We start from the raw sequence: 56995 nt of genomic DNA on the forward strand, positions 1-56995 counted from the left end.
TACGACGCTCGTCACGCTGATGGCCACGGAGGCGTGGCAGGGCGTACGGGAGGGCGTCGTCGGGCTGTGGCGACGGGCCCGTCCCGAGCGCGCCGACACCGTCTCGGCCGAGCTGGAGGCCGCCCGCGAGGATCTGCTCGCGGCCCGCGACGCCGCCGACGAAGAGACCGAGGACGAGCTGCGCCGCGACTGGCAGGGCCGCATCCGCCGGCTCCTCGCCACCCGCCCGGACGTCGCCGACGACCTCCGCGCCCTGCTCGCCGAGGTCACCCCCGAGGAGACCCCGGCGGCCCCGGTGATCACCCAGCACGCCACGGCTTCCGGGTCGGCCCGCGTCTATCAGGCGGGGCGGGATCAGCACATTCACGAGCGGTGAGGCGGGGCGCTGACGCGTTCGGCTCTCCGGTTCTCAGCCCACGTCGACCGGGTTGACGAACGTCCCCGGGCGGGTGGCGCCCGACTGGTCCAGGATCGCGCCGCCGTAGGGCCACTTCAGCTCGAAGTGCTGCTTCTCGTTCGGCGGGGTGACCACGACCGTGGCCGGCTCGACCTTGCGGTCGTCGTCGCGGGTCGACGGCAGCAGCTGGAACGTGAAGTGGGTGTTCTCACCCGGCTTCAGCGTCACCGGTACGGGCTTCTTCCCGGAACGTCGCAGGTCCCAGGTCGTGCCGTCCGTGCCCTTGATCTGCACCCCCGGAAAGCCGCTGACCGTGCAACCGCTGTCGCCTTTGTTCTTGAACCACACGGTGGCGGTCTGCTGGCCATCGCTGTTCATATCGGGGCGGCCGCCGCCCGCGGAGCCCCAGCCGGCCGTCATGTTCGCCGTGGTGCAGCGGGCGGCCGCGTTGTCCGTACCGGCCGCGCCGCCGCTCCCGGTGGCCTGCTGCCCGCCGGACGAGGCGTCCGTACCGGAGCCCTCGGCGGAGCCCGTACCCGTCTGCGACGCGGAGTCCGAGGAGCCCTTGGCCGAGCCGTCGGCGGACCCGGCGGAGCCGCCGGCCGACGCGGACGCCGACGAGTCCGACCCCGCGGCGCCGGACTCGCCGCCTTGGCAGGCAGTGAGGGCGAGCGCGGTGGCGGCGAGCAGGGCGGCTGCGGCGGCCTTGCGGCCGTGGCGACGGGTGCGGTGCGACATGGTGTCCCCCTGGTGGTGGCGTCGGTGCGGCCGGTCCTTCCGTTCCGCGCCACCTACACTCGGCGCCCCCGTTGTTGATCCACTAACACCGCGCTAACGTCTTGCGCGCTCGGCAGCACGCGCGCGCCACCGATCACCGGACTATCTAATTCCGCGCCTCTGAACAGGGGTTGCGCCCATTCTTACTTTGAAGTAACAACATCCCCCATGAACTTGTTCGGCCGCAGCTCCTCCTCCCGCCGCGCGGCAGCCCCCGCCGCTCCGGCCCCCTCCGACCTCGCCGTTCTGCCCGACCCCGACTTCGCCGCGCTCACCGGTGAGTGGATGATCGACCCCGCGCACAGCAGGATCGGCTTCTCCGTCCGGCACGCCATGGTGACCACGGTGCGCGGCGCCTTCACGGCGTACGAGAGCCGCCTCTACTTCGACGGCCGCGACCCGGCCCGCTCCGAGGCGCAGATAACGCTGTCCACCGCGAGCATCGACACCGGCGTGGAACAGCGCGACGCACACGTCATCGGCCGCGACTTCCTGGACGCCGCGAGCTACCCCCGGATGACCTTCACCAGCACCGCCGTGGAACTCGCGGACGACGACGTCTACCGCATGACCGGCGACCTCACCATCAGGGACATCACCCGGCCCGTCGTGCTGGAACTCACCTACATCGGCCACGTCACCGACCCATTCGGATACGAGCGGGTCGGCTTCGACGGCACGACCACCATCAACCGCACCGACTGGGGCCTGACCTACAGCGCCAAACTCGCCCAGGGCGGCGCCATGGTGAGCGAAAAGGTCCGCCTCCAGTTCGACATCGCCGCCATCCGAACCTTCCCGGTCGACTGACCGCACTCCCGCAGCGACGCCGACAAGGGAGGCCAAGGGGGACCGGCCCGCACAACAAACAAGGCCCAGGTCTCCGACCTGGGCCTCAACTCTGGAGCGGGTGACGGGAATCGAACCCGCGCTCTGAGCTTGGGAAGCTCATGTTCTACCATTAAACTACACCCGCGTGACCGCCTGATCTTGCAGGGCGGTGCATCGTCGCACACTGTACCTCATCCCCAGCCTCCGGTGTATTCGGCCGTGAGGCTTTTGTCATGTCCGGGGGCGACGCGGGGCGGTAAGCGGGTGCGGGGTGCGGGAGTTGAGGCGTACGGTGGGGACTCTTCCCCGGTTCGGAGTGCCGCTTGGGAGTGCGCCCAGTTCATCCCCTAATGTGGCTTTTGTTGTCCATGCGTTTGGGAGAGGGACTTGATGGAGCGCACCGTCGTCCGTTGTGCCGAAGGGCACGTGTTCAGCACCGCTTCGTTCCCGATGCAGACCACCGACCGGCTCGGCCCCGGTCGGCTGCTGCGGTGCCCGCGCTGTGCGCGGCTGCGCCACGCGGTCCCTGTACAGATGGAGAAGCGCTAACGAGGGTGGCGAGGGCCCGGTTCCCGGAAGGGGGCCGGGCCCTCGCGGCTGTCCGGGCGGGGTGCGGGGGCGGGGCGGGTAGGCGGGGCGGATGCGCGATGCGGAGCCCCGGGTACCGGGCGCGTATCCTCGTGGCGTGCTTCTCTCAGACAAGGACATCCGGGCCGAGATCGACGCGGGCCGGGTGCGTATCGATCCCTACGACGAGTCGATGGTTCAGCCGTCGAGTATTGATGTGCGCCTCGATCGGTACTTCCGAGTGTTCGAGAACCACCGGTATCCGCACATTGACCCCGCCGTCGAGCAGCTCGACCTGACGCGGGAGGTCGTGCCCGAGGGGGACGAGGCGTTCATCCTGCACCCGGGCGAATTCGTGCTGGCGTCGACCTACGAGGTCATCACGCTGCCGGACGACCTCGCCTCACGGCTGGAGGGCAAGAGCTCGCTGGGGCGTCTGGGGCTGCTGACGCACTCGACGGCCGGGTTCATCGACCCCGGGTTCAGCGGGCACGTCACGCTGGAGCTGAGCAATGTCGCGACGCTGCCGATAAAGCTGTGGCCGGGCATGAAGATCGGGCAGCTGTGCATGTTCCGGCTGACCTCGCCGGCCGAGTTTCCGTACGGGTCGGAGCGGTACGGCTCCCGCTACCAGGGCCAGCGTGGGCCGACGCCCTCGCGTTCGTACAAGAACTTCCACCGTACGCAGGTCTGAGGACCGTACGGCGGATGCGATGGGGAATCGCTAGAGGGCTGAGAGAGATACGTGACTGACGTGCGGGAAAATCTGACGTATGAGCGGTTTGGTACCGCCATTCGTGAGCTGGCGCAGACGATCGCCGATGACGGGTACGAGCCCGATGTGGTGCTGAGCATCGCGCGGGGCGGGGTGTTCGTCGCCGGCGGCCTGGCGTACGCGCTGGACTGCAAGAACATCCACCTGGTGAATGTGGAGTTCTACACGGGGGTCGGCGAGACGCTGGAGATGCCGGTCATGCTGGCGCCGGTGCCGAACGTGATCGACTTCAGCGACAAGAAGGTGCTCATCGCCGACGACGTCGCGGACACCGGCAAGACGCTGAAGCTGGTGCACGACTTCTGCCAGGGCACCGTCGCCGAGGTGCGCAGCGCGGTCATATACGAGAAGTCGCAGTCGCTGGTGAAGTGCGAGTACGTCTGGCAGCGCACGGACGACTGGATCAACTTCCCGTGGAGCGTCGAGCCGCCGGTCGTGCGGCGTGAGGGCCAGGTTCTCGACGCCTGAAATCCCCTTCCCTGCGGGCCAGTTGGTACGCAGGGCGAATTCGGGCCAATTCTGTGGCTGATGTTCCGCCGGGGTCTACCTGCGAGTAGAACCGGCGGTAACAGCAGACCGGAGGGGAGGCCCAATGGTGCGTGCGAGACGAGGGCGGCGGCTGGTGACCGCAGCCGCCGCTGTGATGGTGCTGACCGGTGGTGTGACCGCCGCCGGTACGGGGGCGAGCGTGGCGGCGGGGCCGTCGGCCGGGGCCGCGGCGACCGCCGCGGACAGTAAGCCGCTGCCGCCCGAGCTGGAGAAGATCAGGGCCCAGGAGGCCACCCAGCTGTACGGGGACCCGGCCGAACGCCCGAGGGAACAGCGCAAGACCTCGCTGATCTCGCTGGGGGACAGCGAGATCTCGGGGGAGGGCGTCGGGACGTACGAGCCGGGGACCGATGGGCCGGACAACTGGTGCCACCGGTCGCCGGACGCGGCCATCCACCGGACCGGCATCGCCGCGGATGTGACGTACAACGTGTCCTGCTCGGGCGCGTACACCGGGAACATCAGGATCGGCGGCAGCAAGCAGTACGCCGATGAGCTGGTGCAGAGCGACAGTCTGGCGATCAAGGCCAGGAACACCCGGCTGAAGATGATCGTGCTGGTGGCCGGGGCCAATGACGACCTGCAGTTCGGGCCGGTGATGACGGACTGCGTCACGCGCTGGCTGCTGCTGCAGGGGCCCTGCGAGCCGAAGTACGCGCCGGGGTGGCAGGCGCGGGTCGACGGGCTGGTGCCGAAGGTCGAGCAGACGGTCGGTGATCTGCGGACGGTGATGCGGGACGCCGGATACGCGGACGGCGACTACAAGCTCGTGGTGATGGGGTACCCGAGCCCGATCGGGCCGGACATCGAGGACAACCCCAATTTCCCGGGGAAGCTGCCGGGCGGCTGTACGGGCTACACCTCCGACTCGGCGTGGGGGCGCAACGCCGCGGTCCCGGCATTCCAGGAGGGCATGCGGAAGGCGGCCCGCGACTCGGGCGCCGTGTACCTGGACAACTCGCGGCTCTTCCACGGGCACGAGGTGTGCATGGAGGACGCCTGGGCGCGCGGCCTGTACGTCGATGTCTCCCACCCCTTCCCGCCGGACGCCAACTCCGTACGCCAGTCCTTCCACCCGAACGCGCGCGGTCACGCCGCGTTCGCCTCCTGCCTGACCCAGCTCTATGCGTCCGGCCTGCGCGAGGCGTCCTGTGCGGACCCGGCGAGCACGGGGAAGCCGGAGCTGTACGCGGGGGCCTGGGACGATGCGTACCGGCCGCTGAAGAACGCCGGCACGGGGAGCTGTGTGGACGCGGCCGGCGGCAGTTCGCGCAACGGCACGGCCGTCGGCGGCTGGGACTGCAAGGACCAGAGGAATCAGGGCTGGTGGTACGACAGCGGTCGGCGGTCGGTGCATGTGGAGCTGACGCAGGACCGGTGCCTGGACGTGCCGGGGGCGAAGTACGAGGCCGGGGCCGGAGTGGTGCTGTGGAACTGCTCGGGTGCGGCCAACCAGCGGTTCGTGAAGGACGCGGCGACGCAGAGCATCCGGCCGGAGGCGGCCCGGGAGCTGTGCCTGACGCTGGCCTCGGCGAAGGATCGAGTGCGACTGCAGAAGTGTGACGGGTCGGCCACGCAGCGTTTCACGTGAAACAGCGTGTGAGCAGAGGCAGTTGATATGCAGTAGGGCCCCGTTCCGTCCGGAACGGGGCCCTACTGCATCAGGATGTGTCGCCGACGCGGCGGCGATCGTCGCTACGCCGTGCCGTCGCTACAGCGTGCCCAGCTTCACCAGGGCGAGCAGGGCGACCAGTTGGATCGCGGAGGCGCCCAGCGCCTTGGGCCAGGGCAGGTCGTGCGACCGGCGGACCATCGTGGTGAAGAGGTAGGCGGCGGCGAGCCAGGTCAGCCAGCCGAGGACCTGGACGAGCGTGCTGTCGCCGCCCAGGAACATCGCGAAGAGCAGCCGCGGCGCGTCCGTGATCGACATGATCAGCATGGACAGACCGATGGTCGGCTGCCACCCGCCGTCGCCGCCGAGCTGCCGGGCGAGGGTGTGGGTCACCGCGCCCAGGATCAGCCCGCCGATGACGAACATCACGCCGGTGATCAGCACCCACGGGATGCTCTGCGAGAGCGTGGCGTTGAGCACGTCCTCGCGGGCGGCGTCGAAGCCGAAGACCGCGAGCAGGCCGTAGATGAAGGTCACGACGAGGGCTGGGCCCCATACGGCGTAGTCGCGCATCCGCCAGAAGGTCTGGTCGGGCTGCCGGACGATGCCGGTCAGCAGCTCCTTCCACGGCAGGCGCGGGCCGGCGGGCGGAGCCGCCGACTGACCGGCGTGGTACGTGCTGCCGCCGCTGTACTGACCGTCGTCGTACTGGCCGCCGTACTGGCCGTCCCCGTACGCGTCCGGCGCCTCGCCCACGCTGAACTGCTGGGTGTGGCCCGGTGCGTCCGCGCGGGCGTTGCCGCCGCCGTAGGGCGGCTGCCGCGGTGCGTGCCCCTGGTCGCCGAAGTACTCGGGCTCACCGTGCCGGCCGGCGCCCTGAGCGCCGCCGTGGGGAGCCTGCTGCCACTGTCCCTGTGCGGGGGGCGGGGCCTGCCGGCCGTACGGCGCCTGCTGCTGACCGTACGGTGCCGGTGCTCCGTACGGACCAGGCTGACCGTGCGGAGCCTGCTGACCGTACGGGGCCTGGCCCTGCTGCCCCTGCTGCGCGGTGCGGGAGTTCCGTCCGCGACCCATCCTGAATCCAGCCACGCTTCGAACGTACCTGGTCCCGACGGGTCGCATGCGGGAGAGGGCGGACAGGACGGGCATTGCTGCCGAGCTGTGACATCCCCTAGGGGATCCCTCGGCGGGGGACTAGGAACTCGGGGTCAGCCGGTGAGGAAAGCGCCGAACTGCGGTCGGCCCGTGGTGGACACGCCGACCGCGCCCGGGGAGACCGAGCGGCCGCCCGCGGTGCCGATGCGGGTGCCGTCGGACGGCAGGGAGACGACCGTGCCGTTGCCGTCGTTCTCGTAGCCTGCACCGACGGTCAGATCGGCTCTGCTGTCGCCGTTGAGGTCGGAGAGGAAGACCTCACCGCCGAAGAAATCGCTGGTCTCGGAGGCACCGGGAACGCCCGGGGTGTCCTGGTGGAAGTACTGGACGCCCTGTGTGGTGTCGATGCCGGAGGCGGAGCCGCGGAACACGGTGACCGAGCCGGTGTCCGCGACGCCGTCGATGTCCTCGCCGCCCGCGCCGATCGCCAGGTCCTGCCTGCCGTCGCCGTCGATGTCGCCGAGCGAGACCCCGTACCCGAAAACGTCACCGCGCTCGGAGCTGCCGGGCACCGCACCGGACTCCTGCGTGATGGTGTCCATCCGGCTGGTGGGGCCGCTCGCCGAGCCGTAGATGACGTTGACCTTGCCGCCCTTTGTGCTGCCGGGCACGGTGTCGTCCCAATGCACACCGGTGACCAGATCGCCGTAGCCGTCGCCGTCCGTGTCACCGATGGCGGTGATCACGCCGGCGGGCAGCTTGCGCATGCCGGAAGTGGTGGGGCCGGAGGCCGAGCCGGGCAGGAAGTAGTTGGCGTTGTAGTAGTTCTCGCCCTGCGGAATGTCCTGGAAGCCGTCGACGACCAGGTCCGTACGGCCGTCACCGTTGACCCGGCCCGCGGTGAGGCGGATGATCCCGGCATCGGAGCCGCCGAGGATCGGGAGGGTGACGGCCGACTTGGCGGCCGGGACGCCCGACGAGCTGAAGCCGCCCTTGAGGATCCGGAGGGTGGCCGCCGTGGTGCCCACGGCCAGATCCTCCTTCTTGTCCCCGTCGAAGTCGCCGGCGGCCAGCGCGGCACCGAAGGAGTCGTGCTTCGTCGGGGCCGGGTCCGGGATCGTGGCGGCACGCGAGATGCCGGATGCCGAGCCCCACAGGATCTGCACGGTGCCGCCGTCGGTGTCGCCCGAGACGTCCTCGCAGGGGGCGCCGACGGCGAGGTCCGCGTAACCGTCGGAGTTGAAGTCGCCCGCCGAGAAGGACAGGCCGAACCAGTCGTCGGTCTCCGCCGAGCCCGGTACCCCCGCCGTGTTCTGGGTGAAGGTGGCTTGCAGGCCGGCGGACACACCGTCGGCCGAGCCGTACAGGACGGTGACCGCGCCGGCGTTCTTGTGGCCGGCGACGGTCGCGGCGGGTGCGGCGACGGCGAGGTCGCGGTAGCCGTCGCCGTTGAAGTCGCCCTGCAGGCCGCCGGCCGCGGCGGTCGCGGGGCCGGTGGAGAGGGTGAGCAGACCGCCGGTCAGGGCCGCCGCCGCTGCGGTGGCCACGGCCGTACGAAGGTGCTTGGGCACGCTGTTCTCCTGCTGCATGCGGGATGCGGGCGCATCCCGTCCGGATGAGTGCCGTCCGCCGTGGTTCACCGGTCATTTACCGGGTGTACAGCGGCAGTTGGCGATCACAAGACCCACGAAGGGGCAGGAGGGTTGCATGCCGGAGGCACCCTGTCAGCGGGCCCCGCCCGCGCTCACTCCGTAAAAGCCGCCGTGCTGAATGACACCGCAGGCTCGGCCGCGAATCCGGACCTCGTTCCCCGGTGCACCGTCACCGCGTCCCGGCTGTCCGAGCGGGTGAGGAGGGTCAGGTCGGCCCGTCCGTCCTCGTCGTAGTCGGCCAGCCGGAGCACCGTCGTGCGTGCGGCGGTGGGCATGCCGGGTGCCTTCGGTACGGCCTGTTCGCGGTCCGCGCGCAGGCCGGCGGCCGACCCCGGGAGGAGTACGGGGCGCCCCGCGCCGCCGGACACGACCAGGTCCGTACGGCCGTCGCCGGTCACGTCCCCGGCGGTCACCGACCGGCCCGCCACCCGGACCGTGGCGCTCTGCGGGGCCGCCGTGCCGATGCCGTACCGGACGGCGAGCCGCTCGCCCCCGGCGACCACCGCGTCGATCGCCGCCCCGCCGTCGAACCGCCCGAACGCCACGTCGTACCCGGCAGGCAGCGCGGCCCCCGCCGCGTCCGGCCCCCGCGCGCCGCCCAGCGCGAGTCGCCCCGGCGCGCGGCGGTTCGGAGCGCCGGACCGTACGAGCAGGTCGTCGGCGCCGTCCCCGTCCACGTCGACGGGCGCGGGCAGCCCGGCGAGCGCCGTGCCGGGGATGTCCAGCGGCGCGCCGGCCCCCTTCGGCGCGCCCGCGCGCGTGAACGGCCCGCGCAGGAAGCTCGCCCGCGGCCCGGACGCCGTGACCACCAGGTCCTGCGCGCCGTCCCCGTCGAAGTCTCCGCAGACCGGGTGGTCGGGCCACTCGTTGCCGAATCTGGCCCGGTCTGGGATGCGCAGCTTCACGGCGCGCGCGGTGAGCCCTTCGGGGGAGCCGAAGAGGAGCTGTACGGGGACGGGCGGGCGGCCCTGGCCGTCGTACGGCGGATCGGTGCTGACGACGAGGTCGGTGAAGCCGTCGCCGTCCAGGTCGCAGGCGGCCTCGGCGTCGAAAACGGCCGGTACGACGCCGTCCGTGGGCGCCGCGTGCCGGGCCGGGGTGAGGAGCCGGCGCACGGCGGGGTCGAGGCCGTGGTTCGAGCCGTAGACGATGCCGATCCCGGGGTCGTCGTCGTGGCTGTCGTCGGGGTTGAGCAGCGTGTCGAGGACGAGGTCGGGGTGGCCGTCGCCGTTGAAGTCGTCGGCCTTCTTGCTGCCCTTGCCGTGCGGGACGGGCCGTACCGGGGGGCCGGAAGCAGCGTGGTGGGCCGCGGGGCGGGCGCCGCCGCCCGCCGGGAGCAGGCCGCAGCCGGCCGCCAGCAGTGCGCAGCACAGAACGGCCCCCGCCGCGCGTGCCGCTCGTGATCCCCGGTACCGCACTTCGCCCCCCAGCGCCCCATCCGCATCCGGCGCCTCATGTTCGCACGGACATACGTCATGGGTCCGCATGTTCATCTGGTTCCGGACATCCGGCCACGGGTGCGCGAACGACGACGGCCGGTCCCGCGCGATGCGGGACCGGCCGTCAAAGGTCGTACAGCAGGTCGTACAGCAAGTACGTACTGCGGTTACTTCACCGGCTCGGGCTCCGGCTCGTCCGCGGGCTCGGCCTCGCCGGCCGGGTCCGCCGGGGTCTTGACCGAGTCCAGCAGGAGCTGGGCCACGTCGACGACCTGGACGTTCTCGCTGACCTTGCCATCGTTCTTCTTGCCGTTGACCGAGTCGGTCAGCATGACGAGGCAGAACGGGCAGGCGGTGGAGACGATGTCGGGATTCAACGACAGCGCCTCGTCGACGCGCTCGTTGTTGATGCGCTTGCCGATGCGCTCTTCCATCCACATGCGCGCGCCGCCGGCGCCGCAGCAGAAGCCGCGCTCCTTGTGGCGGTGCATCTCCTCGTTCCGCAGGCCCGGCACCTTGGCGATGATCTCGCGCGGGGGCGTATAGACCTTGTTGTGGCGGCCCAGGTAGCACGGGTCGTGGTAGGTGATCAGACCCTCGACCGGGGTGACGGGGGTCAGGCGGCCCTCGTCGATGAGGTGCTGCAGCAGCTGGGTGTGGTGGATGACCTCGTACTCGCCGCCCAGCTGCGGGTACTCGTTCGCGATCGTGTTGAAGCAGTGCGGGCAGGTCGCGACGATCTTCTTCTTGGACTTCGGCTTCTTGGACTCCGGGTCCTCGTCGTCCTCGCCGAAGGCCGCGTTCAGCGTGGCGACGTTCTCGGCGCCCAGCTGCTGGAAGAGGAACTCGTTGCCCAGACGGCGGGGCGAGTCGCCAGTGCACTTCTCGTCGCCGCCCATGATGGCGAAGTTGACGCCCGCGATGTGCAGCAGCTCCGCGAAGGCCTTGGTGGTCTTCTTGGCGCGGTCCTCCAGGGCGCCCGCGCAGCCGACCCAGTACAGGTAGTCGACCTCGGTGAGGTCCTCGACGTCCTTGCCGACGACCGGGACCTCGAAGTCGACCTCCTTGGTCCAGGCGAGGCGCTGCTTCTTGGCCAGGCCCCAGGGGTTGCCCTTCTTCTCCAGGTTCTTGAGCATCGTGCCCGCCTCGCTGGGGAAGCTGGACTCGATCATGACCTGGTAGCGGCGCATGTCGACGATGTGGTCGATGTGCTCGATGTCGACCGGGCACTGCTCGACGCAGGCACCGCAGGTGGTGCAGGACCACAGCACGTCCGGGTCGATGACACCGTTCTCTTCGAGGGTGCCGACCAGCGGGCGCTCGGCCTCGGCCAGCGCCGACGCGGGCACGTCCTTCAGCTGCTCCTCGGAGGCCTTCTCCTCGCCCTCCATGTCCTTGCCGCCACCGGCGAGCAGGTACGGCGCCTTGGCGTGTGCGTGGTCCCGCAGCGCCATGATCATGAGCTTGGGGGAGAGCGGCTTACCGGTGTTCCACGCGGGGCACTGCGACTGGCAGCGGCCGCACTCCGTGCAGGTGGAGAAGTCCAGCAGGCCCTTCCAGGAGAAGTGCTCGATCTGGGAGACGCCGAACTGGTCGTCCTCGCCCGGGTCCTCGAAGTCGATCTCCTTGCCCTCGCTGGTCATCGGCTGCAGGGCACCCAGCGCGACGTCGCCGTCGGACTCGCGCTTGAACCAGATGTTGGGGAAGGCCAGGAAGCGGTGCCAGGCGACACCCATGTCGGTCTTGAGCGCGACGGTGATCATCCAGATGAAGGACGTCGCGATCTTCAGGCCGGCGAAGAAGTAGGTGAGGTTCTGGAGCGTCGAGACGTCCAGGCCCTCCAGCCACGAGACGACCGGGTACGAGATGAAGAACGACGCCTCGTAGCTGTCCACATGGTGCTGGGCGCCCTCCAGCGCGTGCAGCATGAAGATGCAGACGCCGACGATGAGGATGACGGCCTCGACGAAGTACGCCTGGCCGAAGTTGGAGCCGGCGAAGCGGGACTTGCGCCCAGGCTTGCCCGGCTTGCTCAGCTGCCGGATGGCGATCAGGACCAGGATGCCGAGCACCGTCATCGTGCCGATGAACTCGACGAACATGTTGTACGGCGCCCACTCGCCGATGACCGGCAGCAGCCAGTCGGCCTTGAACAGCTGGCCGATGGCGTTGACGATCGTCAGCAGCAGCGAGAAGAAGCCCACCGCGACGAACCAGTGCGCGACGCCGACGACGCCCCAGCGGTTCATCCGGGTGTGGCCGAGGAATTCCTTGACCACCGTGACGGTGCGCTGCGTGGGGTCATTGGTCCGTGAACCGGCGGGTACGGACTGTCCGAGCCGCATGTAGCGGTAGATCTGCACAATGGCGCGGCCGAACAGTGCGACGCCGACCGCGATTAGGACCAGCGACACGATGATCGCGGCGAGTTGCATGGGTGGCTCCTCGGGCCTGCGTGAGCGGGTTCTTCGGTGGTGTCTCGGTAACTACTAAGCAGTAACTTAGTTAATCCCTCCGAGATTACCCACTATTCCTGCCCTGCTGTACCGGGCGCGGCGGTGATCTGCGTCGCTGAGGGTGGCCTAACGGTGTCGTACCGCCTCTACCGCTCGCGTGCGCGCGACACGCCGGGGATGCGGCGGTCGCCCATGAGGGGGAGGGTGGGGGTGTCGATGACGTGTCTGCCGTACCCCCGGCGTTCCCTCTCCCGGCCTGCCTTACCGCTGTGACCTGCGGAAATATCGCGCTGCGCAGATCTTCCGCAGGAGAGTTGAGTGAGCTTGGCTCAGGTCCTTTGACAGGGGCGGATCTCTGGTGCACCCTTGAGCCAGTTCCACTCAATGTCAGCTGGAGGAATCGAAATGGCACGTGCGGTCGGCATCGACCTGGGCACGACGAACTCCGTCGTCAGTGTTCTCGAAGGCGGTGAGCCCACCGTCATCACCAACGCCGAGGGCGCCAGGACCACGCCGTCCGTCGTCGCTTTCGCCAAGAACGGTGAAGTGCTCGTCGGCGAGGTCGCGAAGCGCCAGGCGGTCACGAACGTCGACAGGACCATCCGGTCGGTCAAGCGCCACATGGGCACCGACTGGAAGGTGGACATCGACGACAAGAGCTTCAACCCGCAGCAGATCTCCGCGTTCATCCTGCAGAAGCTGAAGCGGGACGCGGAGTCCTACCTCGGCGAGAAGGTCGCGGACGCGGTCATCACCGTTCCGGCGTACTTCAACGACTCCGAGCGGCAGGCCACCAAGGAGGCCGGCGAGATCGCGGGCCTGAACGTCCTGCGCATCGTCAACGAGCCCACCTCCGCGGCGCTGGCGTACGGCCTGGAGAAGGACGACCAGACCATCCTGGTCTTCGACCTCGGTGGCGGTACCTTCGACGTCTCGCTGCTGGAGATCGGCGACGGCGTCGTCGAGGTGAAGGCGACCAACGGCGACAACCAGCTCGGTGGTGACGACTGGGACCAGCGCGTCGTCGACTACCTGGTCAAGCAGTTCCAGAACGGCCACGGCGTCGACCTGTCCAAGGACAAGATGGCGCTCCAGCGCCTGCGCGAGGCCGCTGAGAAGGCGAAGATCGAGCTGTCGTCCTCCACCGAGACGACGATCAACCTTCCCTACATCACCGCCTCGGCCGAGGGCCCGCTGCACCTGGACGAGAAGCTCACGCGCTCGCAGTTCCAGCAGCTCACCAGCGACCTGCTCGACCGCTGCAAGACCCCGTTCCACAACGTCATCAAGGACGCCGGCATCCAGCTGTCCGAGATCGACCACGTGGTCCTGGTCGGCGGTTCGACCCGTATGCCGGCCGTCGCCGAGCTCGTCAAGGAGCTGACCGGCGGCAAGGACGCCAACAAGGGCGTCAACCCGGACGAGGTCGTCGCCATCGGCGCGTCGCTGCAGGCCGGTGTCCTCAAGGGTGAGGTCAAGGACGTTCTGCTCCTCGACGTGACCCCGCTGTCCCTCGGTATCGAGACCAAGGGCGGCATCATGACCAAGCTCATCGAGCGGAACACGACGATCCCGACCAAGCGTTCGGAGATCTTCACCACCGCCGAGGACAACCAGCCCTCCGTGCAGATCCAGGTCTACCAGGGCGAGCGCGAGATCGCGGCGTACAACAAGAAGCTCGGCATGTTCGAGCTGACCGGTCTGCCGCCGGCCCCGCGTGGCGTCCCGCAGATCGAGGTCTCCTTCGACATCGACGCCAACGGCATCATGCACGTGACCGCGAAGGACCTGGGCACGGGCAAGGAGCAGAAGATGACCGTCACCGGCGGCTCTTCGCTGCCGAAGGACGAGGTCGACCGCATGCGCGAGGAGGCCGAGCGCTACGCGGACGAGGACCACAAGCGCCGCGAGGCCGCCGAGACGCGCAACCAGGGCGAGCAGCTCGTCTACCAGACGGAGAAGTTCCTCAAGGACAACGAGGAGAAGGTCCCCGCCGAGGTGAAGACCGAGGTCGAGACCGCCGTCGGCGAGCTGAAGGAGAAGCTCAAGGGCGAGGACACGGCCGAGATCCGTACGGCCACCGAGAAGGTCGCCGCCGTCTCGCAGAAGCTGGGCCAGGCCATGTACGCCGACGCCCAGGGCGCTGCGGGTGCCGAGGGCGCCGCGGGTGCCGCCGGTGGCGAGCAGGCCAAGGCCGAGGACGATGTCGTCGACGCCGAGATCGTGGACGACGAGAAGGACAAGAAGGACGGTGCCGCGTGACGGAGGAGACCCCGGGCTTTGACGAGAAGCCTGACGTCCCCTCTGACGCCGCAGCCCCTGACGATGCGGCGCAGGGCGCCGGGTCCGCCGACAAGGCGGGCCCGGCCCCGGCCGGGGACGCGAGCCAGGACGCCGGTCTGGTGGCCCAGCTGGACCAGGTGCGCACCGCGCTCAATGAGCGCACCGCGGACCTCCAGCGGCTCCAGGCCGAGTACCAGAACTACCGCCGGCGGGTGGAGCGGGACCGGGTGACGGTCAAGGAGATCGCCGCGGCGAACCTCCTGTCCGAGCTCCTGCCGGTCCTCGACGACATCGGCCGGGCCCGTGAACACGGTGAGCTGGTCGGCGGCTTCAAGTCGGTCGGCGAGTCGGTGGAGACGGTCGTGGCCAAGCTCGGCCTGCAGCAGTTCGGCAAGGAGGGCGAGCCCTTCGACCCGACGATCCACGAGGCGCTCATGCACTCGTACGCACCGGACGTCACGGAAACGACGTGCGTTGCGATCCTGCAGCCGGGGTATCGGATCGGCGAGCGAACGATTCGCCCCGCGCGGGTCGCGGTCGCCGAGCCCCAGCCGGGGGCCCAGGCCGCCAAGTCCGAGGAGAAGTCGGACGAGGAGAGCGGTGGCCCGGACGAGGGCTGACGTGAGAAGCAGGACAGTACGGGAGGAGGGACGTCGGGGATGAGCACCAAGGACTTCGTCGAGAAGGACTACTACAAGGTCCTCGGCGTCCCGAAGGACGCCACGGACGCCGAGATCAAGAAGGCGTACCGCAAGCTGGCCCGGGAGAACCACCCGGACGCGAACAAGGGCGACACCAAGGCCGAGGAGCGCTTCAAGGAGATCTCCGAGGCGAACGACGTCCTGGGCGACCCCAAGCGCCGCAAGGAGTACGACGACGCGCGGGCGCTGTTCGGCAACGGCGGCTTCCGTCCGGGGCCCGGCGGCGCCGGCGGCGGCAGCTTCAACTTCGACCTGGGTGACCTCTTCGGGGGCGCACAGGGCGGAGCGGGCGCCGGCGGCTTCGGCGGTGGCCTCGGGGACGTCTTCGGCGGCCTGTTCAACAGGGGCGGCGGCGCGGGCACGCGTACGCAGCCCCGCCGCGGCCAGGACATCGAGTCCGAGGTGACGCTCAGCTTCACCGAGGCGGTGGACGGGGCCACGGTCCCGCTGCGGATGTCCAGCCCGGCGCCCTGCAAGGCGTGTTCGGGCACCGGCGACAAGAACGGCACCCCGCGGGTCTGCCCGACCTGCGTGGGTACGGGGCAGGTCAGCCGGGGCGCGGGCGGCGGCTTCTCGCTCACCGACCCGTGCGCCGACTGCAAGGGCCGCGGCCTGATCGCCGAGGACCCGTGCGAGGTGTGCAAGGGCAGCGGGCGCGCGACGAGTTCGCGCACGATGCAGGTGCGCATTCCCGCGGGCGTCTCGGACGGGCAGCGGATCCGGCTGCGCGGCAAGGGCGCTCCGGGCGAGCGCGGCGGGCCCAACGGCGATCTGTACGTCGTCGTGCACGTCGACGCGCACCCGGTGTTCGGCCGCAAGGGCGACAACCTCACCGTCACCGTGCCGGTCACCTTCCCGGAGGCCGCGCTCGGCGGCGAGGTGAAGGTCCCGACCCTGGGCGGGCCGCCGGTCACCCTGAAGGTCCCGGCCGGCACGCCGAACGGCCGGACGATGCGGGCCCGCGGCAAGGGCGCGGCGCGCAAGGACGGCACCCGGGGCGACCTCCTGGTCACCATCGAGGTGGTCGTGCCCAAGGACCTCGACGACAAGGCGCGTGCGTCGCTGGAGGCGTATCGCGAGGCGACCGCGGGTGAGGACCCGCGATCGAAGCTCTACCAGGCCGCGAAGGGAGCTTGATGATGGACAGCCGGGGCGGGCGTCGCAGTCGTAACCCCTATGAACTGACCGACGAGTCGCCGGTGTACGTCATCTCCGTCGCGGCTCAGCTCTCCGGCCTGCACCCGCAGACGCTGCGTCAGTACGACCGGCTCGGCCTGGTCTCACCGGACCGTACGGCCGGGCGCGGTCGGCGCTATTCGGCCCGCGACATCGAGCTGCTCCGCCAGGTGCAGCAGCTGTCGCAGAACGAGGGCATCAACCTCGCGGGCATCAAGCGCATCATCGAGCTGGAGAATCAGGTCGCGGCGCTCCAGCAGCGGGTCGCCGAGCTGCAGAGCGCGGTGGAGGGCGCCGCCGCCGCGATCCAGCAGCGGGAGGCGGCGGTGCACGCCAGCTACCGCCGGGACCTGGTGCCCTATCAGGACGTGCAGCAGACCAGCGCGCTGGTCGTGTGGCGCCCGAAGCGGACGACCGAGTAAGGGCTCGCTCTCAGCAGCAGTTGCGCTCTCAGCAGCCGTTGTAGCCGGCCGTCGGCATCGACAGCCGGCGGTGCACGTGGGACTTCATCGCCGCGGTGTAGACCGGCTCGGCGAGGTCGGCGGTCTCCAGCCGGACGCCGGCCGCGACGCACCGGGCGGTGAATTCTTCGGCGGAGTCGACGGCGTTCTCCAGGGCGCGGCGGTTCGGCACGACGAAGACATCGACCAGGCCCGCCTCCACGTCCTGCCACAGGGCGCAGTGGTCGGCGCGCAGGTGATGCAGGCTCAGCCGCCAGGTGAGGCGGTAGTCGCGGTCCGCGGCCCACTGCGAGCACATTTCGTGCTGGCGGCGGTCGTCGACCAGGAACGGATCGTCGTCCAGCTCGGACAGCGGCATCAAGCACGCGATGGCCGTCACTCGCACCGCATTCATCGTGCCCCCCGGGACCTGAGGTCTAGACACAGGCTCTGACGACTGTGGGGGTGACGATACCGCTGCCGGCGGAGCGGGGCGGCGACGCGGTGCCGGGTGGCGAGGCGTAGCCGCAGGCGTGGCAGATCTTCCATCCGTCCTGGTTGACGGCGAGCAGGCCGCCGCAGCGTGGGCAGGACTCGGCGCGGGGGTGCGGATCAGGAGGCGTGGAGGCGATTCCGTACGCGCTGCTGGTGTGCGTTACTGACCTCATTCGGCCTCCAGCTGACGTCTTCGGTCCGGAAAGGACCACATCCTGGGCGGACCCGGTCACCCATCGCGCCGGTCACCCACGGACGGTCATGCCCGCCCGAGCATCTTCGTCACCCGGATCTCGATGACCACGCGCTCGGGGTTGGGCCGAGGGTGTCGTTCGTACCGCACCGCGTACCGGGCCTCCGCGTCCCGTACGTCCGCCTCGGACGTACGCACCGTCGCCAGCCCCTCCAGCGTGGCCCACCGCCGGCCCTGCAGCTGGCACACCGCGACGCGCGCCCCGCCGTCTCCCCTGGCCAGGACGTTGCGGACCTTGGTGCTGCCCTTGCTCGTGATGATCCGGGCCAGGCCCTGCTCGTGGTCGTACGTCACCCCCACCGGCACGACGTGCGGCGTCCCGTCCGGCCGCAGGGTGGTCAGGGTGCACACATGCCGCTCACGCCAGAAGGCGAGGTACTCGGGGTCGGGGTTCCGCAGATCTTGAGCCATGCCCCGCACGATACGGCGTGCCTCTGCGGGCCCGCCGGTCAGAGGAAGTCCGACGTGTCCAGGTCGAAGGAGAAGGGGGCGGGGAGGGGGAGGGGTTTGCCGAAGGACACCGTTTGGATCCCGTCGTAGTCCCCGTCAGCCGGTTCACTGAACAGCGTGACCGTGGACTTGTCCCGATCGACGAGGAGATACAGCGGGATGGCCGCGCGTGCATAGCCTCGGCGTTTGGGGCCGCGGTCTTTGCCGGGCTTGCTCGATGTCACCTCGATGACCATGGCGACGCCGTCGCTGGGCATCCACGGGGGAGCACCCCGGAAGAGGCGCAGCGAACGCGGGGCGATGGTGGCGTCCGGGATCACGTGATCGTCGGGATGGTCCTCCGCGCCGGGGAGGACGAGCCCCTTATAGCCGGAGATCTGCATGGCGGTGGCGGACTCCCGCACCACCTGTGCGTAGAGGATGCTCAGGTAGTCCTCGTGATCGCCGTCCGTCGGTGGTGACACAACGATCTCCCCCTCGATGAACTCAGGTCGGAATCCCACGGGAGTCTCCAGCCTGAGGAAGTAGTCCAGGAGGGTTTCTTCGTCGCTGGCCATCGGCTCGTGTGCCATAGCCGTCATGCTGCACCTCCCTGTCGTGGAAGGCCAGCATGGCGGGCCAGAGCCCCCGACTGAGCTGATGATCGGGGTGGATCACCCGCACGAGTGGAGTGGGTCGACGGCGGGAACCCAGGCGCAGCGGGCGATGAAGGGCGGCGTTTTGGGCTTGAGTGGAATAGACTCAACTTATTGCACGTTGGTCTGAGCAGGAATGGGCGGAACCGCCTGTGAGACCGTACGGCCACCCAGTACGAGGAGGAGCGCGAGCACGTGGACGCCGAGCTGACCAACAAGAGCCGGGAGGCGCTGAGCGCCGCCAATGAGCGGGCCGTGACCGCGGGCAACGCGGACATGACGGCGGCCCATCTGCTGCTCGCGCTGCTCGCCGGGCAGGACAACGAGAACATCACGGACCTGCTGGCCGCCGTCGGCGCGGACGCCGCGGCGCTGCGCTCCGGGGCCGAGCGGCGGGTCGCCGCGCTGCCCAGCATCCAGGGCTCGACCGTCGCCCCGCCGCAGCCCGACCGCGAGCTGCTCGCCGTGATAGCGGACGCCTCGCAGCGCGCCAAGGAACTGGGCGACGACTACATCTCCACCGAGCACCTGCTCATCGGCATCGCCGCGAAGGGCGGGGCCACCGGCGAGCTGCTGGACAAGCAGGGCGCCTCCGCCAAGAAGCTGCTGGACGCCTTCGAGAAGGCGCGCGGTGGCCAGCGGGTCACCAACCCCGACCCCGAGGGCACGTACAAGGCGCTGGAGAAGTTCGGTACGGACTTCACCGCGGCCGCGCGCGAGGGCAAGCTCGACCCGGTCATCGGCCGGGATCAGGAGATCCGGCGGGTGGTGCAGGTGCTCTCGCGGCGGACGAAGAACAACCCGGTGCTGATCGGTGAGCCCGGCGTCGGCAAGACCGCCGTGGTCGAGGGGCTGGCCCAGCGCATCGTGAAGGGCGACGTGCCCGAGTCGCTGCGCGACAAGCGGCTGGTCGCGCTGGATCTCGGCGCGATGGTCGCGGGCGCGAAGTACCGCGGTGAGTTCGAGGAGCGGCTGAAGACCGTTCTGGCGGAGATCAAGTCCAGTGACGGCCAGATCATTACGTTCATCGACGAGCTGCACACCGTGGTGGGGGCCGGTGCCGGCGGGGACTCCGCGATGGACGCGGGGAACATGCTCAAGCCCATGCTCGCCCGCGGTGAGCTGCGGATGGTCGGCGCGACCACGCTCGATGAGTACCGCGAGCGGATCGAGAAGGACCCCGCGCTGGAGCGGCGCTTCCAGCAGGTGCTGGTGGCCGAGCCGACCGTGGAGGACACGGTCGCGATCCTGCGCGGCCTCAAGGGCCGGTACGAGGCGCACCACAAGGTGCAGATCGCGGACTCCGCGCTGGTCGCCGCCGCCACCCTCTCCGACCGGTACATCACCTCCCGCTTCCTGCCCGACAAGGCCATCGACCTGGTGGATGAGTCGGCTTCGCGGCTCCGTATGGAGATCGATTCGTCTCCGGTGGAGATCGATGAGTTGCAGCGGTCCGTGGACCGGCTGCGCATGGAGGAGCTGGCGCTCAAGAACGAGACCGATGCCGGCTCCGTGCAGCGCCTGGAGAAGCTGCGGAAGGACCTCGCGGACAAGGAAGAAGAGCTGCGCGGGCTGACCGCACGCTGGGAGAAGGAGAAGCAGGGCCTGAACCGCCTCGGTGAGCTGAAGGAGAAGCTCGACGAGCTGCGCGGCCAGGCCGAGCGCGCCCAGCGCGACGGCGACTTCGACACCGCCTCCAAGCTGCTGTACGGGGAGATCCCCGGGCTGGAGCGGGAGTTGGACGAGGCCGCGGCGGCCGAGGCCGAGCAGGAGGCGTCCAAGGAGTCGATGGTCAAGGAGGAGGTGGGCCCGGACGACATCGCGGACGTGGTCGCCTCCTGGACCGGCATTCCGGCAGGGCGTCTGCTGGAGGGCGAGACCCAGAAGCTGCTGCGCATGGAGGACGAGCTGGGCAAGCGGCTGATCGGGCAGACCGAGGCCGTGCGCGCGGTGTCGGACGCGGTGCGCCGTACGCGGGCCGGGATCGCCGACCCCGACCGCCCGACCGGCTCGTTCCTCTTCCTCGGCCCGACCGGCGTCGGCAAGACCGAGCTGGCCAAGGCGCTCGCCGACTTCCTCTTCGACGACGAGCGAGCGATGGTCCGCATCGACATGAGCGAGTACGGCGAGAAGCACTCCGTGGCCCGGCTGGTCGGCGCGCCTCCCGGCTACGTCGGGTACGAGGAGGGCGGCCAGCTCACCGAGGCCGTCCGCCGCCGCCCGTACAGCGTCGTGCTGCTGGACGAGGTGGAGAAGGCCCACCACGAGGTCTTCGACATCCTGCTCCAGGTGCTGGACGACGGCCGGCTCACCGACGGCCAGGGCCGGACGGTGGACTTCCGGAACACCATCCTGATCCTGACCTCCAACCTCGGCTCCACCTTCCTGATGGATCCGCTGCTGAAGGAGGAGCAGAAGAAGGAGAAGGTGCTGGAGACGGTCCGCTCCGCCTTCCGCCCGGAGTTCCTGAACCGGCTGGACGACACGGTGGTCTTCCACCCGCTCGGCACGGACCAGCTGGAGCGGATCGCGCAGATCCAGATCGCGCACCTGCAGAAGCGGCTCGCCGACCGGCGGCTGACCCTGGACGTCTCGGACGCGGCGCTGACCTGGCTGGCATGGCTGGGCCAGGAGCCGGTGATCGACAAGCCGGAGCAGTCGCAGCCGGACCTGTCGTACGGCGCCCGCCCGCTGCGCCGCCTCGTGCAGACCGCCATCGGCGATCAGCTCGCCCGGGCGATCCTGGCGGGCGACGTCCGCGACGGCGACACCGTACGGGTGGACGTGGCCGGCGACCACCTTTCGGTGACGGCGGAGCGGGAGCCGGCCGCGGTCTGACCCCGTCCTTCGCTGTACGCGGAGCTCCCGACCCGCCCCGTCCGCTTGCCAGGACGGGGCGGGTGTGGGGGAGGATGGCGGAGACCATACGAAGGGACTTCCACGGTGACTATCGACCCGTCCTCGATTCCGAATTTCGGGGGCCAGCCCGAACCGCAGCCGACGGGGCCGGAGGGGCCCATCGTTCCTGACCAGGACCTGGTCAAGCAGCTTCTGGACCAGATGGAGCTGAAGTACGTCGTCGACGACGAGGGCGACCTCGCCGCCCCGTGGGAGCAGTTCCGCACGTACTTCATGTTCCGGGGCGAGGAGGAGCAGCAGATCTTCTCCGTCCGGACGTTCTACGACCGCCCGCACGGCATCGAGCTCAAGCCGAAGCTGCTGGAGGCGATCGACGACTGGAACCGCCGCACCCTGTGGCCCAAGGCGTACACCCACACCCACGACGACGGCACGGTCCGTCTGATCGGTGAGGCATCGATGCTGGTCGGCACCGGTGTCTCGCTGGAGCACTTCGTCTCCAGCACGGTCAGCTGGATCCGCGCGTCCATTGAGTTCGACAAGTGGCTCGTCGAGCAGCTCGGCCTGGAGGCCGACATCGACGGCGACACGAAGAAGCCCGACGACGAGGCGTGAGCCCGTTACGACGGTTCTGCGGAAGGGCCCCGGAGCGCTGTGCTCCGGGGCCCTTCCGTATGCGGACACCCCGCCAAGTGGGCTGCCCCGTTGTTCTTTGTCGGGCCTGCCGCCTCACAGCCGCTGGAGCCGTGCCACCGCGTCCCGCAGTACCTCCTCCTTCTTGCAGAAGGCGAAGCGGACGAGGCTGCGGCCGGCCTCCTTGTCGTCGTAGAAGACGGAGTTCGGTACGGCGACCACGCCGCAGCGTTCGGGGAGGCCGAGGCAGAAGGCCAGGCCGTCCTTTTCGCCCAGGGCCGTGATGTCGGTGGTGACGAAGTACGTTCCGCTCGGGCGGAAGACCTGGAAGCCGGCCTCCGTCAGTCCGTCGGACAGGATGTCCCGCTTGCGGCGCAGGTCCTCCCGCAGCCCGTGGAAGTAGTCGTCCGGCAGCGCGAGCGCCTCGGCGACCGCGTACTGGAAGGGGCCCGCGGAGACGTAGGTGAGGAACTGCTTGGCGGAGCGGACCGCGCCGACCAGCTCGGGTGTGCCGGTGATCCAGCCGACCTTCCAGCCGGTGAAGGAGAAGGTCTTACCGGCGCTGCCGATGGTCACCGTGCGCTCGCGCATCCCGGGGAAGGACGCCATCGGCACGTGCTCGCCTTCGAACACCAGGTGTTCGTAGACCTCGTCCGTGACGACGAGAAGGTCGCGCTCGCAGGCCAGTTCGGCGATGGTGGCCAGCTCGTCGCGGCTGAGCACGGTGCCGGTGGGGTTGTGCGGGGTGTTGAGGAGGATGAGGCGGGTGCGGTCGGTGACGGCGTCGCGCAGCTCGTCCAGGTCGAGGCAGTAGGACGCGTCCGCCGGCGAGGGCCGCAGGGTGACCGGCACGCGCTTGGCGCCGGCCAGCGCGATGCACGCGGCGTACGAGTCGTAGTACGGCTCCAGCGCGATGACCTCGTCACCGGGCTCCAGCAGGGCGAGGAGCGAGGCGGCGATGGCCTCGGTGGCGCCCGCGGTGACCAGGACCTCGGTGTCGGGGTCGTACGGCAGGCCGTACCAGCGCTGTTGGTGCGCGGCGACGGCCGTGCGCAGCTCCGGAATGCCGGGTCCCGGCGGGTACTGGTTGCCGCGGCCGTCGCGCAGGGCGCGCACCGCCGCTTCGCGGACCTCTTCGGGGCCGTCGGTGTCGGGGAATCCCTGGCCGAGGTTGATCGCGCCGGTCCGTACGGCGAGCGCGGACATCTCGGCGAAGATCGTCGTGCCGAATTCGGCGAGGCGGCGGTTGAGCAGCGGTCGTCCCATGGCCGCCATCCTCCGCCGAACCTCTGGAGTTCCTCAACTCCGCTTTTGACACCGGCGGGGCCGGGCATGTGACCCGCACGCAAGAACCGAAACACGGGGGTGAGACGCATGACCGGCGTTGTAATTTTCCTGGTGATCTGTGCCTTTGTCGCGGCCTCGGTCTGGATGGCGCGGACGGCCGCGGCCAATGAGTCGCCGAAGGGCCGCAAGAAGAGCAAGTGGTCCCCGGGCAGCTCCGGGAGCGCCTCGGGGGGCAGCTGGTGGGCCGGTGACGGGGGGACGGGCGGCGGCCATCACGGCGGCTCGTCCTGCGGCGGGGGTTCGTCCTGCGGTGGCAGCTCGTCCTGTGGCGGCGGTGGTGGCGGTGGCTGCGGTGGTGGCGGAGGCGGTGGTTCCTGAGCCGATCCCCCGCGCGTCCCGAGGCGGACACGCACTGGTGCGGCACGGAACATGCAATCGGCCCATGACTTGACGCATATGCGCCTGGCGGTTCTCAACAGCCGCCAGGCGCATGCCTGTTGAACAACTGAACTGAGAGGCCCTCTGAGGGATGGAAACCCCACGAAGATGGGTAAAAAGGCTGTGGGCCCCGCGAGTTTCATGATTCCCTCTCTTGTGAGAATCCACCAGTTCTCGGACCCCACGTGGTCACGAGCCGGCAGCCGGTAAGTCGTATCCCTGGTCCTCCTCCGGGGCGGGCCGGCCCACCATCCACTGCGTGCTTGCGGAGCCGACCCATGCTCACCACCATCAAGACCGCCTACACCGACACCCGCGCGGCCGACCTGGCCTGGGCACTCGGCCGCGAGCCGCTGCCCGCACTCGCCGTCCTCGACCTGCAACTGGACGACGTAAAAGTCCAGTTGAGGCTGCTCGGCGCCTCGCACCAAGTGCTCCTGGAGGAGGAGAGCGGCAGCTGCTCGGAGACCGTGGCGTGCATGCCCGGCAGCAGCACCCCGCTACCGCTCGGTGTGGCGAAACGCATCGGCGACTGGGAGTACGAATTCGCCGCCCATGTGGAGACGCTCTCCCGCGGCTCGTTCGCGGGCCGGGCACAGGAATTGCTCGCACTGGTGGCCGAGCATCCGTACGGACTCGCCGGCACCTTCCCCGGCGCGCCGCACGCGTTCACCGCGATGCTTGCGCAACGGGAGTGCGGCCAGGTGCGCTGGCGTACTTGGCACGCCTACCCCCAGGAGGGCCGGCTGGTGGCGACCCGTACGAGGGTCGGAGTGCGGGCGGTGGCGGCGCTGTGAGCGGGAGCGCGGAAGCGCCCCGGTGTCGTCCCCGCGTGCAGCCAATACGCTCTTGTGGGTGACGAAGCGCGACACGGCCTTCACGTAGCGTTCGCAACATGATCGATCCGCCAGCGGCCCTCACCTCCGGCCCCCGCAAGCCGCCGGAGATCGTCAGGCCGGGGTCGCCGGAGCCCCCGCGGCTGCCGGTGCCGGCCGGGCTCGGCAGGCTGTTCGTGCTCGCCGTCGTCTTCCTCTGCGCCGCCTGCGGACTGGTGTACGAACTGGAGCTGGTCGCCCTCTCCTCCTACCTGGTCGGCGACTCCGTGACCCAGGCGTCCGTGGTGCTCTCCGTGATGGTCTTCGCGATGGGCGTCGGCTCGCTGCTGGCCAAGCGGCTGCGCTGCCGGGCCGCGGTCGCCTTCGGCGCGGTCGAGGCGGCGCTGGCCCTGGCCGGCGGGGTCTCGGCGATGGCGCTGTACGCGTGCTTCGCGTGGTTCGGCCAGTCCCGGCCCGCGCTCGTCGGCTTCTCGCTGGTGATCGGCGTGCTCATCGGCGCCGAGGTACCGCTGTTGATGACGCTCATCCAGCGCATCCGCAATCAGGACGCGGGCGGCGCGGTCGCCGACCTCTTCGCCGCGGACTACGTGGGTGCCCTGGTCGGCGGCCTCGCCTTCCCCTTCCTGCTGCTGCCGATGCTCGGCCAGCTGACGGGCGCGCTGGTCACGGGCGGGGTGAACGCGGTCGCGGGCGGCGTGCTCGTCCTCGGGCTGTTCCGCCGCGACCTCTCCATACGGGCGCGCTGGTCTCTGCTGGCGGCCAATGCGCTCGTCCTCGTGCTCCTCGCCGCGTGCACGGTGCTGGCGGGGCCCTTCGAGGGGGCCGCGCGCAAGGCGGTGTACGGCACGGGGGCGCGGGTCGCCGTCCGGACGGACGTACAGGAAATCGTGCTGACCGGCGGTACGGGCTTCGGGCACGCGGGCCGGGGCGCCGGGCGCTCCGAGGCACCGCTCGCGCTCTATCTGGACGGGCGGCTGCGGGTCAGCGCGCGGGACGAGTTCCGCTACCACGAAGCGCTGGTCCACCCGGCGATGGCGGGCGGGCCGCACGGCCGGGTGCTGGTGCTCGGCGGCGGCGACGGCCTCGCCGCGCGCGAGCTGCTGCGCTACCCCGACGTCGATTCGGTCACCGTCGTCGAGCGCGACAGCGGCCTGGTCCGGCTGGCCCGCACCGACCCCGGCCTCGCCCGGCTGAACCGCCGGTCGCTCGACGATCCGCGGGTCCGCGTGGTGACCGCCGACGCCTTCGACTGGCTGCGCCGGGACGCCCGGCACGAGGTGCGCAGGGACGGCCCGTACGACGTGGTCCTCGCCGACCTGCCCGACCCCCACCTCACCGCCGGCACCAAGCTGTACTCCCAGGAGTTCTACGGGCTCACGGCCCGGGCGCTGGCCGGGGGCGGGCGGCTCGCGGTGCACGCGGGCCCGCCGGGCGCCCGGCCGCGCAGCTTCTGGACGGTCGAGGCGACGCTGCGCGCCGCGGGCCTGCGCACCGTGCCGTACCGGGGGCCGGGCGACCGGGGTTTCCTCCTGGCGGGGCGCGGCACGCCGTACCTGGGCCTCTCGCCCGCCGCGCCGCCGCTGCGCTCCCTGACCCCCGCCCTGCTCCGTTCCGGCCACCTCGCGCTGGCCCGTACGCGGCTGTCCGGCCTCCCGCCGTCGACGCTCGTGCATCCGCGGTACGGCGGATGAGCCGCGGGGCCGCGGTGGCCGCGGCGCATGGCCCGGACGGTGACGGTATGCGGAGAAAGTTGTGCGGGAGCGGGCACGGGGCGGGGCCCGCTGGGTAGGCTCCGATTCATGGAGCACGAGGTGTACGTTCCGTTTCCCGTCGGCACGGTGCGGCAGGCGCTCGCCGAGCCGGAGCGCCTGGCCCGCTGCGTCCCGGGCGCCCAACTCGACGCGGACGCCGCCCCCGGGGTTCCGGAGGGCCGGCTGCGGCTGCGGATCGGCGGCTCCACCATCACTTACCGCGGGTCGCTGCGGGTGACTCCGCGCGAGGGCGAGACCGACGCCTTCGACGCCGCGGCGCACGGCACGGAGGTGCGCGGCGACGGCCTCGCCGAGCTGGACCTGATCGTCCGGGTGGCGCCCGACGAGGGCGGCAAGGGGACGACGCTGTCCTGTACCGCGGCCGTGCGCGCCGAGGGCCGGCTCGCGGAGGCCTCCGAGGACGCCGCCCGTACGGCGGGCCGCCGCCTCCTGGAGCGCTTCGCCACGACCCTCACCGACGACCTGACGACGAATCCGGTCGCGGGGCAGCAGGGCGGACCGGACGCGGCAGCGGGACCGACCACCGCGGTGGACGGCCTGGCGGTACTCGCCGCGGGGCCGGCCGAAGCCGGGACGGCCGGGGAACGGGGCGCCGCGGGCCTCGAAGACGAGGATCCGGAAGCCGAGGGCCTGGATGACGATGTCCTGGACGACGCGGGCCTGGACGACGAGGGTCAGGATGAGGCCGGGCTGGAGGGCGCGGGCCTGAAGGAGGCGGGCGCCGAGGACGATCCGGCCGATGTCATCGGTACGGACGACGACGACACCGACGAGGTGGACGGCGCCGATGACCTCGCGGAGCGGTCCGGCGTCTTCGGGACCGAGATCCCGCCGTCCTCGCTGGACCCGCTCGCCGAGGACGACCTGGGCATCCCGGCCGAGCCGCCCGCCGAGGCCGCGCACGCGCGCCGCACGATGATCGGCCGCAGCGCGGAGGAGGTGGACCACGCCCCGCCGCGCGGTCGTTACGCCCCCGTGCCCGCGCCCGAGACGTCCACCGCCTCGGCCACGCTCCGCTGGGCCGCGCCCGCGGCCGCCGTGGTGCTCGCCTCCGCCGTGGTGGTCGGCCGGGCGCTGCGCCGCCGCCGCTGACGCCGGGCCAGCGTGCCCGGGCCGTCGCGCCCGTGCCGCACCGTTAAGGTCGATCCGTGAGCACTGAGAACCCCGCAGAGCCCGCCCGCAAGCCGCGCGTGGCGCGTACGGTACGGCTGGCCGCCGGCCACACCGAAGTGGCCGTCCGCCCGGACAACGGCTGCCGCATCGAGAGCCTCCGGATCGGCGGCACGGAACTGCTCCGGCAGGGACCCAAGTACGGCTGCTTCCCGATGGTGCCGTGGTGCGGCCGGATCGAGAACGGCCGGTTCCGCAACGGCTCCGAGACGCATCAGATGCCGCTCAACTCCCCGCCGCACGCCATCCACGGCAACGGCCGCAACCTCTCCTGGCGCACCGCCCGCACGACCGGTACCACCGCGGCCTTCACGTACGACCTGGACGACCCGGCCGCCCCCTGGCCGTACCCGGGCAAGGTCACCCAGCTGGTGGAGCTGGCCGAGGACGGCGGGTCGCTGACCCTCAGCATGGGCGTCGAGACGTACGACGACTCCTTTCCGGCCCAGGCCGGCTGGCACCCGTGGTTCCTCCGCGACCTCGGCGACGGCGGCGAGGGCGTACGCATCGACTTCGACCCCGAGTGGCAGGAGGAGCGCGGCGAGGACCATCTCCCGACGGGCCGGCGTATCGACCCCCGTCCCGGCCCCTGGGACGACTGCTTCGGCATGCCGATGGGCGTCGACGTGACGCTGACCTGGCCGGGCCGCCTGGAGCTGAAGGTCACCAGCCGCGCGGAGTGGGTGGTCGTGTACGACGAGCAGGAGGCGGCCGTGTGCGTGGAGCCGCAGTCCGGCCCGCCCAACGGCCTCAACACCCACCCGCGCCTGGTCACCCCCATCGACCCGCTGGAGATCTCCACGACGTGGACGTGGCGCACCCTCTCATGAGGTCCTATTAGGCTCGTGCGCATGAGTGACGACGTGCGCGGCGAGCTGCTGCAGCAGATCAAGGACAAGGCCGTGGTGCACGGCAAGGTGACGCTTTCCTCCGGCAAGGAAGCCGATTACTACATCGACCTGCGCCGGATCACCCTGGACGCCGAGGCCGCGCCGCTGGTCGGCCAGGTGATGCTGGACGCCACCGCCGACCTCGACTACGACGCGGTCGGCGGGCTCACGCTCGGCGCCGACCCGGTCGCGACCTCGATGCTGCACGCCGCCGCCGCGCGCGGTCGGAAGCTGGACGCCTTCGTGGTCCGCAAGGCCCAGAAGACGCATGGCATGCAGCGCCGCATCGAGGGCCCGGACATCAAGGGCCGCCGCGTGCTGGTCGTCGAGGACACCTCCACCACCGGTGGCTCGCCGCTGACCGCCGTCGAGGCGGCCCGCGAGGCGGGTGCCGAGGTCGTCGCCGTCGCCACGATCGTCGACCGCGGTGCCGAGTCGGCCATCGCCGACGCGGGCCTGAAGTACATCACCGGCTACCGGCTCACCGACCTGGATCTCGCCTGAGAGATCGGGCGCGTCGGGCGGGGGCTCCGGCCCTCACCGCCTTGACCAGCTCTTTCGCCAAGGGGCGGGCTGTTTCACGTGAAACAGCCCGCCCCTTGCGCCGTCCGGGTGGAAGCGCGATGTGGAGGTATCCGGCAAGTCTGGGAAGATGGGCCGCGACGATGACGTCGCCCCCCTGGTCAGGGCCCAGAACGTACCCGGTACCCGCACATCACAAGGAGCGGACAGATGCCCATCGCAACCCCCGAGATCTACAACGAGATGCTCGACCGGGCGAAGGCAGGCAAGTTCGCCTACCCGGCCATCAACGTGACCTCGACGCAGACCCTGCACGCGGCCCTGCGTGGTTTCGCCGAGGCCGAGAGCGACGGCATCATCCAGATCTCCACCGGTGGTGCGGAGTTCCTGGGCGGCCAGTACAACAAGGACATGGTGACCGGCGCCGTCGCCCTGGCCGAGTTCGCGCACGTCGTGGCCGCGAAGTACGACATCACCGTCGCGCTGCACACCGACCACTGCCCCAAGGACAAGCTGGACGGCTACGTCCGCCCGCTGATCGACATCTCCGCCGAGCGCGTGGCCAAGGGCCAGAACCCGCTCTTCCAGTCGCACATGTGGGACGGCTCGGCCGAGACCCTCGCCGACAACCTGGAGATCGGCCAGGAGCTGCTCGCCAAGGCCGCCGCCGCGAAGATCATCCTCGAGGTCGAGATCACCCCGACCGGTGGCGAGGAGGACGGCGTCACCCACGAGATCAACGACGAGCTGTACACCACCGTCGACGACGCGCTGCGCACCGCCGAGGCGCTGGGCCTGGGCGAGAAGGGCCGCTACCTGCTCGCCGCCTCCTTCGGCAACGTGCACGGCGTCTACAAGCCGGGCAACGTCGTCCTCCGCCCCGAGCTCCTCAAGGACCTCCAGGAGGGCGTCGGCGCCAAGTACGGCAAGGCTGCCCCGTTCGACTTCGTCTTCCACGGCGGCTCCGGCTCCACCGAGCAGGAGATCGCCACCGCGCTGGAGAACGGCGTCGTGAAGATGAACCTGGACACCGACACCCAGTACGCCTTCACCCGCCCGGTCGCGGACCACATGTTCCGCAACTACGACGGCGTTCTGAAGGTCGACGGCGAGGTCGGCAACAAGAAGACCTACGACCCGCGCAGCTGGGGCAAGCTGGCCGAGGCCGGCATGGCCAAGCGCGTCACCGAGGCGTGCGCCAACCTGCGCTCCACGGGCACCAAGATCAAGTAACTCTGCCGCGCGCTGCATCGGCGCACGCAGAGCAGCCGGAGGGCCCCGTACGCATCAGATCACGCGTACGGGGCCCTCCGCGCGCGTGCCCGGTCCTCCGTGCGCCCGGCCGAAGGGCCACCGCCGGGGCGCCACGGGCCGCGAGGACCAGGCAGACTTGAACCATGGCCATTCACGAGAACCTGCTCGGGGGACCGCCCCCGACCCATCTGCCCGACGACCCGGAGCCCCGCGAGCTGCTCGCGGCGGGCACCGCACCGGCCGACGTCGCCGCGAAGTACCCGGCGTCCTCGCTGGTCTGGGCGCAGCTGGCGGACGACGCCTTCCAGGCCGGCCGTACCGTCGAGTCGTACGCGTACGCCCGTACCGGCTACCACCGCGGCCTGGACGCGCTGCGCCGGGCCGGCTGGAAGGGCCATGGCCCGGTCCCGTTCGAGCACGAGCCGAACCGCGGCTTCCTGCGGGCCCTGCACGCACTCGCCCGCGCCGCCCAGGCGATCGGCGAGCAGGAGGAGTACGAGCGCTGCACGGCGTTCCTCCGCGAGTCCTCGCCGACCGCGGCCGACACGCTCTCCTGAGGGAAGCCCCCCACCGAAATGACCGCTCAGGGCCGGCCGGCCGTTGTGTTCCGGCCGGTCCTGAGCCGTTGGAGGGCCTCCGGGTCGGCCGGGTCGGCCCTTGCCAAACCCCGGCGAGTTGCGGAAGATGCGCAACAGGTCCGGTGAGCCGGGCCTGACGAGGGGACCGGGGCTCCGATGCCGACAGGAAGGGGCGGACCGCTACCCGGAGGCATGCATCACGAGGAGTTCTGATGTCGCACTCGTCATCAGCGTCCCAGGCGTCCCCGTCCCCGGAGCCGGCTGCGCAGCCGGCGCCGAGCTGCCCGTTCGGGCAGGCGGAGGCGGACCCGAACCTGGACTTCAAGGGCACCACGCCGTACGAGGACTACGTACAGGCCGAGATGCTCACCCACGCCCAGCACCTGCTCTCCGACGATCCCGGAGAGATGGCGTTCCTGGTGACCACCCAGGTCATGGAGCTGTGGTTCACCGTCATCGTCCACGAGTGGCACACCGCCGCGCAGGCCCTGCGCAGTGAGGACCTGCCCACCGCGATGGACGCGCTGCGCCGCTCCACGTACGAGCTGGAGGCGCTGAACGCCGCGTGGAAGCCGCTGGCCCGGCTGACCCCGGAGCAGTTCAACGCCTATCGCGGGGCGCTCGGCGAGGGCTCCGGCTTCCAGTCCGCGATGTACCGGCGGCTGGAGTTCCTGCTCGGCGAGAAGTCCGCGTCGATGCTCGTCCCGCACCGCGGCGCGCCCCGCGAGCACGCCGAGCTGGAGAAGGCGCTGCACGAGCCGAGCCTGTGGGACGAGGTGCTGCGGCTGCTGGACCGCCGGGGGTACGCGATCCCGGTGTCCGTACTGCACCGAGACCCCACGCTCAAGTACGAGCCGCACCCGGCCGTCGAGACGGCCTGGGCGGAGATCTACGCGGGCGACCCGGCACGCGACCCGGAGAGCGAGCTGGTCCGGCTGGGTGAGGCCCTCACGGATGTCGCCGAACTGGTCTGGCGATGGCGTAATGATCACCTGGTGGCGACCCGCCGCGCGATGGGCGCGAAGCGGGGGACGGGTGGTTCGGCCGGGGTGGCCTGGCTGGAGAAGCGGGCCAGCAAAAACGTCTTTCCCGAGCTGTGGACGGCCCGCAGCCATGTCTGAGCGGTCAGCCCCGTCCGAAGGGGCACTCGGAGCGGAGCGGCCGCTCACGACCGAGCGAAGCGGCCAGGTCCGCGCGGAGGGTGACAACGAGGTGCAGCCGAACGAGAGCGCCGATGCCGGCGTGTCCACCGAGAGAATCGATACTTCTGCCGAGGGCGGCGCGCTGACCGCCCGCAGCGTCGCCGCGGCCGTCGTCCGCGACGACCTCGCCGCCCGGGCCGCCCAGCTCGACGCCGAGGACCCGCTGCGCGGCAAGCGCGCGGAATTCGTGCTCGACGAGGCGGTCTACCTCGACGGCAACTCGCTCGGCGCGCTGCCGCAGGCGGTCCCCGAGCGGGTCCGCGAGGTCGTCGCCCGCGAGTGGGGCGAGCTGCGCATCCGCTCCTGGACGGAATCCGGCTGGTGGACCGCGCCCGAGCGGATCGGCGACCGCATCGCCCCGCTCCTCGGCGCGGCCCCCGGACAGGTCGTGGTCGGCGACTCCACCAGCGTGAACATCTTCAAGGCGCTGGTCGCCGCGGTCCGCATGGCCGACGAGACCGGCCCGGCGGTGGACGGCGTCCCCCGGGACGAGATCCTGGTCGACGCCGCGACCTTCCCGACCGACGGCTACATCGCGCAGTCCGTGGCCCGGCTGACCGGCCGCACGCTGCGCCCGGTGGAGGCGGGCAAGATCCCCTCCGAGGTGTCGGACCGTACCGCCGCCGCGCTGGTCAACCACGTCGACTACCGCTCCGGCCGGCTCAACGACCTGTCCGGCATCACCGCCGCGCTGCACGCAGCGGGCGCGCTCGCCGTCTGGGACCTGTGCCACAGCGCGGGCGCGCTGCCGGTCGGCCTGGACGCGCACGGCGTCGACCTCGCGGTGGGCTGCACGTACAAGTACCTCAACGGCGGCCCCGGTGCGCCCGCGTACCTGTACGTACGCGCCGAGCACCAGCCGCGCTTCGACTCCCCGCTCCCCGGCTGGAACTCGCACGCCGAACCCTTCGGCATGGACCCCGAGTACGTACCGGCGCCGGGCATCGAACGCGCCCGGGTCGGCACGCCGGACATCCTGTCGCTGCTCGCCCTGGAGGCCGCGCTGGAGGTCTGGGAAGGCGTGGCCATCGAGGACGTACGGGCCAAGAGCCTCGCGCTGAGCGACTTCTTCCTGGAGTGCGTGCGGGCGTATGTGCCGCGCGGCCGGGTGCGGTCGGTGACGCCGGAGCCGCACGACGAGCGCGGCAGCCAGGTCGCGCTGGAGTGCGCGGGGGCCGGTGAGGTGATGGGCGAGCTGATCCGGCACGGCGTGATCGGCGACTTCCGCCACACCGACGTGCTGCGTTTCGGTTTCACCCCGCTCTACACGTCCTTCGCGGACGCGGAGCGCGCGGCCCGCGTCCTCGCGGAGGTCGTGGCGTACGTACCGGGCGACGGCAGCGCGTCGGCGGTCGCGGCGGGCGCGGCGGAACAGGGAATGGGCACGGTATGAGCGGCGCGGTGGCGGACGAAGAGGAGGCCGCGCTGCTGGCCTGCGCGCCCGTACCGCCGGACGGCCGCATCACGTACGGCGACCACCCCGACCAGGTGGTCGACCTGTACCGGCCGCCGGGGGCGCCGCGCGGCCCGATGGTCGTGCTGCTGCACGGCGGCTTCTGGCGGGTGGCCTACGACCGTACGCACCTCTCACCGCTCGCCGCCGCGCTGGCCCAGGAGGGCCTGCCGGTCGCCCTCGCGGAGTACCGACGGGCCGGCGGAGGCGGTGGCTTCCCGGAAACGTTCAACGATGTGACGAACGCGGTACGGGTCGCTGCCGCCGAGGCCGGCGAGGACGCTTCCGTGGTCCTCGCCGGGCACTCCGCCGGCGGCCACCTGGCACTCTGGGCGGCCGCCCGGCCGGGCCCGGGCACCGCGGCCGTTGCCATCGCCCCGGTCGCCGACCTCGCCCGCGCCCATGAACTCCGGCTCAGTGGGGGCGCGGTGGCGGAGTTCCTGGCCGTCGAGGCCGAGGGGCCGGGGGAGTCGGCGGAACGTATCGCCGAGGTCGACCCCGTACGGCTGCCGCCCCGCGTACCGGTGACGGTGCTGCACGGTACGGACGACCCCGATGTACCGGTCGAGCTGTCGCGGTGGTACGTCGCGGCGCATCGCGGCACCGGCGCGCCCACCTTGCGTGAGCTGCCCGGCGTCGGGCACTACGCGGCCGTCACCCCGGGTACGGCGGCGTACGGAGCCCTGGTGACGGCGCTGCGGAACCCCTGACGAACGACGGGTGACCGGCGGTACCGTCCCTCCATGCCAGCCGCAGCCGCATTCCAGCCCTGGTCACCCGAGTTCGTCGCCGACCCCTGGCCCGGCTTCGCCGAGCTGCGCGACGCGGGCCGGGTGCACTACTTCCCGCCCAGCAACCAGTGGCTGATACCGCGGCACGCGGACGTCAGCGCGCTGCTGCGGGACCGCCGCCTCGGCCGTACATACCTGCACCGCTTCTCCCACGAGGAGTTCGGCCGTACTCCGCCGCCGCCCGCGCACGAGCCCTTCCATGTCCTCAACGACAACGGCCTGCTCGACCTGGAGCCGCCGGACCACACCCGCCTGCGCCGCCTGGTGTCGAAGGCCTTCACACCCCGCACGGTCGAGCAACTGACGCCTGTCATCGGCAAGTTGGTGAATTCCTTGGTCGGGGACTTCGTCGCGGCGGGCGGCGGCGACCTGCTGACCGCGATCGCCGAACCCCTGCCCGTCGCGGTCATCGCCGAAATGCTCGGCATCCCCGGGGCCGACCAGCCGCTGCTGCGCCCCTGGTCGGCCGCCATCTGCGGAATGTACGAGCTGAAGCCGGACGAGGAGACGGCACGCCGCGCGGTACAGGCGTCCCTCGAATTCTCCGCGTATCTGCGGGAACTGATCGCGGCCCGGCGGAAGTCGCCGGGCGAGGACCTGATCAGCGCCCTGATCGCGGCATACGACGAGGGCGACCGGCTGAACGAACAGGAGATGATCTCCACCTGTGTCCTGCTGCTCAACGCGGGCCACGAGGCGACGGTCAACACCACGGCCAACGGCTGGCTGGCCCTCTTCCGCCACCCCGGGCAACTGGCCGCGCTGCGCGCCGCACCGGACGCGCTGCTGCCGACCGCGGTCGAGGAACTGCTCCGGTACGCCACGCCGCTCCAGCTCTTCGAACGCTGGGTGCTGGACGACATCGAGATCGACGGCACGGTGATCCCGCGCGGCGCCGAGGTCGCCCTCCTCTTCGGCTCGGCCAACCGCGACCCGGCGGTCTTCGACCGGCCGGAGGAGCTGGACCTGTCCCGCACGGACAATCCGCACGTCTCCCTGGGCGCCGGCATCCACTACTGCCTGGGCGCCCCGCTCGCCCGCCTCGAACTGGCCGCCTCCTTCGGCGCCCTGCTGCGCGCCGCCCCCGCCCTCCGCCTCACTACGGAGCCGTCCTGGAAGCCGAACTTCGTGATCCGGGGGCTGGAGGAACTGCTGGTGGAGGTCTGACACACGTAGTACTTGAGACGGACCCGCACAGATCCCCACTGGGCCGGACGCCACCGCCCGCCCCCGTACATACCGTGGTAGGCGTGAACGAGACACCTCAGTACGTGAACGGCCCCGAAGCCCGGCTGGCGAGCGGCGCGCTCCGCGGCCTGCGCCAGGACCTGTTCACCCACGCCTTCGCCTTTCGTCCGCTGCCCCCGCTGGACGACGCGAAGGCGGCCGGCTGGGTGCCCTGGCTGCCGTCCCGGATCGGCCGGTGTCTGCGCTGGTTCCCGCACGCGGTCGTCATCGGCTTCGCCGCCTGCGTACTGCTGGCCGTCTCCGCCACGACGGGCGGCTACGGCCCGTCGTTGCTGGTACTGGTCTTCGGCGTACTCGTCGCGGGGCCGCCGGCGATGACGCTCGTGCGTCCGGTCGGGGCGTTCTGGGTGTCGCTGCTGGCCGTCTGCCTCGGGCTGGTGGCCGGTGACTCCTGGGAGGTCGCCTTCGTCGCTCACGTCGGGACGATGGTGCTGGTCGTCCTGCGTACCCGGCCGCGCCTCGCACCGGGGATGTGGGTGGTGACGTTCGCAGTCCTCGCGCCCGGGGTCGCGGTGGCGAGCGCCGACGGCGGGTCGGTGCTGGCGCCGCTGGCGGTGATGAGCGGGCTCGTCCTGCTGGCGGCCGCGGCGGTACGCGCCTGGCGCGAGGAGCGGCAGCAGGTCGTGGCGACCCGTACGGTCACCGCCGAGGAACGGTCGCGGCGCACCCTCCTGGAGGAGCGCGCGACCATCGCCCGCGAGCTGCACGATGTCGTCGCGCACCACATGTCGGTGATCGCCATTCAGGCGGAGGCCGCGCCGTACCGGGTGCAGGACACGCCACCCGAGCTGGCCACCGCCTTCTCGACGATCCGCGAGAACGCCGTGGCGGCACTCACCGAACTGCGGCGCATCCTGGGCGTCGTACGCTCCGAGGACCCGGACGCCTTCGCCGGTCCGGAGGCGCCGCAGCCGACCCTCGCCGATCTGGACGCGCTGCTGGAGAGCGTGCGCGGCGCGGGGCTGACCGTCGAGGCCGTGGTGACGGGGGCGGTACGGCCGCTGCCGCAGGGCGTGGAACTGTCGGCGTACCGCATCGTCCAGGAGGCGCTGAGCAACACGCTCCGGCACGCACCGGGTGCGGCGGCGCGGGTCGAAGTCGCGTACGTACTGGGCGGCCTGGGCCTCCGCATCGTCAACGGCCCACCGAACCGCCTGGCCAAGCCGTCCCCCGGCGCGGGCCACGGCGTCCTCGGCATGCACGAACGCGTCGGCATGCTCAACGGCGAGATGACCAACGGCGCCACGGACGACGGCGGATACGAGGTCGCCGTCTTCCTCCCGGCGGCAGCCCCCACCTCTACGGACACCTCTACGGAGAGGCCGCAAGCATGATCAAGGTCCTGATCGTCGACGACCAGGTCATGGTCCGCGAGGGCTTCTCCGTCCTCCTCAACGCGATGCCGGACATCGAAGTCGTGGGCGAGGCGGTGAACGGCCGCGACGCGGTCCACAAGGTCGCCGCGCTGCACCCGGACGTGGTCCTGATGGACATCCGCATGCCCGAAGTCAATGGCCTCGAAGCGACCCGCGAGATCGTCGCCGCCGACGCGGACGCCAAAGTGCTCGTGCTGACCACCTTCGACCTGGACGAGTACGTGTACCAAGCGCTCCGCGCCGGAGCCAGCGGCTTCCTCCTCAAGGACGCGTCCGCCGGACAGCTGGCAGATGGCGTGCGGGTCGTGGCGGCCGGTGAAGCGCTGCTCGCGCCGACCGTGACCAAGCGGCTGATCTCGGAGTTCTCCCGGCTGGGCGCGCCCCGGCCGCCCGCTCAGGAACGCATCGGTGAGCTCACGGAACGGGAGACGGAGGTCCTGGTACTGGTCGCCCAGGGCCTCTCGAACGGCGAGATCGCCGCCCACCTCGTCGTGGCCGAGTCCACGATCAAGACGCATGTGAGCCGCATCCTGGTGAAGCTCGGCCTCCGCGACCGCACCCAGGCCGCCGTCTTCGCTTACGAAGCCCGACTTGTCACCCCGGGTCTCTGAGGGGTCATTCGTTGTCCACAGCTTGTGGATAACGAATGCGCCCCCGCCCGGGCCCCGCCTCACGGAGCGTGAGAAGCGTCACCCCGGGGCAGCGTCAGCCGCCACGCCGCCGGCTGGACCGTCCACGTCCGCGTCCTGACCGGCCCGCCGATCACCGCGTCAGCGCGGTACCGGAAGTCCGGCCCGGAGACCGTCACGGCCCGCGCCCGTACTCGTACCGGCGCCTCCGTGGCCTGCCACTGCACGCTCACCTCGGCCAGCCCGTCGTGCTCCTGTACGGGATACGCAGCGCCGTCTCCCGGCGCCGCGCACTCCGAGGCCGTGCATCCGACAGGCGCGACCGACACCCGGTGCACCGGCCGGTCCAGATCCGCCAGTACGACGCCGTCCGCCTCCACGCGCAGCCGCGGCAGCACCCGGCCGTCGCGCCGCCCGCCGCCCGGAACGGGCGCCGTGAGCAGCGAGAGGGCCGCTCTGGCGGTCCGGGCGGCCGGGGCCCACCATGGGCGCTGCGCGGGCACCGCGGGCTCCTCAGCGGCCGTACGGACGGCTTGCGCGGGCTGCTCGGCCGGATCGCCGCCGGGGATGCGCAGGCCGCCCAGCACGATGCCGTCGCTGTCGTCGGCGAGCAGGTCGAGGGCGCGCTCCTGGCCGTCCAGGACGGCGCGCGCGGCGGTCACGGTGTCCGTGGGGACGCCCAGCGCCCGGCTCAGCGCGATGGCGGACGGCACCCCGACGGGCACCAGCGAGAGGGCCACGCGGGGCAGCTCGCGCTCCTTGTGGAGCAGCTCGACGGTGCGCAGGAGGGCGCGGTCGTCGCCGATCACCACGGGGCGGCGTTGCCCCCTTCGGGCGAGCACCCGGGCGAATTCCCCGGGGTCGTCCGGGAAGCAGATCTTCGTGGTCGCGGCCGCGCACAGGACGTCTCTGGCGATACGCACGGACTCGCCGTCCACACGGCGGGCGACCGGGTCGATGACCACGAGCAGGGAGCGCCCGGCAAGGTCTGGAGCCGACACCTCGGTCCTTCCTAGGGCTTGCGTTCTCTCGGGGAACGGACTCGGACGGGACGGGGACAAAACAGCCATAGCGGCCACCGCGGGCCCCCGTACCCCGGCGGTTGCCGGGTGCCCGGGACTGTCCTGTTCGTCGCCCGAGAGAAATATTCGGTAATCTCTCGGTGCAAGAGCCCCTGTCGTTGTTGCGTCAGGGGCTTCGTCTATCCGGGGCACCGGTTCGACGGCTCGCGCGGCGGCTGCACCAGGCAGTGAGCCGCTCGCACGTTGGACATGCCCCGCCCGGAAGGGGTGTACGCCTGTGCCCGCACTTGTGCTGCTCGGTGCTCAGTGGGGTGACGAGGGCAAGGGAAAGGCCACCGACCTGCTCGGTGGATCCGTTGACTATGTAGTGCGCTACCAGGGCGGCAACAATGCCGGCCACACGGTCGTCGTGGGCGACCAGAAGTACGCACTGCACCTGCTCCCTTCCGGGATCCTCTCGCCGGGGTGCACCCCGGTCATCGGTAACGGTGTCGTCGTCGACCCGGCGGTCCTGCTCTCCGAGCTGAGCGGACTGAACGAGCGCGGCGTCGACACGTCCAAGCTGCTGGTCAGCGGCAACGCCCACCTGATCACGCCGTACAACATCACCGTCGACAAGGTGACCGAGCGCTTCCTCGGCAAGCGGAAGATCGGCACCACGGGGCGCGGCATCGGCCCGACCTACGCCGACAAGATCAACCGCACCGGCATCCGCGTGCAGGACCTGTTCGACGAGTCGATCCTGCTCCAGAAGGTCGAGGCGGCCCTCGACTTCAAGAACCAGGTGCTGGCCAAGCTCTACAACCACCGCGCGGTGGTCGCCGAGCAGGTCGTCGAGGAGATGCTCGGCTACGCGGACCAGATCAAGGGCTACGTGGCCGACACCACGCTGATCCTCAATGACGCCATCGACGAGGGCAAGGTCGTCCTCTTCGAGGGCGGCCAGGGCACCCTCCTGGACGTCGACCACGGCACGTACCCCTTCGTCACCTCCTCGAACCCGACCGCCGGCGGTGCCTGCACCGGCGCGGGCGTCGGCCCGACGAAGATCAACCGGGTCATCGGCATCCTGAAGGCGTACACCACGCGTGTCGGTGCAGGGCCGTTCCCGACCGAGCTGTTCGACCAGGACGGCGAGGACCTGCGCCGTATTGGCGGCGAGCGCGGTGTGACCACCGGCCGCGACCGCCGCTGCGGCTGGTTCGACGCGGTCATCGCGCGCTACGCGACCCGCGTCAACGGCCTCACCGACTTCTTCCTGACCAAGCTCGACGTGCTCACCGGCTGGGAGCAGATCCCGGTCTGCGTCGCCTACGAGGTCGACGGCAAGCGGGTCGAGGAGCTGCCGCACAACCAGAGCGACTTCCACCACGCGAAGCCGATCTACGAGATGCTGCCGGGCTGGTCCGAGGACATCACCAAGGCCAAGACCTTCGCCGAGCTCCCGAAGAACGCCCAGGCGTACGTGAAGGCGCTGGAGGAGATGTCGGGCGCCCCGATCTCCGCCATCGGCGTCGGCCCGGGCCGCGACGAGACGATCCAGATCAACTCGTTCCTGGACTGACTCGACCGAGGCGTGCGTCAGGCCCCTTAGGGCCGACCGTGACGGTCAGCAGCCGCGTTCACTGCACCTTCGTGTAGGTACGCGGCTGCTTGTCGTTTCCGCGGAACTCGCGCACCAGGGAGCCGTCGCCCGCGATCCTGAAGAGGGACGAGCTGCTGGCCGCGCACCCGGGTGCGGGGCGCTGCACCACGGAGGGGCCGACGGAGAGCTTCCCGTCGGCCGAGTAGAAGTCCGCGCGCGCCGTGCAGTGGCCGCCGCTGCCCCGCACGTCGATCGTCACGGCGGGGCTGCCCACCGGAGTGCGCTCGATCGTCACCCGTTGGGTGCCCACCCCGTCCGCGTTCGGGCGCTCCCAGGTGCCCAGGTACGCGGTCGGGACCACCTCGTGGCCCGCGGGGCGCAGCGTTGCAGTACGCCCTGCCGCGCTCCATACGAGGGTGTTCTTCTGCGGCCCCCTCTTGAGGCTGTGCTCGCCCAGTGCGGAGCAGCGTCCTTCGGGTGTGGAGTTCACCACGGTGGTGTCCAGCCGCAGCCCTTCAATGGCCGACGCCGAGACCAGCTTCCCGTCGCTCTTGCACTCGTACGTGGCGCCGAGACTGATGCTGTTGGCCACCACCTCGCCGACGTTCCCGTGCGAGATCACGAACCGCCGCTGCTGCCCCGTGGGCACCCCGTCCCGCTCCACATCGCCGGTCCAGGTGCCCACGTAGGCGGCCGGGATGTCCGAGCCGCCCTCGTGCTGCGCGCCGCCGCCCAGCGCGGGCACGGTGACCGCCGCGACACCGGCCGCGGCGATCACTACGGCGACGGCCCCGAGGGCGAGGGGCAAGCGGCGCTTACGGGGCGGCGCGGGGGCGGGGACGGGGGTGGGGTCCGCGCCCGTACGTGCTGCCGGTCCGTACCCCGATCCCGACCCCGTCGGCAGGACCGTGGTGGGTGGTTCCGCGTGCCCCGGGCGCGCCCGCTGCCCCGAGGGCGGCGTGTCCGTGTCCAGCAGCTGTACGGCGTGCTGCCCCAGCCGGGCGATGAGCTCGGCCGGCAGCCAGGGCGCGGCCGCTCCGCCGCTGCTCACCGGCCCCAGCACGGAGATGAGCTCTTCCGGGGCCGGCCGCTCCGCCGCGCTCTTCGAGAGGCAGCCGACGATCAGCTCCCGCAAGGACTCCGGTACGGCGTCGAGGTCGGGGTCGGACTCGGCGACGCGGAACATCACGGAGTGCACACCCGAGACCAGCGACCCGAAGGGCATCCGCCCGGAGGCCGCGTACGCGAGCACCGAGCCCAGGCAGAAGACGTCGCTGGCCGGCGTGACCCGTTCGCCGCGTACCTGCTCGGGCGACATGAAGCTCGGCGAGCCGACGACCACGCCCGCCTGCGTCTGGGTGTGCTCGCTCACCGCGTCCAGCGCCCGCGCGATGCCGAAGTCGATCACGCGCGGACCGTCGATGGTCAGCAGGACGTTGGACGGCTTGAGGTCGCGGTGCACCAGCCCGACGCCGTGGATGTCGAGCAGCGCGCTGGACAGCCCGTAGGCGAGCCGCCTGACCGAGTACTCCGGAAGCGGCCCGTACGTGCCCTCCACGACCTCGCTCAGCGACGGGCCCGCGATGTACCCGGTGGCCACCCACGGCACCTGCGCTTCGGTGTCGGCGTCCAGTACGGGTGCGGTCCACCGGCCGCCCACCCGGCGCGCCGCGGCGACCTCGGACCGGAACCGGTCGCGGAACTCCTGCTCGGCCGCCAGTTCGGCCTTGACCAGCTTCACGGCCACGGTCCGGCCGCCTTCGGAACGCGCGAGGTAGACCCGGCCCATGCCGCCGGTGCCCAGCCGGCCGAGCAGGCGGTAGTCGCCGATCGCCCTCGGGTCCTCGGCGGTCAGTCCCTTGAGGCCGTCCATGCGCGGCACCCTCCCCGTTCCCTCTGCCGTTGCCGACGCGTCCCGTGCCGTTCCGGCATCGTCAGCCGAGCGTAGGCCGCGGGGGATCGCACGGTGGCAGCCGGGGCGTCACGAGGCGGGAACGATCGCGTCGGCGGGTGCGTCGGTCAGGCAGCGGTGCTCGGGGGGAAGTTGCGGGCGATGAGCGATTCGACGGCAGGGGGGTGGAATTCGGGGAAGTCCATGATCACGACGCCGAGGTGGACGCCGGGCTGCTGGTGGCCGTCGAGGTAGTCCAGGACGGCGGGCATCACCGCGTCGGCGAGGTGCTTGGGCCAGCGGAAGCCGTTGGCGGCGTCCGGAGCGAGGCTGGTGAAGTTCAGGTAGAGCAGGCCGGAATCCTGGTGGGCCGCGGCGGCGTCGAAGTGCCGCAGGATGTCCTGCCGTTTGGTGTCGACGGACGTCGCGTAGTGGTCCTGCAGCGCGAACCACTCGTTGGAGAAGGTGCCGTTGTCGCCCGCGGGCCAGGCCGGTGCGCGCAGTCCGGAGGCGAACTGCGGGATGAGGACGACCTTGCCGCGCGCCGCGCCGAGCTCCGGAAGGGCCGGCTCGATGAGGAAGAGATCTCCGTAGCCCTTGGCTCCCAGGTACTCACCGAACTTGGCACTGAGCTGCGCATCGGTCAGCCCATGCTCGTTCTTGACGCGCATCAGCACGGTCTCACCCGGAGAAGCCCGCAGGAAGTCGCGGCACTGATCGAGGACGGTGTTGAAGGTGATGTCCTGGTAGTACGACGCGTGGTAGATGCCGAGTTCGTCGGGCATGTCCGAGGGCGGCTCGCCGCAGCGGATGTCGAAGAAGCGTATGCCGCGCCGCAGTTGCTCCGGGATGCCCATGTTCTGGGTGTGCGACCACTCCGTGCCGTTCATCGGGTCGGTGGCGCAGGTGTCGTGCGTACCGGGGATCGTGAGCCGGGTCAGCGGGGTGCCGTCGGGCAGCGCGGCCATCCACCGGGCGGGGTCGGCCGCCGCGGAAAAGCGGCCGGTGGACGGGGCGTTGGGGGAGGTCAGCGCGCGTGCGGACGCTCCGGGGGCGAGCAGGGCGGTGACGGACCCGGCCATGGCCGCGACGACAAAGCCTCGACGAGTCGTGGCCATTCCCGGTCCCCCTCCGACAGCACTGCCCGCGGTGCGCCGAGCGTAGCCGCGGCGGGCAGAAGAGGGGAGGGCGCCTGCTGAAACAGCACCAGCAGTACAGGCCGTGCGCGCTCGTGCCGTCCGCGCTCGCGCCGTACCGCGCGTACTCCGCTCGCGCTCTTCGCTGTCCGCTCCCGCTTTCCTTAACGCCGGACAGGGGCGCCTTTAACCCGCCGGTTCCTACGTTTTTCCCGTGCCTCCCGCCGTCGCCGTGCCGCGCTGCGCCACGCCAGGGGAGCGAATCGCAGGAAACGTGGCCACCGGGCAGGTCGGCCACCCGTGACCGGACAGGGAAAGCAATGATCACTTTCGGACAGCTGGCCGCCCACCTGGGGCTCGACCTGGCCGCGGTGTGCGCGCTGACATTCGCCGTCTACTACCCGCGGCACCGCCGCCGGGACCTCGTACCGGCCTACCTCGCGCTCAACGTCGCCCTCTTCTCGGTCGTCGCGGCGCTCGCGAGAGTCAACGGCAGCGGCGGTACGGCGCTGGCCTTCGGCCTGTTCGGCGTGCTCTCGATCATCCGGCTGCGGTCGGACTCCATACAGCACGAGGAGGTGGCGTACTACTTCACCACCCTCGTCCTGGGCCTGCTGTGCGGCCTGCCGCAGCTGGAGCTGGGCTTCGCCGCGATCTTCGCGGTGCTGCTGCTCTTCGTCATCTGGTGCGCCGACCACCCCAAGCTGCTGACCCGCAGCCGGCGCACGGTCGTCACGCTCGACAAGGTGCACGCGGATCCGGCCGCGCTCCGCGCCGACCTGGCCCACCGAGTGGGCGAGCCGCTCGACTGGACCGTCAAGCAGGTGGACTTTGTCCGGGACGTGACGGTCGTGGACGTCCGCTACCGCGAGATGGAACGTTCCGTCGCTGCCGCTCGTACGCCTCACGAGACGTCCCACAGGACTTCCCCCAAGGCGCTCGCGGACACCACCGCCCCGCTTCGCGCCGACCGCACCACCGACCTCCCCTCCGGACGTACCGCCGACGCCTCGAAGGAGACCGTGTGAACCCCGCCGTACGTGCCATCGGGCGCGCCGCACTGGCCGCGCACCCCATGACCCTCGCCGAGGTGCAGGCCCGCGCCGAGCTGCTGGCCCGCCACGACAACAGCTATCTCGTACCGGTCGAGATCTTCGCCGACTTCGCGGCCCGGCTGACCGACCCGAAGCGCCCCGGCGGACCGTTCAAGTCGCTGTGCATCAACGGCCGCCGCTGGTTCCGGTACAACTCCGTGTACTACGACACGCCCGACCTGCGTGCCTTCCACGACCACCGGCAGGGACGGCGGCTCCGCTTCAAGATCCGGGAGCGGCTGTACGAGGACACCGGCGAGCGGCAGTTCGAGATCAAGCTCAAGAGCGGGCGCGGGGAGACGGTGAAGTTCCGGCAGCCGATGCTGCCCGGCGACACCGCGCTGGACCAAGCCCCGCGCGACTTCCTCGCCTCGGTCCTGCGCCGTACGTACGACATGGCGGCCCCCACGGACCTCGCCACCTCGCTCGTCACCGACTATCAGCGCGCGACCTTCGTGGCGGACGGCCAGCGCATCACCTGCGACGCGGGCATGGTCTGCCGCGATCCGCGCACCGGGCGCTCGGTCCGTGCCGACGGGGGCCTGGTGCTCGTCGAGTCCAAGACGGACGGAAAACTGACCGAGGCCGACCGTCTGCTGCACGGTTATGGCGTCCGCCCGGCCGAATTCACCAAGTACTGCGGCGCGCTCTCGGCCCTTCGCCCCGACCTCACCGCGAACACCTGGCGCCGTGCCACCCGCCGGGTCTTCACTCCGACGGAGCCGTACGCGGTCTGAGGACGCGGCGCAACGGTGGTTCTGTCGGGCCGCCGCGGGGCGCTGCCCGGCGCCTCCGCCGATGCGTTATGCCGACGGTCCCCCGAGATGCGCCTCCACGCGGGCGCCCCGGCCGTTCCCCGGGGTGTCCTCCCCGCCGCTCGCCCGGCGCGCGGCGGTCAGTTCCGTGCGGCCGCCGGACTCCTCCGCGACCCGGCGGACGATGTCCAGGCCGAGCCCGGTGGAGCCGCCGCCGCTCTTGCCCCGCTGCGGGACGTGCCCTTCCGGGAAGCCGGGCCCGTCGTCCTCTATGACCAGCAGACCGCCGGCGCGGTCACCCGCCGCGGCGGACACGTGCAGGCGCATGCCCACGCCCTCCGGGGTGTGGTCGAAGACGTTGCCGATGAGGGCGTCGACCGCCGCTGCCAGCTCCGCTTCGTCCGCCCGTACGTACACCGGCGCGGCAGGGGCTTGAAAGTCCAGCGTGCGCCCCTGGTCCTCGGCCAACGGACGCCAGAAGTCCGCCCGTTCGCGCGCCACGGCGGCCAGGTCGGCGGACGGTTCATCGGCCCCGTCACGGGAGGGACCGCCCGCGCCGGTGCGGCCCGTGGCGTCCCGCAGTGGCTTGCGCGCCGTACGGATGACCTCGTCCACGCTGCGCTCCAGCGCCGCCACGTCCGCCGCGATCCGCTCCGCCTCGGCCGGGTCGCGCAGCCCCTCCGCATCGAGGCGGAGCGCGGCGACCGGGGTGCGGAGGCGGTGCGCGAGGTCCGCCGCGTTCTCCCGTTCGGCGGTGAGGAACCCCTCGATACGGCCCGCGAGGTGGTTGAGCTGGCCGGCCACCAGGCGCAGCTCCGGCGGTCCCTCCGGCTCGGCGCGTGCGGTCAGATCGCCGGCCGCCAGCCGGTCGGCGACCTTCGCGAGCCGCTGGGTCGAACCGACCAGGCGCGCGCCCAGCCGGTCGGCGACCAGCAGGCCGAGGAGCACCAGCCCGGCGCCGAGCCCGGCGAAGGCCAGCCAGGACGGGAGGGTCCCCGCGTACAACTGGGTGTCCGTCAGCGCGACATGGACGACGGCGGTGCCGCCCGACGTGCCCTGCACCGGGACCAGTACGGTCTGGCCGCCCTCCGGGGGCGCGTACGCGAACGCACGCCCGTAACGCGCCAGGCGCACGGCGTCCGTGACGCGCGCCGGCGGGCCCAGCACGGTCCCGTCGGCGAGGATCACCGAGGTACGCGGCAGATTCGCGCCGTTGGCGGCCGTCACGAGCGACGCGGCGGTGGCCCGGCTGCCCTCGGGGCCGGGGTGCGCCAGCGCGGTACCGATGCCCGCGGCCAGCGACTGCGCGCGGGCGGTGGCGTCCGCGGTGGCCCGGTCCGCGGCGTGGCTACGGGTGAGCAGGGCGAGCGGCACCAGGAGCGTGGCGAGTACGAGAGCGGTGGTCACGGCCGTGACCAGCAGAATCCGAAGGCGCATCGGGCTTACTCCTCCGGGGCGGCGAGCTTGACGCCCACGGTGCGGACCGTGTGGAGATACCGGGGTTTCTGGGCCGTCTCCCCGAGTTTCCGGCGCAGCCAGGACAGGTGGACGTCCACCGTCTTGTCCGCGCCGCCGAGCGGCTGCTGCCACACCTCGGCGAGCAGCTCCCGGCGCGAGACCACTTGGCCGGCGCGGCGGGCGAGGTACAGGAGGAGGTCGAACTCGCGGGGCGTGAGATCCAGCGGCGCGCCGTCCAGCACGACTTCACGCGCCGCCGAGTCCAGTACCAGCCCGCCCACCCGGAGCGGCGCCTCCGGCTCCGCGGTGCCCAGCCGGCGCAGTACCGCCTTGATCCGCGCGTCCAGCTGCGCGGCGCCGAACGGCTTGACGATGTAGTCGTCCGCGCCGTCGTCGAGCACCGCGACCATGTCGCCCTCTTCGTCGCGCGCGGTGGCGACGATGATCGGTACGTCGCTGACCGCCCGCAGCATCCGCAGGACCTGCGCGCCGTCCACGTCGGGCAGGCCGAGGTCCAGGACGACGAGGTCGGGGCGGTCGGTCACGGCAGCGTCGAGGCCGGACATCCCGGTCGCGGCGGTGGCCACGGCATGGCCGCGGTCCCGCAGCGCCCGCACGAGCGCACTGCGCAGCTGGGGGTCGTCCTCGACGACGAGCAGGTGGGACATGTCGCCACGGTAACCAGCAAATGATCCCGTCCGGGCGGTCGGCCGGAGGCTTTGGGACCGCTTTAACCGGACGTTAGGGAAGGGTGCGGGACTCTGGATCGTGCCTGGTCCGCGCCCCGTCGCTGCGGCGGGGAAGCCGTGGACGGGGCGCTGTGGACAACCGGCTCACCCGATCGAGGCCGGTGATCGCGGCGGGACGTGAGATCGGGCCTGTGGAAAACCGCCGCGGGCGGGATCGAGCAGGCAGAGTGAGAAAAGACCGAGGCCGGGACCGAGAGAAGTCCGGGGCCGGGACGAGGCGTCGATGAGGCAGGGAAAGGAGGGGCGCGCGATGAAGTGGCGAAGCGCGGTGGTGACCGCGGTATGGGTCTGCGCGTTCGCGGGAGCGGGCGGGCTGGGCGCGTGGTCGCTGGCCAATACCGACATGGGGATGAGGAACAGCCGGGCCGAGCCGCTCGATGACGACGGGGTGCGCCAGAAGCTCGCGGCCGCGCGTTCGTCCTCCCAGCCTCCCGGCTCCGCCGACCCGGGCAGCGGTGCCTCCGAGTCCGGCGCCCCGGGTTCGCCCTCCGACGGGGCCACGCCGTCCTCGGGCGGGGCCTCGTCTCCCGGCTCCGCCGCGCGGGTGGGGACGGTGAATGTCACAGGCGGCAGCGCCACCGCCGAGTGCCGCCCCGACGGCACGGTGTACCTCACGGTGTGGAGCCCCGCGTCGGGCTATCACATGGACTCCGTGAAGCGCGGCCCGTCCGACGTCGCGACGATCGAGTTCGAGCCGCTGGACGACGGCGACGACCGTACGTACGCGGTCCGGTGCGACGACGGCCGCCCCAAGGCCGTACCGATAGCGGACCACGACATCGACGATGACGACGAGGACGACTGACGCGCGGGCGGCTGCCGGGCTGACCGATCGCGGTCAGTAGCTGCCGATCGCCATCAGTGACGATCGACAACCTGTCAGAGCGCGTGGTGAGTGCCATACACACTGTCGGTACCGGCGCGGTCGTGGAGATCCTTAGGCTGAGAGCGTCCGCCGCCCCGCGTTCCCGCGTTCTCGCAGTTCAGCGTTCTCGCGTTCCCTGATTTCCTGGCGGCCCAGAGCGATCCGAGGTAGTGACCGTGACCACGACGCAAGCAGACCCCGCCGTCGGCGCGGCCGTGAAGGCCGCCGACCGAGCCCATGTCTTCCACTCCTGGTCGGCGCAGGGCCTGATAGACCCGCTGCCGATCGCGGGCGCCGAGGGCTCGTACATGTGGGACTACGACGGCAACCGCTACCTCGACTTCACCTCGCAGCTGGTCAACACCAACATCGGCCACCAGCACCCGAAGGTTGTCGCCGCCATCCAGGAGCAGGCCGGCAAGCTCTGCACCCTGGCGCCGGGCTTCGCCGTGGACGTGCGGTCCGAGGCCGCGCGGCTGATCGCCGAGCGCACGCCCGGCGACCTGGACAAGATCTTCTTCACCAACGGCGGCGCCGAGGCGGTGGAGAACGCCGTGCGCATGGCCCGGCTGCACACCGGCCGGTCCAAGGTGCTCTCCACGTACCGCTCGTACCACGGCGCCACCGCGGCCGCGATCAACCTCACCGGTGACCCGCGCCGCTGGCCCTCGGACACCGCGTCGGCCGGCGTGGTGCACTTCTGGGGCCCGTACCTGTACCGCTCGCCGTTCCACGCGGAGAGCGAGCAGCAGGAGTGCGAGCGCGCGCTGCAGCACCTCGAGGACACCATTGCCTACGAGGGGCCGCAGTCGATCGCTGCGATCATCCTGGAGACCGTTCCGGGCACCGCCGGCATCATGGTCCCGCCGCCCGGATACCTCGCCGGGGTCCGCGAGATCTGTGACCGGTACGGCATCGTCTTCATCCTGGACGAGGTCATGGCGGGCTTCGGCCGGACGGGCCGCTGGTTCGCGCTCGACCACTTCGACGTCGTGCCCGACCTGATGACCTTCGCCAAGGGCGTGAACAGCGGTTATGTGCCGCTGGGCGGCGTCGCGATCTCGGCGGAGATCGCCGCGACCTTCGACCAGCGCCCCTACCCGGGCGGCCTGACGTACTCCGGCCACCCGCTGGCCTGCGCCTCCGCGGTCGCGACGATCAACGCGATGGCGGAGGAGCGGATCGTGGAGAACGCGGCCGAGATCGGCGAGAAGGTCATCGGGCCCGCGCTGCGGGACATCGCCGAGCGCCACCCGTCGGTGGGCGAGGTGCGCGGCATGGGCGTCTTCTGGGCCCTCGAGCTGGTCAAGAACCGTGAGACGCACGAGCCGCTGGTGCCGTACAACGCGTCGGGCGCGGACAACGCCCCGATGGCGAAGTTCGCGGCGGCGTGCAAGGAGCGGGGCCTGTGGCCGTTCCTGAACATGAACCGTACGCACGTCGTCCCGCCGTGCACGATCACCGAGACGGAGGCGAAGGAGGGCCTGGCAGCGCTCGACGAGGCCCTGACCACGGCAGACGCGTACACGGTCTGACCGAGCCGCCGCGGTCGGCCCGCGCCCCGGCCCCGGGTCGGCCGGGGCGAGTCGACCGACCGGTAGCGCGAGGGGGCGTGCAGGCGCTCGTCCCCTCGCCTCCTCCACCAGCCCGCCACCAGGGCAAACCCACTCCACTCGCCCTTTCGTACCCACTGCCTCATCCGTCTCGTGCGGCGCTCGCCTATCGTGAGGGCGAGGGCCGCGTTCCTGCCGTGCGGTCGCGGAAGGAGACGGACACGATGCCCGCCGGGCCGGTCAGCGGAGTCATCCAGCGCAGCACCCTGCGTCAGCAGATCGCGGACGCGCTGCGCGACGAAGTGCTGGCCGGACGGCTGCCCGCGGGGCGCCAGTTCACCGTCAAGGAGATCGCCGAGCAGTACGGCGTCTCCGCGACCCCCGTACGCGAGGCGCTGCTCGATCTCGCGGCGCAGGGCCTGCTGGATGTGGAGCAGCACCGCGGTTTCTGCGTCCACACGTTCACGGCGGCCGATTACCGCGCCATGGTCGAGGCGCGCACGCTCGTCGTGGAGGGCGTGTTCCGTACGAGCGCGGAGGAGCTGGTCCGCAGCGTCACCTCCGACATGCTCGCCTCCCTCCGGCGCCGCGCCGAGGAGGCGGAACGGTACGCGCGCTGCGGCGACCTGGACGTACTGATCGGCTACGACCTGCGGTTCTGGCGCGAGTTCGGCAACCTGGTGGGCAATCCCTACATCGCGGATTTCCTGGACCGGATGCGGATCCAGGGCTGGGTGTTCGCCGTGCCGATGCTGCGCGACAAGGCCGACCTGTGCGGGCATCTCTGGCAGGGACACCAGGAGTTGGCGGCGGCGGTGGTCCACCGCGACCTCGTCACCGCGCAGCGCCTGGTGCGCGAGTACAACGCCCACTCCCTCGCCCTCGTGGAGAACCTCGCCTAGCACTACGCTGTCCCGACCATCGGCTTTGTCGATCGCCTGGTCTTCGATCGCCTGGTCTACCGGAACCGAACCGAACGGAACCGAACGGAAGCGAGAACTTGTGGCGTGTGACCTCTGGCTGGTCCCCCTGGTCGACGTGCTGTGCCACAGCCCCGACAACCCCTTCTCCGAAGAGCTCGCCGCCTACGACAAAGCGCTGAACGACGCGGGACTGCCGCCCGTGCCGATCTTCAACTACATGCCGGGTCTCTCGGGGGACGTGGCGCCGGTCGCCGGCTTCGACTACGACGCGCTGCACTTCCTGCGCCGCGCGTACCTCCTCCAGGTCTGCGGGCTCGCCGTATCGCCGGTGGACGAACTGGGCAGCGACTACGAGCAGTTGCTGGAGATGTTCGAGAGTACGGCCCAGGGATCGCACCTGGTGTGGCACTACGACCACGCCGGCGCGTACGTACCGGTGGACTTCCCGCACCCGCTCGCCAACGACGAACTGCTGGAGGGCGGCGGCCCGTTGGGGTCCTCGCACGGACTGCTGCGAGAGCTCGAAGTGGTCGCGCCGGTCATCGGCATCGACCCGGCCAACCCGCCCGCCACGCCGGCCCCGCCGGCAGGGCCCACGACGCTGGAGGAGCGGGCGGGGACGACGGGGGCCGACGACAGCCCGTTCGCACGGGAGCGTCATGTGTGGCTCGGGCTGCACGCGGCGGCCACCCGCAGCCTCGGCCAGGGCTCAATGATCGTCTTCAGCTGATCGAGCCCCGCACCGCGGCGGCTCCCTCACCGCGGCGGCTCCGGCGGTCGCTGCCGGGGCATGTTCGGGCGGGTGCCCGGAGGGAGCACGATCCGGCCGTTGCGGTCCGGCGCGGCCTCCTGGCGCGGCGGGCCCCAGGGGGCCGGTGCCGCCTGGCTGCCCGTCGGCACCGGGCCCGTACGGAACTGCATCATCCAGTCGGCGGTCTCGGAGCGTACGAGCTCCGCGATGTCCTCGTGGAAGCGCCGCAGTACGGTCAGGCAGCGCTCGGCCGCCTCGGAGGCGGTGCCCTCCGTCGGGCCGAGCACCTCCCGGACGCTCTCCGACGCCCAGTCGAACTGCAGCGCCTCCAGCCGCCGCTGCACGGCCTGCGCGGCGGCCACGTCCCGCATCCAGCCCGCCGTCACGCCGAAGAACCGGTCGCAGCCCATACAGACGGCGGCGAGCAGCAGCGCCAGATAGCCGTACTCCGCGCCGCCGTCCAGAGCGCCGCTGACGCCGAGCAGGGGCAACAGCGCCCCCGCCGAGACGCCGGCGGCCGCGCCGGCCCGCAGTATCCGGGCGGTGCGCCGCTTGGCGACGCGGTCGGCGAGGTACCAGTCGATGACGTGCAGCGCGCCGGTCTCGGCCCATTGGTACAGCTCATCCAGGCGCTCGGCCGGCTCACCCCAGTCACCGAGCGGAAAGGCACGGCCGGCTAGATCACCGCGATCCCGCCCTTGTGCGTCCTCGCCATCCGCCCGAGGAGGCCCCTCGGGCGGCCTCTCGGGCTGCATCTCCGGCTGGCTCACCCGTGCACTCCCTGTTGAAGATACGTGCGGTGCGCGCGATGCGAATGAGTCGGCCGTGGCGCGCAGACACCCTTCCTACCGCCGAACGGCTGGCGTTGCCGCCAGAATCCAGCTATTTCCGCCCGGAAGTGGCGCGGGATCAGGTATAGGCCAGTTCCCGCCCTCACTCGAAAGAGTTGCTACACCCCATGACCCCCACTTAGGTACACAGGCTGAGGGCGTTTTCGCGGCACTCGGCCAGGCGCTCGGCCACCTGTATCCGCCGCCCGCCCCGGCCCCTACGGACGCGGCCGCCACCCGCTCCGTTCGTGCCTCCGTCCAAAGGCGGACCGCGGCCCACTTCGTGCCTCCGCCCAAAGGGCGTCTAGGCTGCTCCTGTGAAGGTCCTCGTCATCGGCGGCGGCGCCCGCGAACACGCCCTGTGCCGCTCTCTGTCCCTCGACCCCGACGTCAGCGCGCTGCACTGCGCTCCCGGTAACGCCGGCATCGCCGAGGTGGCCGAGCTCCACCCGGTGGACGCCCTCGACGGCGCGGCCGTGGCCGAGCTGGCCGTGAGCCTGCAGGCCGAGCTGGTCGTCGTCGGCCCGGAGGCGCCGCTGGTGGCCGGTGTCGCCGACGCCGTGCGCGCCCGCGGCATCCCGGTCTTCGGCCCCTCGGCGGAGGCCGCGCAGCTGGAGGGCTCCAAGGCGTTCGCCAAGGACGTCATGGCGGCCGCCGGCGTGCCGACCGCGCGCAGCTACGTGTGCACCACCCCCGCCGAGATCGACGAGGCCCTGGACGCGTTCGGTGCCCCGTACGTGGTCAAGGACGACGGCCTCGCGGCCGGCAAGGGCGTGGTCGTGACGGACGACGTCGAGACGGCCCGGGCGCACGCCCTGGCCTGCGACCGCGTGGTGATCGAGGAGTTCCTCGACGGCCCCGAGGTCTCGCTCTTCGCGATCACCGACGGCGAGACCGTCGTGCCGCTCCAGCCCGCCCAGGACTTCAAGCGCGCCCTCGACGGCGACGCGGGCCCGAACACCGGCGGCATGGGCGCGTACAGCCCGCTCCCGTGGGCCGACCCGAAGCTGGTCGACGAGGTCGTGCAGTCCGTGCTGCAGCCGACCGTGGACGAGCTGCGGCGCCGCGGGACGCCGTTCTCCGGGCTGCTGTACGCGGGCCTGGCGATCACCTCGCGCGGCGTCCGCGTGATCGAGTTCAACGCGCGCTTCGGCGACCCGGAGACCCAGGTCGTACTGGCCCGCCTGAAGACCCCGCTCGCGGGCCTGCTCATGGCCTCGGCGACCGGCAATCTCGCCGCCCTCCCGCCGCTGCGCTGGACCGACGGCGCGGCCGTCACGGTCGTCATCGCCTCGCACAACTACCCGGCCGCGCCGCGCACGGGCGACCCGATCACCGGCCTGGACGCGGTGGCCGGGCAGGACGCCCCGGACGCGTACGTCCTGCACGCCGGTACGCGGTACGACGCCGACGGCCGGGTGCTCAGCGCCGGTGGCCGGGTGCTGTCCGTCACCGCCACCGGGTCCGACCTGGCCACGGCCAGGGACCGCGCGTACACCGCCGTCGGCCGGATCTCCCTGGAGGGGTCCCACCACCGGACGGACATCGCCGCCAAGGCCGCCGCGGACGCCAAGGCCGCGGAGCAGGCCGGCTGAGCGTCGTACTGCCCCGGGCCCGCCTCCATAGAGAGGCGTCCGCCCCCTGTCCGAGGAACCGGCCGCTCATGTGGCCGGTTCCTTGCTTTACCCAAAGCCATTCCATCGAGTGACCAAACCGGTTAACGGCTGACGTGCGACGGTGCCCCAACTAGGGTTCCGCGCAAGCGTCCTGCGGTGCCCGTTCCGGTGGCCTTTTGCGGTCCCGGGCCGGCTGCCCCGAGACGTCCGGCAAGTGGCTCACCGGCATTGCGATGTCAGTGGCCGGTGCCAGAGTGGTGGAGAGTGAGCAGCGCGCCGACGGTCGCGAGCGTCCGCGGGCACGTTGCCCGGTCTCTTCCGTCCCGTGTTCTCTCCGTCCCGTTCAAGCAGGACAGCAGGGGGTGTACAGGCTCGTGGCAGGTCCGGAGGCAGGCGAAGAGGCAGCGCGCGCCCGGGCGCTCGCGGTGCTGCGGATCCGCGGCGCGGCGCTGGGCGCGGCCGTGCTGCCGGCCGCGCTGGCCGTGGTGCTCTTCGCCGGCGCAGCGACCGGTGGGCTCGGCTCCTGGGATTCCGGGGGCTGGACCCTCGCCCGCTGGATCGTGGCGGGCTTCGCGGTGGCGGTGCTGCTGCTGGCGGCGCTGGTCGCCGCGGTGGTCGCCCGGGCCAGGCCCGCGCTCAGTCCGACCGTCCCGGTCGCCGAGGAGTCCGCGCCCGATCTGTACCGACTGGTGCGCGATCTCGCCGACCGGCTGGGGGTCCCCGCGCCCTCCGCGATAGCGCTCACCCCGGACTGCGACAGCTGGCTGGAGGACCGTACGCACCGGGCGCACGCGCCGCCCGGCCGCGCCGCGCCCGCGTCCCGGGGCGCCGCCGCCGAGCGGGGCCGGCAGGTGCCGGCGCCCGTCCTCGTCATCGGCTCCCCGTTCCTGTGGTGGATGCGGGTCGGCGAGCTGCGCGCCCTGCTGGCCCCGGTCGTCGCCGGTACGGGCCCCTCGGCGCACCCCGACATAGCGGCAGCCCGCCGCTTCGTCCGCGGCCTGGACGCCGCCGTGGCGGTCGCGGCCCGCGCCCGGGGCACGCTGCGTGGCGTACCGCTGCGCTTCGTGGGCCGGGTGGCGCGGCTGCTGCTGCGCGGCTGCGGCGAGCACGCCGCGCAGATGGAGCGCGGCGTCGCGGCCGCGGCCTCCGAGCGCGCCCAGGGCGTGGACTACGGCCTGCGGATCGTCGCGCAGGAGCAGGTGGGCCTGGCGTACGCGGGCTGGGACCGGCTGCTGACCCGCGTCGCGCTGCCGGCCTGGCGGATGGGCCGCTGGCCCGCCCGGCTGGACGCCGGCGTGGTCTCCGCGCTCACCGAGCTCTCCCGCCGCGACCGCCTCGCCGAGGGCTTCGCCTCCCGGCTGGGCGAGCGCCCGGCCTGCGACCTGCTGGAGGAGCCCGGCGCCATCGACCGCGCCGCCTCCCTGCTGGCCGCCCGGCTCTTCCACGGCGGCCCCGCCGAGAACGGCCCCGACTGGTCGCCGGTGGCCTGGGACCGCTATCCGGAAGAGGTCGTCGACCGCAAGTGGCGGCTGGAGGCCGCCCGCCTGCACCGCGTACTGGACGACCTCCCCGCGCCCGCGCCCCCGGACAGTACGCACGAGGGGGACGGAGCGGCAGCGGCCCAGCCCGTACGCCCGAAGGAACCACTGGCCGCGCCGGAACCCGCGAGCACGAGGGACCCGGTGAGTACGAGGGACCCCGTGAGCACGAGGGGACCTGTGAGCACCAGGGGCCCGATGCGCGTGCAGGCCTCCCCGAGGGCCGGTACGGGTGCCGACCCCGCCGTCGCCGGGCCCACGTTGGCCCGGATCATCGAGCGGCTGGCGCGGGACTCCGGGGCGAGCGACCTGATCGCCGCGCGGCTGGTGACCGAGCTGGAGCGGGAGGAGCGGGCCACCGCCGACCGCCGGGCCGCGGCGCGCACGGCCGGGCCCGAGGCCGCCGCGACGACGGCCCCCGGTGTGCCGTGGGGCGACGGGCTGGTCGACGGCGGCGTCCCGCTCTTCCCGCTGCAAGCGCCCCGCTCGGGCCGCGAGCTGCTCGCCGACCACGTCACGGCGATGGTCTGCTGCGCCGCCGTGGACACCGCGGGCGCCGCTCCGGGGCTGGACTGGCTGGACGGGCCCGCGCTGCTGGTCGGCGGTGCCCGCCGGAACGATGTCGGCCACTCGGTCCGCAGCCTGGTGGAGGACGGCGACGCCGAGCCGCTCCGCGACTGGCTCGGCGAGCTGGGCGTACGCCCCGACAAGCCCGTACGCCTCGTCTGACGCCGGGCCCGCCCAACACCCTGTCGGATCGGGCGCCCAATCTGTCCGATAACCCCGGCCGACTGTTCTGCCCCGGTTCACCTTTCGGCCGTTTCCGCCCGTAAATTCACGACGAAGGGTGACGGTCCAAGTGCGTAATGTGATGTGCTGGGGGTACTCGCCGCTTCTCGTACGAACGAACTCGCGGATGAGGAACCCGGCGGCGTACCGACCGGTGGGGCGAGGGAGGGGAGTGGGAGCGTGGGCACACAGCAGATCCGGCGCTGGGAGTCCGGGGCGCTCGCGCATGCCGTGACGGACCCGTTCGGCCAGGGTCCGCTTCCTTGGCTGCGCGGCAGCGAGAACTACTTCGACTCCGGCCGGGTGGTCCCCTGGTACGTCGATCCGGTCGTCGCCCAAGGAGAGGCGACCGTCCCGCTGCCCCGCTCCTGCACGGGCCCACGCACCGCCGACGACGTGCACCGCCAGATCAAGGGCTTCGCCGCGACCGGCGCGGTGGCCCCCGGCGAGGCCATCGACTTCCGGATCACCGTCGACCCGCCGCAGCCGTTCAGCATCGACGTCTACCGCATCGGCCATTACGCGGCGGCCGGCGCCGCCAAGATCACCACCAGCCCCCGGCTCTCCGGCATCGTCCAGCCGCCCCCGCTCACCGCCGACCGCACGGTCTCCTGCCACCACTGGTGGCTCTCCTGGCGGCTGCAGATCCCCGCGTACTGGAACGTCGGCGCGTACGTCGCCGTGCTGACCACCCAGGACGGCTACCGCAGCCACCTCCCCTTCACCGTCCGCGACGACCGCCCCGCCGACCTGCTCCTGCTGCTCCCGGACGTCACCTGGCAGGCCTACAACCTCTACCCCGAGGACGGCCGGACGGGCGCCAGCCTGTACCACGCGTGGGACGAGGAGGGCGCGCTGCTGGGCGAGTCGGACGCGGCCGTCACGGTCTCCTTCGACCGCCCGTTCGCGGGCGCGGGCC

Annotated in this window: 51 protein-coding genes and 1 tRNA gene (2 of these 52 only partly in view); 35 read left to right on the plus strand and 17 right to left on the minus strand. The window is 71.4% G+C overall.

Annotated features, from left to right (window positions below; genetic code table 11):
- Positions 1–376: the 3' portion of a hypothetical protein gene (locus tag AB0I82_RS24850; RefSeq protein WP_363259545.1), read on the plus strand. 149 nt of this gene lie to the left of the window's left edge; the window shows 376 of its 525 coding nt (coding positions 150–525); the start codon falls outside the window, past its left edge; the stop codon is at positions 374–376.
- A 33-nt stretch (positions 377–409) separates the two neighbouring features.
- On the opposite strand, the gene AB0I82_RS24855 is transcribed toward AB0I82_RS24850, so the two are convergent.
- On the minus strand, positions 410–1135 hold the full coding sequence (locus tag AB0I82_RS24855) for a DUF4232 domain-containing protein (protein ID WP_363259546.1): 726 nt from the start codon (positions 1133–1135) through the stop codon (positions 410–412).
- Between the two features lie 207 nt (positions 1136–1342).
- Here AB0I82_RS24855 and AB0I82_RS24860 point away from each other — a divergent pair, with 207 nt between their 5' ends.
- Positions 1343–1984, plus strand: coding sequence for a YceI family protein (locus AB0I82_RS24860; protein WP_363259547.1), 642 nt, complete (start codon positions 1343–1345; stop codon positions 1982–1984).
- Positions 1985–2076: 92 nt separating this feature from the next.
- On the opposite strand, the gene AB0I82_RS24865 is transcribed toward AB0I82_RS24860, so the two are convergent.
- Positions 2077–2150: transfer RNA gene (locus AB0I82_RS24865), tRNA-Gly, on the minus strand.
- 245 nt (positions 2151–2395) lie between these two features.
- Between AB0I82_RS24865 and AB0I82_RS24870 the strand changes: the two genes are divergently transcribed.
- The 4 genes from AB0I82_RS24870 (at position 2396) to AB0I82_RS24885 (ending at position 5487) form a co-directional block, all read left to right on the plus strand.
- Positions 2396–2554, plus strand: a complete 159-nt coding sequence (locus tag AB0I82_RS24870; protein WP_169746141.1) for a hypothetical protein — start codon at positions 2396–2398, stop codon at positions 2552–2554.
- A 136-nt stretch (positions 2555–2690) separates the two neighbouring features.
- The gene (gene dcd, locus AB0I82_RS24875) at positions 2691–3266 is read left to right on the plus strand and encodes a dCTP deaminase (RefSeq protein ID WP_030259148.1); all 576 of its coding nucleotides are present in this window, start codon (positions 2691–2693) and stop codon (positions 3264–3266) included.
- A 51-nt stretch (positions 3267–3317) separates the two neighbouring features.
- Positions 3318–3815, plus strand: a complete 498-nt coding sequence (locus tag AB0I82_RS24880) for a phosphoribosyltransferase (protein ID WP_363259548.1) — start codon at positions 3318–3320, stop codon at positions 3813–3815.
- Positions 3816–3939: 124 nt separating this feature from the next.
- The gene (locus AB0I82_RS24885; protein WP_363259549.1) at positions 3940–5487 is read left to right on the plus strand and encodes a ricin-type beta-trefoil lectin domain protein; all 1548 of its coding nucleotides are present in this window, start codon (positions 3940–3942) and stop codon (positions 5485–5487) included.
- 120 nt (positions 5488–5607) lie between these two features.
- Here the strand turns inward: AB0I82_RS24885 and AB0I82_RS24890 are convergent, their stop codons facing one another.
- The 4 genes from AB0I82_RS24890 to AB0I82_RS24905 form a co-directional block, all read right to left on the minus strand.
- Entirely contained in the window at positions 5608–6582 is a 975-nt protein-coding gene (locus AB0I82_RS24890) for a YIP1 family protein (protein ID WP_363259661.1), read from the minus strand.
- Between the two features lie 134 nt (positions 6583–6716).
- Complete coding sequence (locus AB0I82_RS24895; RefSeq protein WP_363259550.1) at positions 6717–8174, minus strand: FG-GAP repeat protein; 1458 nt, start codon at positions 8172–8174, stop codon at positions 6717–6719.
- 173 nt (positions 8175–8347) lie between these two features.
- Positions 8348–9673: a VCBS repeat-containing protein gene (locus tag AB0I82_RS24900; RefSeq protein ID WP_363259551.1), complete on the minus strand. Its 1326-nt coding sequence runs from the start codon at positions 9671–9673 to the stop codon at positions 8348–8350.
- A 188-nt stretch (positions 9674–9861) separates the two neighbouring features.
- Positions 9862–12129: a (Fe-S)-binding protein gene (locus AB0I82_RS24905; RefSeq protein ID WP_363259552.1), complete on the minus strand. Its 2268-nt coding sequence runs from the start codon at positions 12127–12129 to the stop codon at positions 9862–9864.
- Positions 12130–12555: 426 nt separating this feature from the next.
- On the opposite strand from AB0I82_RS24905, the gene dnaK reads away from it, so the two are divergent.
- From dnaK to AB0I82_RS24925, 4 genes are read left to right on the plus strand one after another with little or no spacing between them, the layout of a single operon-like run.
- Complete coding sequence (gene dnaK / locus AB0I82_RS24910; RefSeq protein WP_363259553.1) at positions 12556–14412, plus strand: molecular chaperone DnaK; 1857 nt, start codon at positions 12556–12558, stop codon at positions 14410–14412.
- Positions 14409–15053: a nucleotide exchange factor GrpE gene (grpE, locus tag AB0I82_RS24915; RefSeq protein WP_363259554.1), complete on the plus strand. Its 645-nt coding sequence runs from the start codon at positions 14409–14411 to the stop codon at positions 15051–15053. The genes dnaK and grpE overlap by 4 nt, the downstream gene beginning before the upstream one ends.
- A 39-nt stretch (positions 15054–15092) precedes the next feature.
- Positions 15093–16271, plus strand: a complete 1179-nt coding sequence (dnaJ, locus tag AB0I82_RS24920; protein ID WP_363259555.1) for a molecular chaperone DnaJ — start codon at positions 15093–15095, stop codon at positions 16269–16271.
- Between the two features lie 2 nt (positions 16272–16273).
- Positions 16274–16732, plus strand: a complete 459-nt coding sequence (locus tag AB0I82_RS24925; RefSeq protein WP_363259662.1) for a helix-turn-helix domain-containing protein — start codon at positions 16274–16276, stop codon at positions 16730–16732.
- A gap of 28 nt (positions 16733–16760) precedes the next feature.
- Here AB0I82_RS24925 and AB0I82_RS24930 read toward each other — a convergent pair whose 3' ends face one another.
- The 4 genes from AB0I82_RS24930 to AB0I82_RS24945 form a co-directional block, all read right to left on the minus strand.
- Positions 16761–17165, minus strand: coding sequence for a hypothetical protein (locus AB0I82_RS24930; RefSeq protein ID WP_030259113.1), 405 nt, complete (start codon positions 17163–17165; stop codon positions 16761–16763).
- Positions 17166–17187: 22 nt separating this feature from the next.
- Complete coding sequence (locus tag AB0I82_RS24935; protein ID WP_363259556.1) at positions 17188–17418, minus strand: hypothetical protein; 231 nt, start codon at positions 17416–17418, stop codon at positions 17188–17190.
- An 86-nt stretch (positions 17419–17504) separates the two neighbouring features.
- Positions 17505–17909 carry a PPOX class F420-dependent oxidoreductase gene (locus AB0I82_RS24940; RefSeq protein ID WP_363259557.1) on the minus strand — a complete coding sequence of 135 codons (405 nt, stop codon included), beginning with the start codon at positions 17907–17909 and terminating at the stop codon, positions 17505–17507.
- Between the two features lie 38 nt (positions 17910–17947).
- A complete protein-coding gene (locus AB0I82_RS24945) occupies positions 17948–18529 on the minus strand; it encodes a Uma2 family endonuclease (protein WP_363259558.1) in 582 nt (193 codons plus the stop codon).
- Positions 18530–18778: 249 nt separating this feature from the next.
- Between AB0I82_RS24945 and clpB the strand changes: the two genes are divergently transcribed.
- Both clpB and AB0I82_RS24955 read left to right on the plus strand, forming a co-directional pair.
- On the plus strand, positions 18779–21421 hold the full coding sequence (gene clpB, locus AB0I82_RS24950) for an ATP-dependent chaperone ClpB (protein ID WP_363259559.1): 2643 nt from the start codon (positions 18779–18781) through the stop codon (positions 21419–21421).
- Positions 21422–21526: 105 nt separating this feature from the next.
- Complete coding sequence (locus AB0I82_RS24955) at positions 21527–22057, plus strand: YbjN domain-containing protein (RefSeq protein ID WP_363259560.1); 531 nt, start codon at positions 21527–21529, stop codon at positions 22055–22057.
- A 114-nt stretch (positions 22058–22171) separates the two neighbouring features.
- Here AB0I82_RS24955 and AB0I82_RS24960 read toward each other — a convergent pair whose 3' ends face one another.
- Positions 22172–23341 carry a pyridoxal phosphate-dependent aminotransferase gene (locus tag AB0I82_RS24960; protein WP_363259561.1) on the minus strand — a complete coding sequence of 390 codons (1170 nt, stop codon included), beginning with the start codon at positions 23339–23341 and terminating at the stop codon, positions 22172–22174.
- A gap of 737 nt (positions 23342–24078) precedes the next feature.
- Between AB0I82_RS24960 and AB0I82_RS24965 the strand changes: the two genes are divergently transcribed.
- The 13 genes from AB0I82_RS24965 to AB0I82_RS25025 all read left to right on the plus strand — a co-directional run bounded on the left by AB0I82_RS24965 (position 24079) and on the right by AB0I82_RS25025 (position 37503).
- The gene (locus tag AB0I82_RS24965) at positions 24079–24597 is read left to right on the plus strand and encodes a DUF2617 family protein (protein ID WP_363259562.1); all 519 of its coding nucleotides are present in this window, start codon (positions 24079–24081) and stop codon (positions 24595–24597) included.
- 98 nt (positions 24598–24695) lie between these two features.
- The gene (locus AB0I82_RS24970; RefSeq protein ID WP_363259564.1) at positions 24696–26327 is read left to right on the plus strand and encodes a polyamine aminopropyltransferase; all 1632 of its coding nucleotides are present in this window, start codon (positions 24696–24698) and stop codon (positions 26325–26327) included.
- Positions 26328–26435: 108 nt separating this feature from the next.
- Positions 26436–27500 carry an SRPBCC domain-containing protein gene (locus AB0I82_RS24975; RefSeq protein WP_363259565.1) on the plus strand — a complete coding sequence of 355 codons (1065 nt, stop codon included), beginning with the start codon at positions 26436–26438 and terminating at the stop codon, positions 27498–27500.
- A 56-nt stretch (positions 27501–27556) separates the two neighbouring features.
- On the plus strand, positions 27557–28408 hold the full coding sequence (locus AB0I82_RS24980) for an aldose 1-epimerase (RefSeq protein WP_363259566.1): 852 nt from the start codon (positions 27557–27559) through the stop codon (positions 28406–28408).
- Positions 28409–28429: 21 nt separating this feature from the next.
- Positions 28430–28972: an orotate phosphoribosyltransferase gene (gene pyrE / locus AB0I82_RS24985; protein WP_030259085.1), complete on the plus strand. Its 543-nt coding sequence runs from the start codon at positions 28430–28432 to the stop codon at positions 28970–28972.
- 228 nt (positions 28973–29200) lie between these two features.
- Positions 29201–30223 carry a class II fructose-bisphosphate aldolase gene (fbaA, locus tag AB0I82_RS24990; RefSeq protein WP_363259567.1) on the plus strand — a complete coding sequence of 341 codons (1023 nt, stop codon included), beginning with the start codon at positions 29201–29203 and terminating at the stop codon, positions 30221–30223.
- A gap of 164 nt (positions 30224–30387) precedes the next feature.
- On the plus strand, positions 30388–30801 hold the full coding sequence (locus AB0I82_RS24995) for a DUF3151 domain-containing protein (protein WP_030259077.1): 414 nt from the start codon (positions 30388–30390) through the stop codon (positions 30799–30801).
- A 233-nt stretch (positions 30802–31034) separates the two neighbouring features.
- Positions 31035–31943: a tryptophan 2,3-dioxygenase family protein gene (locus tag AB0I82_RS25000; RefSeq protein ID WP_363259568.1), complete on the plus strand. Its 909-nt coding sequence runs from the start codon at positions 31035–31037 to the stop codon at positions 31941–31943.
- Positions 31936–33417 carry a kynureninase gene (kynU, locus tag AB0I82_RS25005; RefSeq protein ID WP_363259569.1) on the plus strand — a complete coding sequence of 494 codons (1482 nt, stop codon included), beginning with the start codon at positions 31936–31938 and terminating at the stop codon, positions 33415–33417. Before AB0I82_RS25000 ends, kynU begins: the two co-directional genes overlap by 8 nt.
- Complete coding sequence (locus AB0I82_RS25010; protein WP_363259570.1) at positions 33414–34187, plus strand: alpha/beta hydrolase; 774 nt, start codon at positions 33414–33416, stop codon at positions 34185–34187. Before kynU ends, AB0I82_RS25010 begins: the two co-directional genes overlap by 4 nt.
- A 33-nt stretch (positions 34188–34220) precedes the next feature.
- Positions 34221–35435, plus strand: a complete 1215-nt coding sequence (locus AB0I82_RS25015) for a cytochrome P450 (protein ID WP_363259572.1) — start codon at positions 34221–34223, stop codon at positions 35433–35435.
- Positions 35436–35518: 83 nt separating this feature from the next.
- The gene (locus AB0I82_RS25020; RefSeq protein WP_363259573.1) at positions 35519–36850 is read left to right on the plus strand and encodes a histidine kinase; all 1332 of its coding nucleotides are present in this window, start codon (positions 35519–35521) and stop codon (positions 36848–36850) included.
- On the plus strand, positions 36847–37503 hold the full coding sequence (locus AB0I82_RS25025) for a response regulator transcription factor (protein WP_363259574.1): 657 nt from the start codon (positions 36847–36849) through the stop codon (positions 37501–37503). The genes AB0I82_RS25020 and AB0I82_RS25025 overlap by 4 nt, the downstream gene beginning before the upstream one ends.
- Positions 37504–37562: 59 nt before the next feature.
- On the opposite strand, the gene AB0I82_RS25030 is transcribed toward AB0I82_RS25025, so the two are convergent.
- Positions 37563–38522: a hypothetical protein gene (locus tag AB0I82_RS25030; RefSeq protein WP_363259575.1), complete on the minus strand. Its 960-nt coding sequence runs from the start codon at positions 38520–38522 to the stop codon at positions 37563–37565.
- A gap of 298 nt (positions 38523–38820) precedes the next feature.
- On the opposite strand from AB0I82_RS25030, the gene AB0I82_RS25035 reads away from it, so the two are divergent.
- Positions 38821–40107 (plus strand): adenylosuccinate synthase, encoded by a 1287-nt coding sequence (locus tag AB0I82_RS25035; RefSeq protein WP_363259576.1) that lies wholly within the window; start codon positions 38821–38823, stop codon positions 40105–40107.
- Between the two features lie 58 nt (positions 40108–40165).
- Here the strand turns inward: AB0I82_RS25035 and AB0I82_RS25040 are convergent, their stop codons facing one another.
- Together AB0I82_RS25040 and AB0I82_RS25045 are read right to left on the minus strand one after the other, a co-directional pair.
- Positions 40166–42001: a serine/threonine-protein kinase gene (locus tag AB0I82_RS25040; RefSeq protein WP_363259577.1), complete on the minus strand. Its 1836-nt coding sequence runs from the start codon at positions 41999–42001 to the stop codon at positions 40166–40168.
- A 146-nt stretch (positions 42002–42147) separates the two neighbouring features.
- Positions 42148–43137 carry a phosphatidylinositol-specific phospholipase C gene (locus tag AB0I82_RS25045; RefSeq protein WP_363259578.1) on the minus strand — a complete coding sequence of 330 codons (990 nt, stop codon included), beginning with the start codon at positions 43135–43137 and terminating at the stop codon, positions 42148–42150.
- Between the two features lie 338 nt (positions 43138–43475).
- On the opposite strand from AB0I82_RS25045, the gene AB0I82_RS25050 reads away from it, so the two are divergent.
- Together AB0I82_RS25050 and AB0I82_RS25055 are read left to right on the plus strand one after the other, a co-directional pair.
- On the plus strand, positions 43476–44183 hold the full coding sequence (locus AB0I82_RS25050) for a DUF4956 domain-containing protein (RefSeq protein ID WP_363259579.1): 708 nt from the start codon (positions 43476–43478) through the stop codon (positions 44181–44183).
- Complete coding sequence (locus AB0I82_RS25055; protein ID WP_363259580.1) at positions 44180–44986, plus strand: polyphosphate polymerase domain-containing protein; 807 nt, start codon at positions 44180–44182, stop codon at positions 44984–44986. The genes AB0I82_RS25050 and AB0I82_RS25055 overlap by 4 nt, the downstream gene beginning before the upstream one ends.
- A gap of 66 nt (positions 44987–45052) precedes the next feature.
- Here the strand turns inward: AB0I82_RS25055 and AB0I82_RS25060 are convergent, their stop codons facing one another.
- Complete coding sequence (locus AB0I82_RS25060; RefSeq protein WP_363259581.1) at positions 45053–46441, minus strand: HAMP domain-containing sensor histidine kinase; 1389 nt, start codon at positions 46439–46441, stop codon at positions 45053–45055.
- 5 nt (positions 46442–46446) lie between these two features.
- Positions 46447–47130, minus strand: a complete 684-nt coding sequence (locus AB0I82_RS25065; RefSeq protein WP_363259582.1) for a response regulator transcription factor — start codon at positions 47128–47130, stop codon at positions 46447–46449.
- A 331-nt stretch (positions 47131–47461) separates the two neighbouring features.
- Between AB0I82_RS25065 and AB0I82_RS25070 the strand changes: the two genes are divergently transcribed.
- The 4 genes from AB0I82_RS25070 (at position 47462) to AB0I82_RS25085 (ending at position 51282) form a co-directional block, all read left to right on the plus strand.
- Positions 47462–48016 carry a hypothetical protein gene (locus AB0I82_RS25070; RefSeq protein ID WP_363259583.1) on the plus strand — a complete coding sequence of 185 codons (555 nt, stop codon included), beginning with the start codon at positions 47462–47464 and terminating at the stop codon, positions 48014–48016.
- Between the two features lie 236 nt (positions 48017–48252).
- Positions 48253–49611, plus strand: a complete 1359-nt coding sequence (locus AB0I82_RS25075; RefSeq protein WP_363259584.1) for an aspartate aminotransferase family protein — start codon at positions 48253–48255, stop codon at positions 49609–49611.
- Positions 49612–49853: 242 nt separating this feature from the next.
- Positions 49854–50531, plus strand: coding sequence for a GntR family transcriptional regulator (locus AB0I82_RS25080; protein WP_363259585.1), 678 nt, complete (start codon positions 49854–49856; stop codon positions 50529–50531).
- A 100-nt stretch (positions 50532–50631) separates the two neighbouring features.
- Positions 50632–51282 (plus strand): hypothetical protein, encoded by a 651-nt coding sequence (locus tag AB0I82_RS25085; RefSeq protein ID WP_363259586.1) that lies wholly within the window; start codon positions 50632–50634, stop codon positions 51280–51282.
- Between the two features lie 26 nt (positions 51283–51308).
- Here AB0I82_RS25085 and AB0I82_RS25090 read toward each other — a convergent pair whose 3' ends face one another.
- Positions 51309–52073 (minus strand): SLATT domain-containing protein, encoded by a 765-nt coding sequence (locus AB0I82_RS25090; RefSeq protein ID WP_363259587.1) that lies wholly within the window; start codon positions 52071–52073, stop codon positions 51309–51311.
- Between the two features lie 377 nt (positions 52074–52450).
- On the opposite strand from AB0I82_RS25090, the gene purD reads away from it, so the two are divergent.
- The 3 genes from purD to AB0I82_RS25105 form a co-directional block, all read left to right on the plus strand.
- Entirely contained in the window at positions 52451–53728 is a 1278-nt protein-coding gene (gene purD / locus AB0I82_RS25095; RefSeq protein ID WP_363259588.1) for a phosphoribosylamine--glycine ligase, read from the plus strand.
- A gap of 395 nt (positions 53729–54123) precedes the next feature.
- A complete protein-coding gene (locus tag AB0I82_RS25100) occupies positions 54124–56016 on the plus strand; it encodes a hypothetical protein (RefSeq protein ID WP_363259589.1) in 1893 nt (630 codons plus the stop codon).
- Positions 56017–56256: 240 nt separating this feature from the next.
- Positions 56257–56995 carry the beginning of a N,N-dimethylformamidase beta subunit family domain-containing protein gene (locus AB0I82_RS25105; protein ID WP_363259590.1) on the plus strand. It continues 740 nt past the right edge of the window, so only the first 739 of its 1479 coding nucleotides appear in the window; its start codon is at positions 56257–56259; its stop codon lies off the right edge, out of view.

The sequence above is a fragment of the Streptomyces sp. NPDC050315 genome (genome assembly GCF_040655775.1).
GTDB lineage: Bacteria > Actinomycetota > Actinomycetes > Streptomycetales > Streptomycetaceae > Streptomyces.

Coding starts and splice junctions, on each gene's coding strand:
- AB0I82_RS24855 (WP_363259546.1), bottom strand. CDS start 1,135: ATGTCGCACCGCACCCGTCGCCACGGCCGCAAGGCCGCCGCAGCCGCC.
- AB0I82_RS24860 (WP_363259547.1), top strand. CDS start 1,343: ATGAACTTGTTCGGCCGCAGCTCCTCCTCCCGCCGCGCGGCAGCCCCC.
- AB0I82_RS24870 (WP_169746141.1), top strand. CDS start 2,396: ATGGAGCGCACCGTCGTCCGTTGTGCCGAAGGGCACGTGTTCAGCACC.
- AB0I82_RS24885 (WP_363259549.1), top strand. CDS start 3,940: ATGGTGCGTGCGAGACGAGGGCGGCGGCTGGTGACCGCAGCCGCCGCT.
- AB0I82_RS24890 (WP_363259661.1), bottom strand. CDS start 6,582: ATGGGTCGCGGACGGAACTCCCGCACCGCGCAGCAGGGGCAGCAGGGC.
- AB0I82_RS24905 (WP_363259552.1), bottom strand. CDS start 12,129: ATGCAACTCGCCGCGATCATCGTGTCGCTGGTCCTAATCGCGGTCGGC.
- dnaK (WP_363259553.1), top strand. CDS start 12,556: ATGGCACGTGCGGTCGGCATCGACCTGGGCACGACGAACTCCGTCGTC.
- dnaJ (WP_363259555.1), top strand. CDS start 15,093: ATGAGCACCAAGGACTTCGTCGAGAAGGACTACTACAAGGTCCTCGGC.
- AB0I82_RS24925 (WP_363259662.1), top strand. CDS start 16,274: ATGGACAGCCGGGGCGGGCGTCGCAGTCGTAACCCCTATGAACTGACC.
- AB0I82_RS24930 (WP_030259113.1), bottom strand. CDS start 17,165: ATGAATGCGGTGCGAGTGACGGCCATCGCGTGCTTGATGCCGCTGTCC.
- AB0I82_RS24935 (WP_363259556.1), bottom strand. CDS start 17,418: ATGAGGTCAGTAACGCACACCAGCAGCGCGTACGGAATCGCCTCCACG.
- AB0I82_RS24940 (WP_363259557.1), bottom strand. CDS start 17,909: ATGGCTCAAGATCTGCGGAACCCCGACCCCGAGTACCTCGCCTTCTGG.
- AB0I82_RS24945 (WP_363259558.1), bottom strand. CDS start 18,529: ATGACGGCTATGGCACACGAGCCGATGGCCAGCGACGAAGAAACCCTC.
- AB0I82_RS24960 (WP_363259561.1), bottom strand. CDS start 23,341: ATGGGACGACCGCTGCTCAACCGCCGCCTCGCCGAATTCGGCACGACG.
- AB0I82_RS24965 (WP_363259562.1), top strand. CDS start 24,079: ATGCTCACCACCATCAAGACCGCCTACACCGACACCCGCGCGGCCGAC.
- AB0I82_RS24970 (WP_363259564.1), top strand. CDS start 24,696: ATGATCGATCCGCCAGCGGCCCTCACCTCCGGCCCCCGCAAGCCGCCG.
- AB0I82_RS24975 (WP_363259565.1), top strand. CDS start 26,436: ATGGAGCACGAGGTGTACGTTCCGTTTCCCGTCGGCACGGTGCGGCAG.
- pyrE (WP_030259085.1), top strand. CDS start 28,430: ATGAGTGACGACGTGCGCGGCGAGCTGCTGCAGCAGATCAAGGACAAG.
- fbaA (WP_363259567.1), top strand. CDS start 29,201: ATGCCCATCGCAACCCCCGAGATCTACAACGAGATGCTCGACCGGGCG.
- AB0I82_RS24995 (WP_030259077.1), top strand. CDS start 30,388: ATGGCCATTCACGAGAACCTGCTCGGGGGACCGCCCCCGACCCATCTG.
- AB0I82_RS25000 (WP_363259568.1), top strand. CDS start 31,035: ATGTCGCACTCGTCATCAGCGTCCCAGGCGTCCCCGTCCCCGGAGCCG.
- kynU (WP_363259569.1), top strand. CDS start 31,936: ATGTCTGAGCGGTCAGCCCCGTCCGAAGGGGCACTCGGAGCGGAGCGG.
- AB0I82_RS25010 (WP_363259570.1), top strand. CDS start 33,414: ATGAGCGGCGCGGTGGCGGACGAAGAGGAGGCCGCGCTGCTGGCCTGC.
- AB0I82_RS25015 (WP_363259572.1), top strand. CDS start 34,221: ATGCCAGCCGCAGCCGCATTCCAGCCCTGGTCACCCGAGTTCGTCGCC.
- AB0I82_RS25025 (WP_363259574.1), top strand. CDS start 36,847: ATGATCAAGGTCCTGATCGTCGACGACCAGGTCATGGTCCGCGAGGGC.
- AB0I82_RS25040 (WP_363259577.1), bottom strand. CDS start 42,001: ATGGACGGCCTCAAGGGACTGACCGCCGAGGACCCGAGGGCGATCGGC.
- AB0I82_RS25045 (WP_363259578.1), bottom strand. CDS start 43,137: ATGGCCACGACTCGTCGAGGCTTTGTCGTCGCGGCCATGGCCGGGTCC.
- AB0I82_RS25050 (WP_363259579.1), top strand. CDS start 43,476: ATGATCACTTTCGGACAGCTGGCCGCCCACCTGGGGCTCGACCTGGCC.
- AB0I82_RS25060 (WP_363259581.1), bottom strand. CDS start 46,441: ATGCGCCTTCGGATTCTGCTGGTCACGGCCGTGACCACCGCTCTCGTA.
- AB0I82_RS25065 (WP_363259582.1), bottom strand. CDS start 47,130: ATGTCCCACCTGCTCGTCGTCGAGGACGACCCCCAGCTGCGCAGTGCG.
- AB0I82_RS25070 (WP_363259583.1), top strand. CDS start 47,462: ATGAAGTGGCGAAGCGCGGTGGTGACCGCGGTATGGGTCTGCGCGTTC.
- AB0I82_RS25080 (WP_363259585.1), top strand. CDS start 49,854: ATGCCCGCCGGGCCGGTCAGCGGAGTCATCCAGCGCAGCACCCTGCGT.